We start from the raw sequence: 54,635 nt of genomic DNA, 5'->3' as shown, positions 1-54,635 counted from the left end.
CGTTCAATGATGGCTGGTTTAGAACCGGTGATATCGGGTATCTTGACGATGACGGATTTTTGTATGTGCTTGACAGACGATCAGACTTAATCATCTCAGGCGGAGAAAACATTTATCCCGCAGAGGTTGAAGCGGTTCTCCTCTCTCATCCTGCCGTTGATGAAGCAGGAGTAAGAGGAGCGGATGACGAAACATGGGGAAAAGTCCCGCACGCTTATCTTGTCGTCAATGAGCATGTGGAGGAGCAGGAGCTGATCCGGTTTTGCAAAGAGCGGCTTGCTTCATATAAGGTTCCGAAAGCCTTTCATGTTGTCCGGCAACTGCCGCGCAATGCATCGAACAAATTGATGAGACACAAACTGTAGAGGAGAGCGCCAATGATTCAAATCAAACAGCTCACATTGTACCATCTCAGCATGCGGCTGAAAAAGCCTTTTACATCAAGCTTGGAAACCTTTCAGGAACGAAAATTCATCATTATAGAAGCGAAGGATAAAGACGGTGTGACAGGCTGGGGGGAAGTCTCCGCCTTTTCTTCTCCATGGTACACGGAAGAAACAACCGAGACATGCTACCATATGCTCAAAGATTTTTTCATCCCGGCCGTGCTTCACGAATCATTCACACATCCTTCCGACATTCCTGAAAAGCTTCGCGGCTTTAAGGGCAACCGGATGGCAAAAGCAGGGCTGGAAGCTGCGTTTTGGGACATTCACGCACAAAAGAACGGCATCACATTAAGCGAAGCCTTGGGCGGCATCAAAACGGAGGTGCCCGCGGGGGTTGTCGTCGGACTTGCTCCATTGGAAGACATGCTTCGCGAAATTGATCAATATGTAAAAGAAGGTTATCAGAGAATAAAACTTAAAATTCAGCCAGGACAGGATATCGAGCTTTTAAAAGAAATCCGCAGGCATTTTCCGCGCGTGCCGCTGATGGCGGATGCGAACTCATCCTATGATATAAAAGATATCAGCAGAATCAAGTCGCTTGATGAATTCAAGCTCATGATGATCGAACAGCCGCTGGCTGATGATGATATCGTGGACCACCGCCATTTGCAAAAGCATATCAAAACCTCGATTTGCCTTGATGAAAGCATACGCTCTGCTGATGATGCGAGGAAAGCAATCGAGCTCGGCAGCTGCAAAATCATCAATATCAAGCCTTCAAGGGTCGGAGGATTGACCGAAGCGCTGAAGATTCATGACCTTTGCAAACAGCATAACATGCCTGTCTGGTGCGGCGGCATGTTCGAAACTGGGATTTCCAGAGCGCACAATATCGCGCTGAGCTCCCTTCCGCAATTTGTGATCCCGGGGGATATTTCGTCGTCTTCACGCTATTGGGAAGAGGATATCGTAAAGCCGGAAATCAGGATCGAAGACGGTTTTATACAGGTTCCCGACCGGCCCGGCATGGGGTTTGAGGTTGATGCAAACACCTTGAGAAAACATTCGTTTAAAATGGACGTTTTCAGGCCGTAAAACGTAAGCGTGCCGTTGATTTTTCCGTTTTTAAGATTTGTTTTCCCGTTCGCCAACAAGTATATTGAAGTTGTACATTATTCCCTTCTCGTTTGGACCGGCTCGCTTAGCAGCCGGTTTTTTTGAAATCCGGCCCGTTTTCTAACGGGTCATTTTTTGTGAAAACCTCCTGTACGCTCCTTATTTTCATCAATTTTCAATCTTATTTTAATTTTAAAATAAAAAATTGAGTTCATTTTATTGACAAACTTTCGAGACAAATGTACATTTTGATTTATTCATATTAAATATCTAGGATTAAAAGGATTATGTGTTGACCTTTGCAGCCTAAAAAATCATAAAAGGAGAAAACGTTATGAAACAAATAAAACTAGGCGTGTTTCTTGCAGGAACAGGACATCATGTAGCATCTTGGCGGCATCCGAGTGCTCCTGAAGACGCCAGTATGAACCTCGATTATTTTAAAGAGCTTGCCAAAACAGCTGAGCGGGGCAAACTCGATATGCTGTTTTTAGCTGACAGCCTTTCAATAGACAGCAAATCGCATCCGAACGTGTTAACAAGATTCGAACCGTTTACTCTGCTTTCCGCATTGGCGCAGGTGACGTCTAAAATCGGCCTGGCAGCTACCGCTTCGACTACGTATAGCGAGCCGTTTCATATTGCGAGACAGTTCGCTTCCCTTGACCATATTTCGGGCGGGCGCGCCGGTTGGAATGTGGTGACCTCTTCCATTGAATCGACGGCGTTGAATTTCAGCGGTGAGAAGCATCTCGAACATCATCTTCGCTATCAGAGGGCAGAGGAGTTTGTGGAGGTTGTGAAGGGTTTGTGGGATTCGTGGGAAGAAGATGCCTTTATCAGAAACAAGGAAACCGGCGAATTCTTCGATAAAGAAAAAATGCACGAGCTCAACCATAAAGGCACATATTTTTCAGTCCGCGGGCCTCTAAATGTCGCAAGAACCCCACAGGGCCAACCGGTTATTATTCAGGCCGGCTCATCGGGAGACGGACAAGCGCTGGCTGCCAAAACGGCTGAAGTGATATTCACGGCGCAAAACCATTTGGAGTCTGCTCAAGCGTTTTACCAATCGATCAAAGAGCAGGCGGCGGAGCTGGGGCGCGATCCCGAGAAAATTGCGATTATGCCTGGTATTTTCCCGGTGATTGCCGATACAGAAGAAGAGGCGCAGGCCAAATATCAAGAACTTCAGGATTTAATTATTCCATCTGTCGGATTGCAAATCCTTCAAAATTATTTAGGCGGCATAGACTTGTCAGCCTATCCGCTTGACGGGCCTCTGCCTCAATTGGACGCCGATGCTTCAAACGCGGTGAAAAGCCGCTTTAAGCTTGTTCAAGAAATGGCTGAGAGAGACAATATGACGATACGTCAGCTTTATCAATATGTCGCCGGTTCCAGAGGACATCATATATTTGTAGGGACTCCTGGACAACTCGCCGATAAAATGCAGGAATGGGTCGACAAGAAAGCTTGTGACGGATTTAATATCATGCCGCCTCTTCTTCCGGAAGGGCTTGAGCTGTTCGTTGACAAGGTCGTTCCGATTCTGCAGGAACGGGGGCTGTTTCGAAAAGAATATGAAGGTGCAACATTAAGGGATCATTTCGGTTTGGATAAACCGGCCAACCGCTATTCAAAATAAAGGAGGGAAACGTTCGATGACGCGACGATACCGAATGGCAGACGAAAGCGATGCAAAAGAGCTTCTGGCGCTTACCGAGCGGGCATATGAGCCGATACGAAGGCTGGGCATTCATTTTGCCGCAGCACATGCCGATCTGGATCTGGTCTTGAACAATATCCGGAAAAATGCGTGCTATGTCATGGAAGAGGACGGAAGGATCATCGCGACCATTTCATTAAGAATGCCCTGGGGACAGCAGCCGGGGCCGTATGGGGTCCCTCATATCTGGTGGTTTGCTGTTGACCCGGCCTCAGGGAAGAAAGGAGTAGGGTCAGAGCTCTTAGAATGGCTCGAACAGACGATCCTCCGCGATACGCTGAAGGTTCCGTTCGTATCGCTCGGCACGGCGGATAAGCATCCGTGGCTGATCGACATGTACGAGAGAAAAGGCTATGTCCGCGCAGGGGAACAGGACCTTGGCAAAGGACACATTACGGTTTATATGAAAAAACAATTACGGACTGATCTATAACATAAAAAAGGCGGGGAACTCTATGAAAAAGAAAAAGTGGACTATGCTTCTTGCTGCTGCGCTAATGGCGGCGGTATTGTCAGCATGCGGAAATGGAAACAGCAGTGAACAAGATGAAAACGTACTGCATGTCGGTGCGACAGGGCAGAGCTATCCGTTCGCTTATAAAGAAAACGGGAAGCTGACAGGTTTTGATGTTGACGTGATGACGGCAGTAGCGAAAAAGCTTGACATGAAACTCGATTGGAAGCTCCTTGAATTCAGCGGACTGATGGGAGAACTTCAAACCGGAAAGCTTGACACCATTTCGAATCAGGTGGCGGTTACCGACGAACGCAAGCAAACGTACAATTTCACAAAACCGTATGCTTATGCGGGAACACAGATCGTTGTTAAAAAAGATAACAATGACATCAAATCGGTGGCCGACTTAAAAGGCAAAACCGTAGCAGCCGTCCTCGGTTCAAACCATGCAAAAAATCTTGAAAGCAAAGACCCTGATCATAAGATCAACATTAAAACATACGAAACACAGGAAGGTACGCTGAAGGACGTAGCTTACGGCCGCGTAGACGCATATGTCAACAGCAGAAGCGTGCTTATCGCACAAATTAAGAAAACGGGCTTGCCGTTGAAGCTTGCCGGCGATCCGATTGTCTATGAGCAAGTCGCATTCCCGTTTCCAAAGGACGATGCACACGACAAGCTCCGCAAAAAAGTCGATAAAGCGCTGGACGAACTGCGTAAGGACGGAACACTGAAAAAGCTTTCAGAGAAGTATTTTAAAGAAGACATTACGGTAGAACAGAAGAAATAGAAACGGCGGTGAAACACGAGAATGAATACGATTGATTGGGGATTTATGATATCCGCATTCCCGACTTTGCTTCAAGCCCTCCCGATCACCCTGTTCATGGCTGTGGCAGCGATGATCTTTGCGATCATTGGGGGACTTGTACTCGCACTGATTACAAAAAACCATATTCCAGTGCTTCATCAGCTGTCAAAAGTGTATATTTCGTTCTTTCGCGGCGTGCCGACGCTTGTACAGCTTTTTTTGATTTATTACGGGCTGCCGCAGCTGTTTCCGGAGATGAGCAAAATGACGGCTTTGACAGCCGCCATCATCGGACTTAGCCTAAAAAACGCCGCCTATTTGGCGGAAATCTTCCGTGCGGCCTTGAATTCGGTTGATGAAGGGCAGCTGGAGGCGTGCCTGTCCGTCGGAATGACGAAGCTGCAGGCATATCGGCGGATCATTCTCCCGCAGGCGGTCAGAAACGCAATACCCGCAACAGGCAACACGTTTATCGGCCTCCTGAAAGAAACGTCTTTGGCCTTTACTTTGGGAGTCATGGAGATGTTTGCCCAAGGCAAGATGTATGCATCAGGCAATTTAAAATACTTTGAAACCTATCTGGCTGTTGCAATTGTCTACTGGATTCTTACTATTATATACAGCATTTTGCAGGATCTGTTTGAACGCGCCGTCAGCAAGCCATACCGGACATAGAGGTGAAATCAGTTGATAAAAGTGAAAAATATTCGCAAAGCATTTAAGGATCTCGTCGTACTGGACGGGATTGACCTTGAAGTGAAGCGCGGAGAAGTAGTGGCGATCATCGGCCCGTCCGGCTCCGGAAAATCGACGCTTCTGCGCTGTCTGAATCTTTTGGAGCGTCCTGATCAAGGCGTCATTGAAATCGGCGAAGCCAAATTGAATGCGGAAAAATTTACGCGCAAGGAAGCGCATTTGCTTCGTCAGCAAACCGCCATGGTGTTCCAAAATTACAACCTGTTCAAAAATAAAACAGCACTGCAAAACATTACAGAGGCCTTGATCACCGCACAAAACAAATCGCGGGAAGAAGCGGACCGCATCGGTATGGAGATGCTGAAGCAAGTCGGTTTGGAACATAAGGCCCACAGCTATCCGGTTACGATGTCCGGCGGGCAGCAGCAGAGGGTCGGCATCGCGCGGGCGCTTGCTGTCAACCCGCACGCGATTTTGCTTGATGAGCCGACTTCTGCTCTCGATCCGGAGCTTGTGGCAGGCGTGCTTCAAGTCATCAAATCGATCGCCGAAAAACAAACGACGATGATCATTGTCACTCATGAAATGGCGTTTGCCAAAGAAGTCGCAGATCAGGTGATTTTTATGGCGGACGGCCATATTATCGAGCAGGGGACACCGGAAGAGCTGTTTGATCATCCGAAAAACGAACGGACGAAAAAATTTATCAAACAGGTAGGAGAGCCTGCAGAACTTGTATAGAAGGGATGAAATGGAATGGCCGAAGAATATCATGAAGCGTTGCATACGCGTTTGATCAACATTCGCCGGGATCTTCACGAACATCCTGAACTGTCGTTTCAGGAAGTTGAAACGACGAAAAAAATCCGCCGCTGGCTTGCGGAAGAAAATATTACAGTTCTTGAGGTGCCGGGGCTTGAAACGGGTGTAGTTGCCGAAATCAAAGGGCGCGAGGAAGGACCAGTCATTGTGCTGAGGGCGGATATCGATGCGCTTCCGATTCAGGAACAGACTGGCCTTCCGTTTGCCTCTAAACACGAAGGAAAGATGCATGCGTGCGGACACGATTTTCATACTGCCTCGATCATTGGAACAGCCATTTTGCTGAACCGTAGAAAGGACGAATTCAAAGGGACGGTCCGCTTCATTTTTCAGCCCGCAGAAGAAATTGCCGCTGGAGCAAGAAAGGTCATTGAAGCAGGAGTGCTGGACGGGGTTTCCGCCATTTTTGGCATGCATAATAAGCCCGATTTGCCAGTCGGCACGATCGGATTGAAGGAAGGAGCCTTAATGGCGAGCGTCGACCGATTCGAGATCACGGTTAAAGGTAAAGGCGGGCACGCCGGCATTCCGGACAACAGCGTCGACCCCATAGCCGCGGCAGGCCAGATCGTCAGCGGCTTGCAGTCGGTTGTCAGCCGCAATATCAGCTCGCTGCAAAATGCCGTCGTCAGCATTACAAGAATACAGGGCGGCAGCTCGTGGAATGTAATTCCGGACCAAGTAGAAATGGAAGGTACTGTCCGCACCTTTCAAAAAGAAGCCAGATCGGCGGTGCCGGAACATATGAAACGGGTGGCCGAGGGAATTGCAGCCGGCTTTGGGGCTCGGGCTGAATTCCGCTGGTTCCCATATTTGCCTTCCGTTCAGAATGACGGCCGCTTTTTAACGGCGGCAGCAGAAGCGGCATCCCGTCTCGGCTATCAAACCGTCCAGGCCGAACAGTCCCCCGGCGGAGAAGACTTCGCTCTTTACCAGGAAAAAATTCCGGGCTTTTTTGTTTGGATGGGGACCAGCGGAACAGAAGAATGGCACCATCCGGCATTTACATTGGATGAAGCGGCTTTAAAGACGGCCGCCCGCTATTTTGCCGAGCTGGCAGTCATCGCGCTGGAGACGGTCAAATGAATGGACAAGAGCTGACAAAAAGTCTGGCTCATGCCGTTATATCTTCGCGTCCTGAGGATTCCGCTGATGCGATGCGTGAAGCAGAGAAGGGCCTGCTCGATTTCACAGCCGCAGCTTATGCAGGAAGAAACGACAGCGGCGTGAAAAAACTGCTGCACTTGCTCGAGGGGGAAGGCGGCAAACCGATCGTTCCCCTTATCGGCCAAGGAAAAAAAGCATCTCCATTACAAGCAGCGCTGCTTAATGGATTTATGGCACATGCGCTTGATTTTGATGACGTCCATTCCGATGTAAGGGGTCATCCGAGCGCGGTCATATTGCCTGCCCTTCTTTCTTCCGCGGCTTCCCGCGGGGAGGATGAACGTTTTTTCGGCGCTTATATTTTAGGGGTAGACGTCATGGCGAGGCTTGGCGAATCGATTGGCAGCCGGCACTATGAAAAAGGCTGGCACAACACAGGGACGCTTGGCGCTATAGCTGCAGCCTGTGCAGCGGGTTATGCAGAAAACCTATCCATTGAAGAGCTTGAAAGAGCGATCGGTTTTGCCGCCTCTCAATCGGCGGGAATGAGGGTACAGTTCGGTACGGAAATGAAGCCTCTGCACGCCGGTCTTGCTGCCCGGGCCGGGTTGTTTGCCGTTAAGCTGGCTCAATCGGGCTTTGGGGGCTCGGACGCGGCCCTTGATGGAGAACTCGGTTTTTTTAGCCTGTACGGCGACTTGGAAAAAGCGCAGCATGCCTTGTTAAACCATTGGGGAGCGCCGTGGAGAATCGTTGACCCCGGACTGTGGTTTAAAATTTACCCGTTCTGCTCTGCAGCACACCACGCAGCAGATGCCATCCGCCATCTTATAGCTGAGCATGGGATCTCTGCCGAAAAGACGGAAAGGGTTGAAGTTGTTTTTCCTCCCGGGGGAGACGCCGCTTTAACAGAAAGCCGTCCCGCAACAGGGGAAGAAGGCCGCTTCAGCGTTGAGTACGTCATCTCCCTTGCTTTAAACGGTCAGGAGCTTGTGGCAGACCGCTTCAGCCGCGAGCCGATCCCAAGCGGCATCCGGGCGTTTATGGAACGGATTCACCGCGTTTATGATGCCGGGATCCGCCCTGATCCGAAAGCTGTTCCGAAAGGCCGTTTTACGATTGTACGTGCATTTCTTGCGGACGGACGGATTTGCGAAGCCCGCATCGATTGTCCGAAGGGAGCGCCGGGAAATCGATTATCGGGACAAGAATTGATACAAAAGCTGAAACTTGCGCTTCATTCTGATGAACAAAAAGCGGGCCATTTGCTTTCTGCTATTAGGGAAAAGAACATTCACCGCTTTTTATTGCATATATAAAAACACGGCACAAATACTGTTTGTGCCGTGTTGTTTTTTAAATAAGCAAACTGTTTTAGTCCCGCAAAAGCAGGTCCTCGTGCACGGTTTGTCCGATCAGTTTGTCTGCCTGCTCAGGCAAACCGTCGAGACATCCGTATTCATAATCCCATAAGTTCATGAAGGAGCGGGCGGCCTTTTGAAAAGAGATTTCATCGGCTCCCTGGATTTCCTGATAAAAAGCCTTTAGCAGCGACTCTCTGTTCATGCCTGTTCCTCCTTCATCACATCTGTTCTAGTGTTCGGGTTTGAATGTTTTACAATCTGTTTCTTCGGTTGTAGAAGCTTTTTCACCTTCGGCATGGCTTACGACGTATATGGCATCAGCCGTACATTTGTTCCCTTTGTCCCAGTACGTGCAATTTGAAACTTCACACAGTATTTTTTGGTCCACTTTTTTTGGCCCCCTTAAAAATAGTGTACGATCTTAGCTTAACCGCCCTGCGCATCGTTCATACTTATTCAGGCTGTTTTATGTACCGCCTGTCCTTCATGAATAATTTCCAGAAGTAATAGAACCCGGGAAATAAAATAATAAAACCGACGATGTACGAGATAAACAACGCTCTGAACGTTTCCGGGGCGGTGAAACCGGATTGTATCGTCACTTCGGGGTGGATCATATACGGCAAATGGGACTTTCCGTAAACGTAGCTGGCCGTAAAATACTGCAGTGTAATCGCAATAACGGAAAGCCGCGGCTTTCCTAACCGGTCCTTATTGTAGGTATTCGGCAGAAACAGTGCGCCTAAGGCCGCCAAAAACAGCAGGAATGATAAAAACAGCCATGGCAGACCGTTCATCATTTTTGTGTAAAGCCAGTTTGCTTCGGTTCTCATTGTCATCATGATGCTTAAGGACATGATCAAAGCGAGCGGTCCGGTGATAAGAGCGTTTCGGCGATACACCTGGTACGCGTCTTTTTCATCGGCCACATTTGAAAAATCAGCGAGCAGCAAAGAAGACAAAAACAGGGTGCTGAAAATGGCAAATCCCATAAACGAGTAGGCGTGCGGACTCAAAAATAAATCGGCGAAATCCAAGCGGTAGCTGCCGTTTTGCCGGTACACAAAATGTCCGTGGGTAATGGGCAAAACGAGAATTAAAACGGCGGGAATAATAAATCCGCTGATTCCCGAAACGTAAGTCAACGCTCTTTCATAGCCTTTGGCAGCGTGGGCAAAAACCAAAAAGCCGCTTCGAATTGCTAACAGCAATAAAATGATGCTGCCCGGAAGCAAAAGCACCGTCCCGAGGACAAACGTTCCGCCCGGGAAAAAGCTGAAAAGGGCCACGACGATTCCGACAATAAAGACATTTGTTACCTCCCACGTCGGGGAAAGGTAGCGATTGGCGATATTCGTCGCTTTCAGCTGCTTTTTATTCATATAAATCATCGACCAAAAACCTGCTCCAAAATCCATGCTCGCCATGACGGCGTAGATAAATATAAATCCCCACACGATCGAAATGGCCAGCAGGGCATCTGTTGTTCCATCCATTTGCATGTATGACTCCCTTCTTTCGTATTGTTACGCTTCCGATGCTTTAAGGTCTTCTTCGACGGGATGGCGTTTAAAATAATATTGCAATACGAAGACCACTGCTGCTCCTAAAATGACGTAGACGATAAAAAACAGGAAAAACAGCAGTCCGATTGATCCTGAGGATGTCACCACTTCAGACGTTTTCTGCATGTGGTAGATCACCCAGGGCTGCCTTCCGGTGCATGCAAACACCCAGCCGAATTCAATTCCAAGCAGGCTGAGCGGCCCTGCCGTCGTGAAAAAGACGAGCATCCAGCGCGGAAAACGATCTTTTTTCAAAACGTTTCGCCAAATAAAGCCGGCCGCTGTGTAAACGATCAGCAGCATGCCGATCAGCACCATTCCGTTAAACAGCGTATGAATGTACAAAGGCGGCCACTCATCACGTGGATACTCATTTAAGCCTTTCACAACGGTGTCAAACCGGTTGTCTGCCAAAAAGCTCAACGCCCACGGTATTTCAATCGCTCCTTTAACTGATTGCGTCTCTTCATCGGGAAATCCTCCGATCGCCAGCGGAGCATAGGACTGCGTTTTAAATAAACCTTCTGCTCCGGCCAGCTTTTCCGGCTGATAGCGGTGAAGAAACTGTGCAGATTCGTGTCCGCTCAGCGCGGTAATTAATGAAAACAGTCCGCCGACGAGCAGTCCGAGCAAAAGCGCTTTTCTGTGAAGGGCATACACTTTTTCATTGTTCCGATTGCGAAGCATTTTATATGCGGCGATCGTTGCAATGATGAAGGCTCCTGTCATAAACGCCGAGACGACGACATGGCTGGCCGTAATGAAAAAGCTTTTATTGAAAAAGGCCGTCCATGGGTGAACATCCGTAATTTCCCCGTTGACGATTTTGAAGCCTTCAGGTGTTCCCTGAAATGCATGGACGTTTGTAATTAAAATGGCTGAAGACGCTGCACCGATAACGATGAAGACGATGGCGGTGATTCTCATGAGCGGAGTCAGCCGGTCAGCCGCATAGACATAAATGGACATAAATAAAGCTTCGATGAAAAATGCGTATATTTCAATTTGAAATGGAAGGGACATTACCTTTCCGATGACTTCCATGAAGCCCGGCCAAAGAAGGGCAAGCTGGGTTCCAGCGATCGTTCCGGTCGGAATGGCGACGCCCAGCAAAACGGCCTGTGCCTTCGTCCATCTTTTCGCCATTATGGCGTAATGGGGATCTTTTGTTTTTTGGTAAATCAGCTCAGCCAGCAAAATCATTAAAGGAACTCCGACGCCGAGTGTAGCGAAAATTATATGGAATCCCATCGTTGTTCCGAATAGGCTTCTAGCGAACATTAAATCATTCATCCGGAAAACCACCTTTCATTCACACCATTTTGCTTTTATTGTTTACCTCCTTTTTTAGATTATTCTTCCTGTTCGTCGGGAAATTTGTTAAGATGCTTAAAAATGTAAAAACAGGAGTGAAATTTTGACATGAGGATATTGGTGGTTTATAATAAAACGTAATTGTTACGTTTTAAAAAGGAGGAATTATAATGAAACCGAATATTCATCCTAAAACATATCAAGTGATCTTTCAGGATGTAAACAGCGGCTACCGTTTTTTGAGCCGTTCCACGAGAACGTCTGATGAAACGGCCGAATGGGAAGACGGAAAAACGTATCCGGTGATTAAAGTTGAAATCAGCTCAGACACCCATCCGTTTTATACGGGAAGACAAAAATTCAATGAAAGAGGCGGAAGGGTCGAACAGTTTAAGAAACGGTTTAATATGGATTAACGAAAAAACACGCGCATTCCTCGGTTGCGCGTGTTTTGCTTTTATTGATTTGACAATGCTTTTTTCAATACGGACACATTTTCCTCCATGATGCTCAGATAATCCTCGCCGTTTTGTCTGTCTTCTTTTGTAACGGATTCAAGGTTTTTCATCGTCAAGCTTTTGGCCCCGATTTCATTTTTAATAATCTCTGAGATTTTGCTGCTGACGTTGTTTTCAAAAATAACGTATTTAATGTCGTGTTCTTTTGCTGTTTTGACGATGTTTTCAAGTTCTTTTTGGGAAGGCTCCTCTGTCGGTGAAAGGCCAAGCACGCTGATCTGTTTGATGCCATAGCGCTTTTCCCAGTATCCGTATGCGGCATGCGAGACGAGGATCTCTTTTTTGTCAGCTTTGGCGACTGTCTGTTTAAGCTCTTGATCAAGCTGTTCCAACTCTTTTTTGAGAGATTCATAGTTTTTCGCGAACTCTTTTTTATGCTCCGGTTCCAATGCCGTCAGTTCGTTTTTAATGTTTTCCGCCAGCTTTTCGGCAAGCACCGGGTCAAGCCAGACGTGAGGGTCTTTACCTCCATGGTCATGATCGTGTTCATGTTCGTGATCATGATCGTGTTCTTCTTCACCGTGTTCGTGCTCTTCTGTTTGGGACAAGAGACCAATGCCTTCGCCGGCTTTGACGATTTTGACGTCGCTGCCTTTTAACGTGTTCACGGCTTTATCCGCGAACCCTTCAACACCGACCCCGGAATAAATGAAAGCATCGGAATCAGAAATCTCCGCCATCGTTTTTGAGCTTGGCTCATACGTATGCGCTTCAACGTTTGGAGGGTATACGCTTTTGACGTTCACATATTCCCCGCCGATTTTTTTGGTGAAATCCTCAAGCGGATAAATGGTTGTGTAGATATCCAATTTTCCGTCGTGTTCTTTATGATCGCCGGAAGCTCCGGTGCTTGAGCAGCCCGCCGTCAGTCCCGCTGCAAGAATGAATGCGGATGCCAATCCGAGTGTTTTTTTCATCGTATTTCTCCTCTCAACGTAAAAACTGAAATCATTACGATTTAACAATCCTGTATCATTGTATCGTAATTATTACGATTTGAAAAGAGGGAAAATAAAAGAAAAAATCGGATTAAAACCGGAAACGCTTTGATGGATGAAAGAAATTGAAATTGTATGGTATATTTAAATATAAAACATTGTTTAGAAAGGAACTGGATCATGAAACTTTTGGACAATATTCTACAGTTTAACAAACAGTTTGTTGAACGCGGGGATTATAAAAAGTATGAAACAAGCAAATATCCTGACAAAAAAATGGTCATCCTCTCTTGCATGGACACAAGGCTTGTTGAGCTTCTGCCGCACGCGATGAACATGCGCAACGGCGACGTCAAGATCGTCAAAAGCGCGGGCGCCCTTGTCGCCCATCCTTTTGGAAGCATTATGAGAAGCATCCTTGTCGCTGTTTATGAATTGAATGCCGACGAGGTCTGTGTTATCGGCCATCATGACTGCGGGATGAGCAAGTTGAAATCCGAAAGCTTTTTGGACAAGGTAGTCAAGCGCGGCATTCCGAAAGAACGGATTCAAACGCTTGAGTATTCAGGCGTCGATTTTGAACAGTGGCTGAAAAGCTTCGAATCTGTAGAAGCCAGCGTCAAAGACAGTGTCAACGTTATAAGAAACCATCCGCTTTTGCCGGAAGACGTTCCTGTGCACGGGCTTGTCATCGATCCGGAAACGGGCAGACTTGACCTTGTTGTCAACGGCTATAAGGAAGAGCGCTAATCTTTTTGCTTTTTTTCAGGTACTGGATCAACGCCGCCGGGATGGAACGGATGACATTTCAAAATGCGCTTGACGGTCAGCCAGCCTCCTTTGAGGGCGCCGTGTTTCTCAATCGCTTCCAGCCCGTAATTTGAGCAGGTCGGATAAAAGCGGCAGGATGGCGGCAAAATGGGCGATATCCATTTTTGATACGTGCGGATGATCAGCAGGAACAGAGTTTTCATGTTTTCAGCACCTTTTTTTCTTCATATTATAATATAAGAAAAAAGCGTACAAAACGAAAAAGCATTTACCTAAAAACATATCGGTAAAGTGTGATATAATAAAAAAAGACCGATAGAGGGGAGAGAAGAAACATGCCTTCAGTAGAAAGTTTTGAACTTGATCATAATGCAGTTAAAGCGCCTTATGTCAGACATTGCGGCGTTCACAAAGTCGGAACGGACGGCGTCGTCAACAAGTTTGACATCCGCTTTTGCCAGCCGAATAAACAGGCGATGAAGCCTGATACCATTCATACACTGGAGCACCTGCTTGCATTTACGATCCGCACTTACGCGGAAAAATACGACCATTTCGATATTATCGACGTGTCGCCGATGGGCTGTCAGACGGGCTACTACCTTGTCGTAAGCGGTGAGCCGACTGCTGAAGAAATCGTCGATTTGCTTGAAGACACGTTTAAGGAAGCAGTCGAAGTGACGGAAATTCCGGCTGCAAACGAAACGCAGTGCGGCCAGGCGAAGCTTCACGATCTGGAAGGTGCAAAACGCATGATGCGCTTTTGGCTTTCGCAAAATAAGGAATATTTATTAAAGGTATTTGGATAATGCCTTTCAAACACCGGTTCTTGTGCCGGTGTTTTTCATTTGTCCACAAAGAAAATAATGCCATAAATGCCGGAACTTTGCTACACTTGAATATGTGATATATCATATTTAAAAAAGGGTGATAGGGATGCGTTTAGGTAAATGGGTCATACTCTTTGTTTTAACGGCCGGCCTGTCAGCCTGCGGTCAGGCGGATAAACCGGCATCAACAGAACAGGAGCCAAAGCTGTTGACCGCAAAGCTTACGGCGCCTGAGCATGCGGACAAAAATGAAAAGGCTGTCATTAAAGCGTCCGTGCTTTACGGGGACGAGCCTGTGGCAGATGCTGATGAAGTCGAGTTTGAAGTTTGGAAGTCCGGAGGCAAAGAGAAAAGCGAGCTTGAGAAAGCGAAGAATGAAGGAAAAGGGGTCTACAGCATTTCAAAAGCATTTCCGGAAGACGGGCTTTATAAAGTTCAGGTCCATGTCACGGCTAAGAAGCAGCATACGATGCCGGTAACGGAAGTGAAAGTCGGTTCTGCAAAGGATCAGGCGGGGAACGATGAGGAAGAAGAAAGCGGCCATCATCATTGATCAGGCCGTTCTTCCTCTATCCGGCGGTTTGGCGGAGGGGGGTCGATTCGATGCTGAAAGTCGTACGCTTTTGATGTCGTGACCAGTGATAATGCCAGTACAATGCCTGTAATCAAAAAGCCTGCAACAATCCAGAAGATCATAAAAAACCTCCGTGTTCTTTTTACAATAGTTTACCATATAAGGAAACGGAAATCATGATCAAGAGTAAAAGAAATGTTTTCTGTACAAGCTAAACGGGTAAACCATAAGTGAATCAAAAGGAGGACGATAAGAGATGTCGGAAAAATTGAAAACAGCGGTTAACAAACAAGTTGCAAACTGGACTGTCCTATACGTCAAGCTACATAATTATCACTGGTATGTGAAAGGCAAAGATTTCTTTACGCTGCACGAAAAGTTTGAAGAGCTGTATACGGAAGCCGCCCAATATATAGACGATTTGGCTGAACGCCTGCTGGCCATGCAAGGCTCTCCGGTCGGAACGATGAAGGAGTGCCTTGAAATCTCATCGATCAAAGAAGCTGACGGCGGAGAGACTGCAGAACAGATGGTGCAAAATATTCATGATGACTTTTTGACGGTGGCCGAAGAGCTGAAAAGCGGAATGGAGCTTGCCGATGAAGTGAATGATGAAACGACGGGAGACATGCTTCTCGCCATTCATCAAACGATCGAAAAGCACAACTGGATGCTGAAGGCGTATTTGGGATAATGGATGGACCCGGGCTGATGCCCGGTCTTTTTTGTTCGTTTTAAAGCCTTTTTTATAAATTGTCAAACAATTCATCCAAGCCTTTCAAAGCCGCTTTTCATAGGATAAGCTATGAAAAGTCTTTTTTTGAAAGGATGTTGAAGCGCATGAACAGAGACTTAGGCATCTTTTCGCTATTTTCAATCTGGTTTTCACTTTTCGGATTTTTGTTTGGTGCAATCGAATATTTATTTTTAATATTAATTACGTTAATGGGGATTGAGTTTGTCAGTAACAGTTTAAACGAATGCGTGAACGATCAATTCACGGTCAAGAGCTTGTTTACAAGGCTTGCGAATAAATTTGTCACGCTTTTTCTTATATCTGTGGCGCACTTTTTTGACCAGCTGCTTCAGACGGATAGTTCAATCCGCGATTTTTCGATCGTCTTTTATATTTTGTATGAGACATTTCTGATCGTCGGCACGGCTCATGCGCTGGGAATACCGGTTCCTCAGTTTTTGCTGGAAATTCATGAATTCGTTAAAAATAAACTGCGCCGAAAACGGTAACTTTTTAGAAGCAACAGGCAATACTAACGGGAAAAAGGGATGATTGGCTTTGGAAAAAAGGACATACTATATTTCTGTTCAAGATGGAATGATTTCGCAGCATCCCGGCGCATCTCCCTGGGAATTTCAAATTTCGGCAACCGATGAAGATGTCATTCTGTTAAGGGAATATTTTGACCAGCTCTACTCCGAGGATTGGATCAACTTTTTCCGGGCGCACGTGCCGGCTGTCGAATACCATTATGACAGCTCAAATGATAAAATGGACGAACTTCGCCGGAATATTTATCAGATGCTTTATCGCCTCGGCAATGAAGAAGCGAAAACATTTATCAGCGAGAACGGCCTTTGTGACATGAAATCCGCTGATTAAAGAAAAACCTCTTCTTAAGATAAAGAAGGGGTTTTTCATCGTGCAGTTATCTTCTGTTATTTAAAATGCTGCCTACGATACCGCCGAGTCCGCCCTGATCTTGACCATGATGCTCCGGCTGGTTCGTCAAGCCCTGGCGTGTATTCTGCCATGCGCTGTTTTGCGTCTCCGCCTTGTAGCGATTATCGTCAAGCCCCACCTTGAGCCCCGATTGTCTTTCAAACGGCTGAACGATCACGATCTGTCCCGGCTGTTGAAATTCAAACATATACGATTCTCCTGAAGTCTGCCCGATGACCGTTTTCCAGTTCACATCCAACGTCACCTTTGGAGCCGGTCCCGTCCAAGCGACGATTGCATCCGGATCGACGCGGCACGGACTTTCAAGAACGAGCGGGTTGCCTGCCGTTTTAACGGCCACTTGTGCACCTGTTCCGTTATATGTAAGCTTTGAAGTGAACAGTCCTTTTTGGGATAAAACGCCGACGCCGACGGGCGTAACACCGTAATGGCAGTCTTCTGTAAACGCGAGCAGATCCTCGCTTTCCACAGAAACGCTCTGCCAAATTCCGTTCGGCTCCAGGTTAATCACCGTGACATGCTCGCCTTGATCGGCTAAATAGCAGACTCCGCGGCCGGTTACTTCCATCATTTCGAGATTTTCCCCGGTCAATTTTCTGCTTAAATGATTGAATACCTGCTTGACGATATTTCCCTGGTTTGTCCCGAGCAGCCGTTTGCTGTATTTCAATTGGCCCTGATCGGCGATCATCGCGCCTTTCTTCGCAAAAAAACGTCCGCTTCCTTCTGCTTTCAGTGTTAATTCTTGTTCTGTATCAAAATGAAAACTCAATATATGACAACTCCTTGCTTGTCTGAAGCTAGCAATTTATGAAACTATCGCATCACTATAAACACGCAGAGCTCATGCAGAAGGTTTCTATCCCATCCGATTTTTTTGCTTCCAAATACGGTGTTTTAGAGAGCGCCCTTTTGTGAAACAATAAAATGAAAATTTACAGCTTGCAAATGTACAAAAGCACTACAGAAAAAGCGGATATGTGATATGATGAGTTGAAGAAGCAAGGAAACGGATTAGAGGGATCATGATGTACGAATTTAAAGACTTTTACCGGAACACGGTTCAGCTCTCCTTTGAAAATCATCCCTTTTCACAAGCGCCAAAGCATGTGTGGGTGATCTGCCGCTATCAAAATCAGTGGCTTTTAACGGATCACCAGGACAGAGGATACGAGTTCCCCGGCGGCAAAGTAGAGCCTTTTGAAAATGCCGAGGAAGCAGCGCTGCGTGAAGTGAAAGAGGAGACGGGAGCCGATGTGAAAAAGCTGACATATATCGGGCAATATAAAGTCCTCGGCAGGGAAAAAGTGATAATCAAAAATATTTACTTTGCCGAGATTGATAAAATTGAAAAACAGGAAACGTACTATGAGACGAAAGGTCCTGTTTTAATGGACGATCTGCCGGAGGATATAGTAAAAAACAGAAAATACAGCTTTATTATGAAAGACTCCGTCCTGAAAATCAGCCTTGAGAAGCTGAAAAAAGACGGCATGATCAAATAAAAGCCCCGCTTACCCGGGGCTTTTTCGATATTTATGCTCTTCCCTTCATCAATTTCTTCTCTAACAGCTCGACGCACTGGTACATGATCGTTGCAAAGACGGCGATAATCAAAAGGCTCAGCATCACGAGCGTGAAATTAAAGACCTGGAACCCGTAAATGATCATATAGCCCAGACCTTGTGCCGATACTAAAAATTCCCCGACGATGACCCCGACCCAGCTCAGCCCGACATTTACTTTCAAAGCAGAAATGATTGTCGGAATCGATGCAGGAAGAAGCACCTCTTTGAAGATTTCGCTTTTTGTGGCCCCAAACGTTTTCATGACTTTTATATAATTTTCGTCGATTTCCTGAAAGGATGTATAGACGACGATTGTGGTAATGATCACGCTGATGATGGCGCCCATGGCGATGATGCTCGAAAGACTCGGGCCGATGGCGACGATGAGGATCGGGCCAAGCGCGACCTTGGGCATCGCATTAAGGACGACGAGATACGGGTCCAATATTTTGGAAAGGCGCGGGAACCACCATAAAAGAGCGGCCAGAAACGTCCCGAGCAAAGTCCCGAAGAGAAAGCCGAGAATCGTTTCAAATACTGTGACACCGATGTGCCCGGGCAATGAACCGTCTCCCATTTTCTCAAGGAAAAGCGCCCAGACGGCCGAAGGGGAGCTGAAGATGAGCGGATCGATCCATGCCAATCGGCTGGCCGTTTCCCAGAGCGCGAAAAAAATGATAAAGATCGCAGCTTGATAAAAACGGACCCGCCTTTTTTCCGCCTGCTGCTGTTTTAAAAACTCCTGATGAAGGACATCAACTTTCTGCCCGATGTTGTTCAAGGTGATTGAGCTCCTTCCATATGTTCTGAAAAAGGGATTGAAAATCCGGCTCCTGCCTTGCTTCAAAAGGTGTCATTCCTTTTAGGGAATCAGGGACGGCAAAGGTTTTATGAATCGTCCCGGGCTGTTTTGAAAACAGCAAAATCCGGTCGCTCATCGCAATCGCCTCGCCGATATCATGGGTGACGAGAACGGCTGTTTTTTGATAGGTCTTTAATGTGTTGAATACCAAATCTTCAAGGTTCAGTTTTGTCTGATAGTCAAGAGCTGAAAAGGGTTCATCCAAAAGAAGGATATCCGGGTTGACGGCAAGGGTGCGGGCGAGCGCGGCTCTCTGTCTCATGCCGCCTGAAAGCTCCTTCGGATATTTTTTTTCGACATGGTAAAGTCCGAGCTTTTCCAGCAGCTCCAAAGCGCTTTTTTCCGTCTCAGGGGTCAGCTTGTTGGAAATATGCAAGCCGATTAAGACGTTTTCCTCAATGGTTTTCCAGGGAAATAAATAATCCTGCTGCAGCATGTAGCCGATTTGCAGGTCTTTTTCGCCGGGTTTGCGGTTTTCAATCAATACGCGTCCTGCTGTGGGAGACACGATGCCTGCGATGATTGACAGCAGCGTCGTTTTGCCGCAGCCGCTCGGGCCGAGAAAGGAAACGAATTCGCCCTTTTCCGCTTCAAAGCTGATATTTTCGAGCGCTGCCGTTTTTTCTTTCAGGGAAAAATAAGTATGTGTGACGTCCTGAACTTGCAAAAAAGACAATGCGGCCACCTCCTAGTGATTTTTTGTGACCTTTTCGGCGATCTTTGTATTGACCAGTTCGTGATGGGAGGTGCGTTTTGGCAGTTCGCCGGCTTCATCCATAATGGTTTGAAGCTGATTCCATTCCTCTTCATCCAAAATCGGATCGTGTGCAAAGGACTTTTGCTGTTTATACCGTTCGATCGACGATTCAAGGATCGAAGGTTCCGTATCTTTAAAAAACTGGTCCTGGATGCTCTGCGCGGCTTCTTTTGAAGAGTGCGACCCGACCCATTGCTGCGCTTTGTAGATCGCCCGGGTGAATTTTTCCGCCGTTTTTTCGTTTTTCTTTAAATAGCTTTGTTTTGCCATAAATGTCGTATAGGGAATGCGGCCCGATTCTTTGCCGAAGGAGGCGACAATGCGGCCGATGCCTTCTTTTTCAAAAATGGAGGCCTGGGGTTCGAAAAGCTGAACGTAGTCACCTGTTCCGGAAGCGAAGCTGTTTGGAATATTCGCAAAATCAATCGTTTGGATTAAATCGATATCATGTTTCGGGTCAATGCCCTTCTGTTTTAAGACAAACTCTCCGGCCATTTGGGGCATTCCGCCTTTGCGCTGTCCGAGAAAGGTTTTTCCTTTCAGCTCTTTCCAGCTAAAGTTATCCGCTTTTTTGCGGGCGACGAGGAACGTTCCGTCCGTTTGGGTTAGCTGGGCAAAATTGACGGCGGGGTCGCTTGCGCCTTGGGCATTGACATAAATGGAAGTTTCAGAGCCGACAAGCGCGATATCGGCGCCGTTCGACAAGAGGGCCGTCATCGTTTTATCGCCGCCCCACGTCGTTTTCAGTTCGACATCCAAACCCTCTTCCTTAAAAAAACCTTCGGAGATGGCGATATATAAAGGCGTGTAGAAAACGGAACGGGTCACTTCCGCAAGCCGGACTTTTTCGGTTTTGACTCCGCTGCAGGAAGCGAGGATAAACAGCATCAGGGTGAAGGATAATATGTTAAAAAAGAAACGCTTCAAACCGATTTCCCTCCTTTAATTTCGGTTGCTTTCGGCATAAAATAGTTTATGTTAAATGCAAAACAGGTGTGAGGGACGACTGCGGATTATCAGAGGTGAGCCATACATGTGGATAGAAAAAAGGAGGTTCCCGTCTCCGAATAAACGGATTCGCCTGTTTTCCGTCACCTATTTGTCGCAGGGGCTCAAGGTCAAGGGGCTGCTGGCTGAACCGGCTGCTCCCGGCCGCTATGACGGATTTTTGTATTTGCGGGGCGGGATCAAAAATGTCGGGATGGTCAGGCCCGGACGAATCGTCCAATTTGCTTCGCAAGGGTTTGTCGTCTTTGCGCCGTACTACAGAGGAAACCAGGGCGGTGAGGGCAATGAAGATTTTGCCGGAGACGATAGAGAAGATGCATTTGCCGCTTTTCGCCTTCTTCAGAACCACGAGCTTGTGAACGATCGGCGGGTTCACATTTTCGGGTTTTCAAGAGGCGGGATCATGGGCATTTTAACGGCGATAGAAATGGGATCTGCCGCCGCTTCATTCGTTTCCTGGGGAGGGGTCAGCGATATGGCCTTGACTTACCGCGAGCGCAAAGACCTGCGGAGAATGATGAAACGGGTCATTGGAGGTACGCCGGAGAAAGTGCCGGAAGCGTACGGGCGGAGGACGCCGTTTGACAAAATCGGCAGCATCGAAGCGCCGGTGCTGCTCATCCACGGTGCAAAGGATGAGAATGTTTCGATTGAGCATGCGAGACACCTCGAACGGGAATTGATCAGTCAAAAAAAGCCGGTCGAAACATGGTATTTCAATCAGTTCACCCATTACTTTCCCCCCAAGGAGAACAGGCGGATTGTAAGGGACCTTGCGCAATGGATGAAAAGCAGGTAATGGACAAGTTATGGTAAACTAATGCTGACAGATAAAAAGGAGGGGGATTTTCTGATGGGAATGCCTGTTGAATTTAATACGATGATCGTCACGAAAGGAAAAGAAACGCGGGTAGAGGAAAATGTATTTACACTTGAAAAAGAAGGCTATCGTGTTTACCCTCTTCATGTGCCGATAGAAGTCAAAAAGACGAAGAACGGCGATGTGACGGGAACCGCCCATGCGGAGCGCCTGGAATGGTCGGAAGGGCGCACTCATTTAACATATAGACTCGTTTCTTTAAACTCGACGAATTAAACATAAAAGCCAAGGCGCTGTCCGCGACCTTGGCTTTATCGTTAAACTAGAGGGCCTCCCGTTTTTTCGAGGTCTCCCGTATTGGAAAACTTTTTGAAGTTCTTTTTGAACTCATTTGCCAACTGGCTCGCTTTTTCTTCGTACTCCTTTTCATCCGCCCACGTCTTCGCCGGATCGAGCACCTGGTCAGGAACGCCTGGAACGTGGATCGGCGTATGCAGGCCGAAAATCCGGTCCGTTCTCATCTCGGCGTTGTCCAAATCCCCTTCGATTGCCGCGCGCACCATTGCCCTCGTGTAAGCCAGGCTCATTCTTTCCCCGACTCCGTAGCCTCCGCCGGTCCATCCTGTGTTGACAAGGAACACGCTGACACCGTGTTCGTCAATTTTCTTGCCGAGCATTTCCGCGTAAACGTGAGCAGGAAGCGGAAGGAACGGCGAACCGAAGCACGTTGAGAAGGTCGCTTCAGGAGAGGTGATGCCGCGTTCTGTTCCGGCAAGCTTGCTCGTATATCCGCTCAAGAAATGGTACATCGCCTGCTCTTTCGTCAGCTTGCTGATCGGAGGCAGCACGCCGAACGCATCTGCCGTTAAAAATACAATCGTCTGCGGATGTCCTGCAATACTTGGCAGTACGATGTTATCGATCGCATCTATCGGATAGGCCGCTCTCGTGTTTTCCGTATAAAATGCATCATCATAGTCCGGCTCCCCGGTCGCATCGTCAACAACGACATTTTCCAGGACGGAGCCGAAGCGGATCGCCCGGTAAATCTGCGGCTCTTTTTCTTCGCTTAAATGTATGCATTTTGCATAGCAGCCGCCTTCAATATTGAAGATTCCCGTACTTGACCAGCCGTGTTCATCGTCTCCGATCAGCCTGCGGTTCGGATCTGCGGACAGCGTCGTTTTTCCCGTCCCGGATAAGCCGAAGAAGAGGGCTGTGCCGCCTTCTTCGCCAATGTTGGCAGAACAGTGCATCGGCAAAATGTTTCGTTCGGGAAGAAGGTAGTTCATAATGGAGAAAATCGATTTTTTCATTTCTCCGGCGTATTCTGTGCCCCCGATTAAGATGGTGCGCTTTTCAAACGATACGATGATGAACGTTTCCGATTTGGTGCCGTCGATCAGCGGATCGGCTTTGAAATTCGGCGCCGAAAGAATCGTAAAAGGCTCTTCAGCCGCTTGCCGGGAGCGGCCGTCAGGTCTGATGAACAGCTGTCTTGCGAACAGGTTATGCCACGCAAATTCGTTGACGACAGTAATCGGAAGCCGGTATTTTTCGTCTGCACCCGCAAACCCCTCAAATACAAACAGTTCCTCGCGCTCCTTTAAATAGCTGACGACTTTTGTGTAAAGGCGGTCAAAAGCTTCTTCCGAAATCGGCTGATTCACCGCGCCCCAGTCGATCTTCTCTTTTGTGCTTTTTTCTTCTACGATGAATTTGTCTTTCGGAGAGCGGCCGGTATATGTACCGGTCGTCGCGCGCACGGCTCCGGATGATGTCAAAATTCCCTCTTTCCGCTCAAGAACCTTTTCAACCAAATGGGGAACGGATAAATTAAATTGAACGTTTTTGCCTGACAATAACGTTTGCAAATCGTTCGTTGCATCTACAGAGTTCATAAAAAACCTTCCTTTGCGTGTTATTTAATGTGTATAACATTAATGTAGAATTAGTATAACACATTTGTTCTTATAGTCTATACTGTTTATCAAATTTCGTGCGGGTTTTTTCTTTATGTACGGTGTGCAAATTTATTTCTGCTTATATTGACATGACAAGTCATTTTAAGATAAGATATTTCATTGAGCGGATACTCTTATCCCGAGCTGGCGGAGGGACAGGCCCAATGAAGCCCAGCAACCGGTTTCTCTTCATCATCACAGTTTCGAGACAACTACGGTGCTAACCTGATGCAAGGTTTTGACATACCTTGAGCGATAAGAGTGAAAGGCACGCACTACCAGACCCTTTCCTCAGCGAACAGGAAAAGGTTTTTTTATTGCATAAAAAATCATGCCTTCAGGAGGAAGGTACTGGGCGTTTTTCACATAAAAGTGAAAGGTTTTGGCCGAGTATCCGGGCAATAGGAGACGCTGGAAAAGCCTCTTTCCATAGACGGCTTGGCGTCCCGATTAGCGAAGCCTTTCAGACGAGAGAGTATGAAGCCCGAGTATCGTCATATAATTAAGAGAGACGAGTTCCGTATCATACCTTAAGATCACGGCTGATCTTCATATACAGGAGGAAACATACATGAGCAAAAATCGTCGGTTATTTACATCAGAGTCAGTTACGGAGGGACATCCGGACAAAATTTGCGATCAGATTTCGGATAGTATATTAGACGAAATTTTAAAGAAAGATCCGAATGCCCGCGTTGCATGCGAAACATCTGTGACGACCGGCTTGGTGCTGGTAAGCGGTGAAATCACGACATCCACGTACGTGGATATCCCGAAAACGGTTCGTGAAACGATTAAAGAAATTGGATACACGCGCGCAAAATACGGCTTTGACGCAGAAACGTGCGCGGTGTTGACGTCGATAGATGAGCAGTCTCCGGATATTGCGATGGGGGTTGACCAGGCGCTTGAAGCACGTGAAGGAGCGATGAGCGACGCTGAAATCGAAGCGATCGGAGCCGGTGACCAAGGCCTGATGTTCGGTTTTGCGTGCAATGAAACAAAAGAGCTCATGCCTCTGCCGATTTCTCTTGCTCACAAACTGTCCCGCCGTTTGACCGAAGTTCGCAAAGAGGAAATTCTTCCATACTTGCGCCCGGACGGAAAGACGCAGGTGACCGTCGAATATGATGAGAATAACAAACCGGTCCGCATCGATACGATCGTTATTTCTACGCAGCACCATCCGGAAATTTCGCTGGAACAGATTCAGCGCAATCTGAAAGAACATGTGATTAACCCGGTTGTTCCGCAAGACCTGATCGATGAAAATACAAAATATTTTATTAACCCGACAGGCCGCTTTGTCATCGGAGGACCGCAAGGCGACGCAGGCTTGACAGGACGAAAAATCATTGTTGACACATACGGCGGATACGCGCGCCACGGCGGCGGAGCGTTCTCCGGAAAAGACGCGACCAAAGTCGACAGATCCGCGGCTTATGCAGCGAGATATGTGGCGAAAAACATCGTGGCAGCAGGGCTTGCTGATTCATGCGAAGTGCAGCTTGCTTATGCGATCGGCGTCGCACAGCCTGTATCCATTTCAGTCAATACGTTCGGCACCGGCAAAGCCAGCGAAGAGAAATTGATCGACGTGGTTCGCAAAAACTTTGATTTGAGACCTGCCGGCATTATCAAAATGCTTGACTTGCGCCGTCCGATCTATAAACAAACGGCAGCTTACGGACATTTTGGACGCCCTGATCTTGATCTGCCTTGGGAGCGCACAGATAAAGCAGATCAATTGCGCAAAGAGGCGTTAGGGGAATAATCGCATAGCCGCTTACACAAGCGGCTTTGTTTTTGATGGCAAAAATAAGCGGGTTTTGAAACTTGAAAAATATCCAGATTGACTATCGTTTTTTGTTAGAAAACAAGGATTCTAATGTGAACATTTTTCAGGTTTTTTGAAACGTTTTTCTTTAAACACATGTCTAATAAAGCAGCAGATACAGTCTGCTTCGAAATCTTAAACAATCGGAGGCAATACTATGTGTGGATTTGTAGGGGTATTCAATCATCGCCCATCATCCGAGACAGCAGCCCAGGAAGAATTAATTAAGCAAATGAACGAAATGATTGTACACCGCGGTCCGGACGATGATGGGTATTATCATGATGAACATGTAGGCTTCGGATTTAGAAGACTGAGCATCATCGATGTGGAAAACGGGGGACAGCCTCTGTCATATGAAGATGATTCATACTGGATTATTTTTAACGGAGAAATCTATAACTATATAGAGCTTAAGGAAGAACTGATCTCAAAAGGCTATGAATTTAAGACTGATTCCGATACGGAAGTTCTTCTTGCGACATACCGCCATTACAAACAAGAAGCGGCAGCAAAGCTGCGGGGAATGTTCGCATTTTTGATCTGGGATAAACAAGAGCAGCTTCTGTACGGCGCGCGCGATCCGTTTGGAATCAAACCGCTCTATTTTACGAAAACGGACGGACATGTCTACTTCGCATCAGAGAGAAAAAGCTTGATGCCTGTCAGCGCCGATGTGGAATTTAATGAAAAGGCGCTTCAGCAGTATGCTTCATTCCAATTTGTTCCTGAACCTGAAACGCTAGATCAAAAGGTGCAGAAAGTGGAGCCGGGCCAGCAGTTTACGATCCGGCCGAATGAAGACATTCAATTTAAAACGTACTGGAAAGTCCAATTTAAGCCTGTGCAGACGGACGAGGACAAGCTTGTCCAAGAGGTAAGGGACGCCATTTTTGATTCCGTGAAAGTACATATGAGAAGCGACGTGCCTGTCGGTTCATTCCTTTCAGGCGGTATCGATTCTTCCTTTATCGTGTCCGTTGCCAAGCAATTTCATCCAAATTTAAAAACGTTCTCGGTCGGTTTTGAACATGAAGGCTTCAGTGAAGTCGACGTGGCGAAAGAGACCGCCGAGAAGCTCGGTCTGGAAAACTTCAGCACGGTCATTTCGCCTGAAGAGTACATGAACGAGCTTCCGAAGATCGTCTGGCATCTGGATGACCCGCTTGCAGATCCTGCGGCGATTCCTTTGTATTTTGTCGCTAAGGAAGCGAAAAAACAAGTGACGGTCGTCTTGTCCGGAGAAGGGGCTGATGAGCTTTTCGGCGGATATAACATTTACCGCGAGCCTCTGTCATTAAAGCCGTTCGAACGGATTCCGTCTCCTTTGAAAAAGATGCTTCTCTATGTGGCGTCCGCGATGCCTGAGGGCATGAAAGGGAAAAGCTTCTTAATGAGGGGATGCACGCCTCTTGAAGAGAGATATATCGGCAATGCGAAGATTTTCGAAGAAGGCATGAAATCGAAGCTTCTTCGCCAATATGACGAACATATCACATACCGTGATGTGACAAAGCCGTTTTTTGAAGAAAGCAAGTCTTACAGCGACATCAATAAAATGCAGTATGTCGACATTCATACGTGGCTGCGCGGCGATATTTTGCTGAAAGCCGATAAAATGACGATGGCCAATTCCCTTGAACTCCGGGTTCCGTTCTTGGATAAAGTCGTCTTTGAAGCGGCTTCCAAAATTCCGGAAGAGCTCAAAACGAAAAACGGCACGACAAAGTATCTGCTTAGAAAAGCGGCTGAAGGCATCGTTCCTGAACACGTGCTAAACCGCAAAAAGCTGGGCTTCCCTGTGCCGATCCGCCACTGGCTGAAAAATGAAATGCATGACTGGGCCGTTGGCATTATTAAAGAGAGTCAAACAGATGCATATATTCATAAAGATTATGTGCTGCAGCTTCTTGAAGACCATTGCGCCAACAAAGCGGACAACAGCCGCAAAATCTGGACAGTCCTCATCTTCATGATCTGGCACAGCATTTTCGTTGAAAAGCGCTTTGTGCCTGAAGAGCTGAACCATCAGCCGAAGGAAGTCATTATCGTATAAGCATAAGAAAAAGGTTTTCGATTTATCGAAAACCTTTTTCTTTTTTTAAGCCGTCCTTTCTCCGGAACATTCGGCTAGTACGCCTTCGCATTCGGAGAGGAGCCTTTCAAAAATGGCGTCCCACGATTGTGTGAGCGCATCTTCTCCCATCCGTTTTTTCAATCCGTCGTTTGATAGGATTTTTAAAATGTATGCGGCAAAGGCTTCAGGGTTTTTCGGCTCTGCAAGAAACCCGTTCTTTCCGTGCTGAATGAAGTCTTTCAGGCCGCCGGAGTCTGCCCCGACCACCGGCGTTCCGCACGCGAGCGCTTCAAGAGCCGCATTTCCGAACGTTTCCGTCGGAGAAGGAAACACAAACAAGTCTGAGCTTGCATAAATGCTTGTGAGCTCTTCGCCTTTGACATAGCCGGCAAAGGTCATGTTGGCGGGAGCGCGTTTTTCAAGTTCTTTTTTTTAATGGGCCGTCTCCGGCGATCAGCCAATGAACATCCTTTTGCAATGTTGGGTGGTCTGCAGTCATAAGCAGCGTCTCAAGGTCTTTTTCAGGTGCGAGCCTGCCGACATAGCTGAGCAAATATTTTTCCTTTATTCCATACTGCTCCCGCACCTTTTCGGTGCAAAATGCCGGATTGAATAAAGAGCAGTCGACGCCGCGCTTCCAAATGGACAGATTTCTGAACTGCCTCATCTTTAGCTGCCGCAGTGTTTCGTGCGAAGGAACAAAGATTTTTTGAAAAGATTTATGAAACCAATGCATATACTTCCATAAAAGCTTGGAAAACATGTGAAGGTCATAATAGGCGAGGTACTGGTCAAAGTCAGTATGATACGAATCTACCAGGGGGATATTCGATTTTTCGCGTATTTCAGCCCCGCCAGGCCGATGTTGAACGGGGTCGCGATATGGATGAGGTCAGGCCTGAATTCACGAAGCTCTGCTTTCATTTGGATGAGATTGGGGAGTGCGAGCCGGCATTCGGGGGAAAGGAAGAACGGCAAGCTTGCAAAACGGCGGATGCTGCTTGAAAACTGTGTTTCGTGCGTGCTTTCCGGTGCAAACACTTTATACGGAATTCCTTTTTTCTCCAGATAATCTGTATACCTCTTTAACGTTCTGGCGCAGCCGTTGACATCGGGCGTAAAGGTGTCGGTAAAAATCGCAATTTTCATCGTTTCCCCTCCTGATGGTTGGTTTTTAACATTTGGCTGAATCTGGAAGAAACGGTTCTCACATGATCATACATGACATGATTCCGGCTGAGACGCCAAGCACCATGCCGGCCAGCACGTCTGACGGATAGTGAAGGCCCAGATAGATTCTTGAGAGGCCGACTGTGATTCCGGCTGGGATTAATAAAAGCGCCAGTATCGGAAAGAATACGATTACCGGTGTAATTACAGAAAATACGGCTGTCGTATGTCCGGATGGAAAGGAATGATCCTTCAACGGATTGTTCAGCACCTTTGCCTGTTTCAGCGTCATATACGGGCGCTTTCTCGGATAAAGCTTTTTGATGAGCACGACCTGCAGATGGCTGACGAGGAGCGCAAGTGCAGAGGCGGCTCCGGCAAGGCGAATATTTCCTTCGCCGAACACGATCAGTAGAAGCGAAGCGAAAATGGTACAAAAAGCTCCCCCTAAATGGGTAGAAGAGCGAAAATAACGATTTAATGCTTTTTGATGGAACAAGCTGTTCATACCGAGGAAAATTCTGCATTCAAAGTTGTACATGCCGATCATCAGTTTATTCAGCGTAATAACCCCCTTAGGCGAATGGTAGCTCGCTTTTATTGTAAAAAATGAATGTTTAGCAAATGATAAGTATTTGTAAAGATTTCGGAAACGAAAAAAAGCCGCTGGCGCTAAGGCTGCAGACGGCAGAAAAAGGTTTTTGCTTAATTTATGGCGAAAAAAATGGTAAAGTTGTAGCAAAGCTAGTCTTTTTGTTGAAGGGACTTGTAGTATTGTCCTTTTTCAATGTATTCTTTGCGTATTCTTTCCATATCCTGTTTGTCACTGTCGGTTAACGGACGAATGACTTTGGCGGGCCTGCCGAAAGCAAGGTGAAACGGCGGGATCTTTTTCCCGGGCGGGACAAGGCTTCCAGCGCCGATAAAAGCGCCTTCGCCGATCTCGGCTTCGTCGAGGATAATCGATCCCATTCCGATAAGGGCATGCTTTCGTATTACTGCGCTATGCAATGTGACCTGATGGCCGACCGTCACGCCATCCTCGATCAAGAGGGGGCGGTTCGGGCTTTGATGCAGACAAGAAAGGTCTTGAATATTGACGCCTTTTCCTATCCGGACCGGTGCAACATCCCCGCGGATGACGGAGGAAAACCAGATGCTTGAGTGCTCTCCGATCGTAACATCTCCGGTGATGCACGCGTTGTCGGCGATAAACGCCGTTTTATGAATGAGCGGTTCGGTATCTTTATAAGGGTAAATCATGAGTTCCATCCTTTCATTTACGTGTTTTAAAAATATAGCGCGAGGTGGTCAAGCATGTTTTGCGTGGAAGCGGAAAGACCTGTTGCTTCAATCGTCATTGTCCATGGGGCCTGTGAGCATCACGGGCGGTATAAATGGCTGTCCGAAATGTGGCGTTCATCCGGATACCATGTCGTCATGGACGATCTGCCCGGACAGGGCACATCGACAAGAGCAAGAGGGCATATACGCTCGTTTCAAGAATATATTGATGAAGTAGACAAATGGATTGACAAGGCAAAATCGTTCCGGCTGCCGGTATTTCTCCTCGGGCACAGCATGGGCGGACTCGTCGCAATTGAGTGGTTCAAGCAGCACGAAAATGCCATTAACGGTCTCATTTTATCATCCCCTTGTCTCGGGCTGCAATTAAAGCTAAAACCGAACAAATTGATGGACGTGCTCTCCAAAGGGCTGAATGTCGTAGCTCCGTCCCTTTCGTTCGAATCAGGCATTACGCCCGACAAAGCGACGAGAAATAAAGAACTCATCGAAATGGCCGACAATGATCCGTTGTATTTTACAAAAGTTTCCGTCAGATGGTATCAAGAGCTATTAAAAGCAATGAAAAGCGCGCTGGAGCCGGCTGACGCGTTTCTCAACACCCCTTTGCTAGTCATGCAGGCTGGCACAGATTTGATCGTCGATAAAAAAATGACAGTCAAATGGTTTGATCAGCTTGCATCGCGAAATAAGGCATACAGGGAATGGGAGGGCTTGTATCACGAGATCTTTAATGAGCCTGAACGAGAGGACGTTTTTAAAGCGGCAAAAGCGTTTGCAGATCAATATATCACGTAATGGAGGTGCATTCTTTGTCAGTACCGGAGCATCCGTTAGGGTTAATGGCAAAAGTATACAGAGAGGTTTTTCCGCTCGTCCATCAGGAATTAGACAAATGGCGGACGAAGGCAGAAAACATTGAAAACTCTGAGCTGAAAATGCAGGCGTTGGCAAGCATCAGGCAAAAAACCTTTCACTGTGAAGGAGGCGGCATATTGGCGCTTCTTTCAGGAGAGAAGATCAGGCAGTCGATCCGGTTTATTACCGCCTATCAGACGATAAGCGACTACCTTGATAACTTATGCGACCGCAGCACTTCGCTTGATCCGGACGATTTCGCCATGCTTCACCAATCGATGAAAGACGCGCTGACTGTCGGCGCGGAGCTGAAAAACTATTACCGGTTCAGGGAAGATCAAGAAGACTGCGGCTATTTGCACGAGCTGGTCAAAACATGCCAGGACGTTCTGGCCGATATCGAAAACTACGGCTTGATCAAAGAGCACCTGCTTGAGCTTTGCAGCTATTACTGCGACCTGCAAGTCCATAAACACGTCATTGAACACGAACGCGTGCCGCGGCTTGAGGCCTGGTTCGACAAATACAAATCCGCTTTGCCTGAAATGGAATGGTATGAATTTTCAGCGTGTGCAGGCTCGACGCTCGGCATTTTTTGTTTAGTATCGTATTCCGTCCGGCCGGACTTTACAGAAGCGATGGCCGGAAAAATACGCGACAGCTATTTTCCGTACATACAGGGATTGCACATTTTGCTTGATTATTTGATCGACCAAGAGGAAGATTTGATCGGCGGAGACTTGAACTTTTGCACCTATTATTCGTCACATTCTGAAATGATGGAAAGGCTTGAGCATTTTATCGAAATGGCGGATGAGCATTTGCGCGGCATCCCGCATGAAAATTTTCACCGCCTGATCAACAGGGGCCTGTTGGGCGTTTATTTGTCAGATGACAAAGTAGCGGGCCAGAAGGAAATCGGCCGGCTTGCGAAAAAATTGATCAAAGCGAGCGGCAAAACGTCTTTCTTTTTCTATATTAACGGCAGGGCATACCGCAAAATTCAAAAAATGCCTTGGATGAAAAGCTCGTAATAAAAAGCTCAAACCGGTCATCGGTTTGAGCTTTAATGTTTATAGGCTTTCTGTCCGATATTGTTTTTCAAGCACAAAGCGCTCATTATACCGGAAGCTTTTTTCCCATTTTGATACAACAATGCAGGCAACGGCATGACCTGGGACGTTAACGCCTGTTCTCGCCATGTCCATGACGCGGTCTACGCCTGCGATAATCGCCACTCCTTCAGCGGGAAGGCCGACTGCGTTAGCGGTTGCCAGAAGGACGACGAGCGATCCCGATGGCACGGCGGCGATCCCTTTGCTTGTCATCACAAGCACAAGCATCATGAGCAATTGCTGCGATATGCTCATGTCTATATTGAATGCCTGCGCCAAAAAGATACAGGCGACCGATAAATACAGACTGGAGCCGTCACAATTCAGCGACAAGCCTGAAGGAACCACGAAGGAAACGACCCGTTTCGGACAGCCGTATTTCTCCATGCGGTCCATCAGCTGCGGCAGCACCGTTTCCGTGCTTGTCGTGGAAAACGCGATCAAAAACAAATCCCAAATCATTTTCAGGACTTCGAAATATTTAATTTTAAAAATAAGACCGACGAGCGGAAACAGCACAAAAAGAACGATAAACAGTCCAAGAAAGACGGTGCCGACCAATTTTAACATAGGAAGCAGAAGCTCGATGCCGTATTGGCCGACAGATGCGGCCATAAGGGCAAGCACGCCGATAGGGGCTGTCACCATTACCATCTGTGTCAGCTTGAACATGATATTGGCAACAGACTCAAAAAATGTCATGACAGGTTCTGAGGCTTTGCCGATCCCGGCAGCTGCGACGCCGAACAGTATCGCAAAGAAGATCACGGCAAGCAGATCGTTTCTGGCCATGACGTCAACGATGTTGGTAGGAATAATATCGAGGATCATTTGTTTAAGATCGACTACTTTTTCCGTGTAGCCCGAGAGCTCGTCGATATCTTTTTTGGCCAAATGGGAGAGGTCAAGGCCGATGCCGGGCTTTAGGACATTGGCCAACAGCAGCCCGAGTCCGAGCACGATGGTCGTGATCACTTCAAACCAAATAATCGTCTTGATGCCGAGGCTGCCCATTTTTTTCATGCTTCCGCTTCCGGCCGCACCGATGACGATTGTAGAAAAGACGATCGGAACGACGATCATTTTGATCAGGCGGATAAATCCGTCTCCGACGGGGCGCAGCGCCATTCCGAAATCAGGGAAAAAGTGTCCGATCACTGCTCCAATGGCGAGTGCGATCAAAATTTGATAAGCGATAAATTTTTTCAAGCGAATCCCTCCGTATTTTTACGTGTGATTTCAACAATTTCGTGACAAAGAGCAAAACCACCTCCATTTTTTTAATATTTTTTTTGGAAAATTCCGAAATAAAAAGTGTTTCATATTTTATTTTGATATCGCTTACATTATGTTTGAATGAAAAAAATCCTCCAAACGGAGGATTTTCAGGCTATCACTTTTGAACCGCTTTTTTCTTTTCGATTGCAATGATAAACGGCGGATCATTTCGCTGGTTCAAATATTGGTAGCAGAGGACCCGGGCCGTATCCTGGTCGAGCGATGCGCAAAATTCGAGCAGGGCGTCCTTTTCCCGCTTTCCTTCGGGATGGCCGTGGTAGACGACCAGCACGATCAGGCCCTCATCTTTCAGGATGTTGAGCAGCTGTTTGATGCTGGCGATGGTCGACACGCTTTTTGTCGTCACCGATTTGTCTCCTCCCGGAAGATACCCGAGGTTAAACACGGCTGCCGCCACCTTGCCTGAGACGTCGTCAGGAAGCGAAGCGATAAGTTCATCATGGCTTTTTTGAATCAGTGTCACCCGGTCTTTATACTCGACTCCAAGCCTTTCGGCCGTGTTCAAAAGAGCCGCTTCTTGAATGTCAAAGGCATAGACATGGCCGCTCTCCCCGACCAGCTCGGCCAAAAAGAATGTGTCATGACCGTTTCCCATTGTCGCATCAATGACGATGTCGCCTTCCCCGGCGGCAGTTTTCAGCAATTCTTTTGCATATGGAAGGATTTTCTTCAGTTTCATGACATGGCTTCCTCTTTCGTTTTTTTGTACCATTTTCCTTGATAGCTGCCGCGTTTTTCAAGCTCGCCGTTAATGGCGTTTAACACTTCCCATTTGTTGACGCTCCACATCGGCCCGACCATTAATTCGATGGGGCCGTCGCCTGTAATTCTGTGGATGATCATTTCCGGCGGCAAAATTTCAAGCTGGTCGCAGACGAGCTTGACATACTCATCCTGGGAAAGAAACGCCAGCTTGCCTTTCTCATACTGCTTCACCATCGGTGTTCCCTTTAAGAGGTGAAGCAAGTGGATTTTGATTCCCTGTACGTCTAAATCGGCAACGGCTTTTGCCGTCTCTATCATCATATCGTAGTTCTCGAGCGGCAAGCCGTTAATGATATGGGAACAGACCCTGATGCCGTGTTTTCTCAGCTTGTTTACGCCTTCGACGTAACATTCGTAATCATGGGCCCGATTAATTAAAGCGGCTGTCCGTTCATGAACGGTCTGCAGGCCGAGCTCCACCCAAAGGTATGTCCGTTCGTTCAGCTCGGCAAGGTATTCGACGACATCATCGGGCAGACAGTCAGGACGCGTCGCAATCGAGAGTCCGACAACCCCGTCAAGGCCGAGGACGGTTTCATACTTTTCACGGAGAACGTCGACAGGTGCGTGCGTATTCGTAAAAGCCTGGAAATAGGCCATATATTTGCCGTCTTTCCATTTTTCATGCATTCTGTCCCGGATTTCATGAAATTGGGTGATGAGATCGTCTGCGCGATTTCCCGCAAAATCGCCGCTTCCGGCCGCACTGCAAAACGTGCATCCCCCGTGTGCGACCGTGCCGTCGCGATTCGGGCAGTCAAACCCGCCGTCAAGGGCAACCTTGAAGACCTTGTGTCCGAAATGATTTCTTAAGTGATAATTCCATGTATGATATCGTTTTTCGCTGTTCGTATACGGAAAAGGGTTGTTCTGATGCAAATCAGGCTCCTCCTTGTAGTAGATGGCATCCTAAAATTGTAGCAAATAATGCGGATGAGAACAAATCCATTTCTCCATTATTTTCTTTATTGATCATGGGCGGATAGGGCAAAACTAAACGCGATGGAATTTTTCCATTAAGGAGGGGTTTTCTTTGGCTACAAGACAATCCGTCGGAGAACACATCCAAAGAAGCGATGATGCTTACGATTATGCTTTGACTCAATTTGAAACTGCGAGCAAGCAGGAACATTACAATGAGACAGAGTACAGCAATGCGCAGCTGATGCTTGAAAATGCAGTCAACGATTTAAATAAACTCTCACTGTTTGCCAATCCACAGCAAAGGGAGGAAATTTACCGCAAAAGGCTTCAGCTGCAAGCCCTTCAAAATAATATGATCCTCGAGAGATCGTATGAAAGGCCCTTTTAAAGGGTCTTTTTTTTCTGGGAAAATTGTTGACAAATCATTTGTGTATAATTATTGTATTAAGTGTACTACATCGAGTAATACAATTCATACACAAGTTGAAAGGAGCTTTCTTTCATGAGTGATAAACATAAAAAAGCACAGAAGCCAATGGTTGTACTGGCGTTTATCATCGCCTGCTCTTTCTTGTTTGTTCTTGCAACGCTTGGTTTTATGCTTCAGGAAAATATGGGGAGCGCGTTTTTTCTGAAGATTTAAAGAGGCCCCATGAATTGAAGAGATTGAATGAGAAAGAAGGGAGATAGATGATCCAAATCGATCCGAGAAGCTCGACTCCGATTTATGAGCAGATTATTCAGCAGATGAAAGAGCTTTGTTTAAAAGGAATAATGAAACCCGGAGATAAGCTTCCTTCTGTCCGAGAGCTTGCGACGATCATCATTGCAAATCCGAATACGGTAAGCAAAGCCTATAAAGAACTTGAGCGCGAAGGGATTATCGAAACGTTGCGTGGAAGAGGGACATACATTTCAGAAAACGCGAAAGTCACGCTTGATGAAGGGAAGATCACGATGATGAAAGAGCAGTTAAAACAGCTGATCATCGATGCACACTACGCCGGAATCGACATTCAGAAGCTATATGAATGGATCGCGGAAATCAGCGAAGAGGTGAAAGGAGGCGCGGCAGATGATTGAGTTAAAGCATGTATCAAAAACGATCGATGGTAAAGAAGTGCTCAAAGACGTTTCTTTAAAACTCGAAGAAGGAGAAATATTCGGATTGCTCGGCAGAAACGGTTCGGGAAAAACGACGCTCCTTCGCCTTATCCAGCAGATTCTTCTTCCAGACGAGGGAGACATTTTATTCGACAGCATTAAAATCAAGGATCACCCGTTGGTAAAGCGAAACATCATGTACATGCCGGTGCAAAATCCTTTTTTTGAGAAATACAGCTACAAACAGCTCGTTGCGATTTTGCGCGGCATATATCCGGACTTTGATGTTACATATGCAAACGAATTAATGAACCGCTACGGGATTTCTGAAACTAAAAAATACCGGGAATTGTCGACAGGATTGAAAAAGCAAATGTCGCTCATTTTGTCATTTGCCATCCGCCCTGCCGTCATTTTGCTTGATGAGCCGACAGACGGCATCGATGCTGTCACAAGGCATGACGTCCTTCAGCTGATGGTCGATGAAGTGGCCGAACACAATACGACCATTCTGATCACATCCCACAGGCTCGAAGATATAGAGCGGATGTGCAACCGGATCGGCTTTCTCGAAGACAATACGCTGTCAAACGTCATGGACCTTGACGATCTGAAAGAAGACTTCATCAAGATTCAAATGGCGTTTGAAGAAGACGTCAATGTAAAGATCAGGGAGAGAGACATACCTGTTTTAGACCATACAGGCGTGTTTTATACAGTGCTCATTCCGAAAGGAGACGATGTAAGCAGGCAGTTTCTCAAAAGCCTGTCTCCTAAGGTGTGGAACGAGCTTCCTGTCAGCCTTGAGGAAGTATTCATCGCGAAGTTTGGAGGGAAGCGAAGATGGTAGACCGCGGATTGCTTTATAAAGAGTGGAAGCAGCATCAATGGCTCTTTTTAATCGTCTTTGCCGCCATTATGCTCAGCGAGCCGCTTACAATATTGAACGGTTATTTATCTTATCAGGGGTGTCTGGAGGATCAAAAAGCCTTTAAAGATTTACAGTGCGAGTTTGTCATAGAATATCCAACCGGAACATTTGTCCAGATGTTTTGGATAGGGGGAGTCATCCTTGCACTCAGCCAGTTGGGCTTTGAACGGAGCAAAGGAACGCTCGATTTCACATTAAGTCTTCCTTATAAGCGGGTCACGGTTTTTCAGACAAAGTTTGTGTTTGGCGCATCTGTTCTTTTGTCAGCGCAATTATTATCGTACTTACTCTCATACTTGATGGTCACCGTGCTGAAGCCGGAGGTGCATAATTTTCACGTCCTTTTTATAGGCGCCATGTTTTTCAGTTTTATGGTTTATTCTTTGGTGATGGCGGCCGGGACGATGACAGGCAACATATTGGGGCAGCTGGTCGTTGCTTTTTCGGCGTCTATTCTGCCGTATTTGCTCATCGGGCTTCCGATATCCAATATTCAGGTTATTCTCCGTTTTTTCGGAATAGTTGACAGCGGTGTTTTTATGGATTCGGACTTTTTAGGTTATATCACACCGATTATATACCTCGATCATTTCGGCATTTTGGATGAAAACAGGCTGGTTATGTTCATTCCGCTTATTATGGGCGTTCTGTTTTATGTGATTGGCTATTTCTGTTTTTTGAAACAGCCGGTTGAGAGAAACGGACACTTTTTCTTATGGAGGCAGATGGAGAGACCGATTCAGATTCTCGTCATCTTATTCGGCATCTTCGGTTTTGGCCTGGCCGCTTCAGAAAACATTATAAGCTACATCATAGGGATGATCATCGGCTCAGTTGTCGGATTTTTGCTCAGCTACTTCTTGATTTTCAAAAAAACGAGACTGTAAACCGCGGAGAGGAGATAGAGAAAATGATTACCATAGAACATATTCACCACTCATTCAAAATCGGAAAAAAAGGAAGGGAAAACGAAATCAAAGTATTGAAGGACGTCTCGCTTACCGTCCAAAAAGGGGAAATCGCCTGTATCGTCGGGCGAAGCGGTTCAGGGAAATCGACGCTGTTAAACCTGATTTCCGGCTATATTGCGCCGACAGAAGGAAAGATCATGATTGGCGGGAGGGATGTGACGGGATTCAGCGAAAAAGAGTGGGCGGAGTTCCGCCTTGAACATTTCGGCTTTATCTTTCAAAGCTTTCAGCTGATTCCGAGTTTGACGACGTTTGAAAACGTCGAGCTGCCCCTTACATTAAAAGGCGTTCGTCCGGCGGAGCGCAAGCAAAGGGTGAATGATATGCTGCGCCGCGTCGGCCTTGAAAACCATGCAGGCCATTATCCGAACGAGCTTTCCGGAGGACAGCAGCAGCGCGTCAGCATCGCGCGGGCTTTGATTTTAAACCCGTCGATCATTTTGGCGGACGAGCCGACGGGAAGCCTTGATTCCGAAACAGAGCAGGAAATCCTCGGATTCATCAAGCAGCTGAACAGAGAAAGAGGCATCACGTTCATTATGATTACCCACGATGACGAGGTGGCGTCTATCGCAGATACGAAATTTCGTTTATTTGACGGGGTTTTGGAGAAGGGGGAAGAGACTGTTGAAGTTTAAGGATCAGCTGAAATTCATCAGAAGAAACATGAAGAAAAACCGCCTCAGGGTGTTTATGACAATACTGGCGACAACGGTGGCCTGCGCGTTTTTAATCGTGCTCGCCTCCGTCGGCTTCGGGCTGCAAAAGTCGATGACCGAGCAATTGATGAGAGATCAGGTTGTCACGAAAATCGATGTCGCAGGAAAAGAAGGGCAAGGCGACAAACCGGTTCAGAAGAAAGATTTAAAAGACTTTGAAAAACGCGGCGATGTAGCAGCCGTTATAGAACGTACAAGAGTGATGTCGCCTGTAGAAGCCAAATTTGGCAACCGGACCAATGGACAAATCGGTTATTTTATACTTACTGACATGGCTGCGGAGCAAAAAGCGAACATCAAGCTGGATCGCGGACGCGTGGCGAAATCGCCGAATGAAATCGTCGTCGGCTATCATTTCGGCAAGCAGCTGTGGACGAAAAAAGAAGCGAAAGAATATCAAAAGCAGCAAGAAAGCAATCCAGATGATGTAAAAGAACCTAAAGGATATGAAAAAGATATTCTCGGCAAGACGATAGAATTAAAGATTGAGAAGATAGATGAAAAGACAGGAGAAAAAAGCAAGGAAAGAACGTATGACTTTAAGGTTGTCGGGGTAATGGAAAAACCTTCTTACGATTGGGTGAGCGATTCCAGCGTCTATATCAGCAATGACATGCAGAAAGGGATTACCGATTTTCTGAAAGCGGATAAAGACAGCGGTGATATAGAAAAAGAACTGACAGTCTATGCGGACAACTTTGAACACGTCGATCAGCTCACAAAAGATTTGGAAGATAAAGGATTCTTCGTCGATTCTGTCACGAAAAAGCTGGACAGCGTCAATCTGCTTTTTATGGCTTTTAAAATCGGACTGATTTTCGTCGGGGTGATTGCCGTATTGATTTCTGCGATCGGAATTTTCAACACGATGACAATGGCCGTCACGGAGCGGACCCAGGAGATCGGAATTATGAAAGCGATCGGTGCGAGTCCGAACGTCATCCGCAAAATGTTTTTAATGGAAAGCGCCTATATCGGTTTCATCGGATCTGTATTCGGCGTTATCATCTCATACGGTGTCAGCTTCCTGGTGAACAGGCTTCTCCCGGTGATTTTGTCATCGGTTTCCCAAGGCGAAGGGACTGCACAGGATTTCAGCATCACGTTCTCCTATATTCCGGTGAGCCTTGTCATCATCGCGACTGTCATCAGTATGGGGGTTGCGATTCTGTCAGGATTGAATCCGGCCGTCAAAGCGACGAGAACGAACGTGCTGACAGCGCTAAGAAGAGAATTATAGAAAGAAAGCCGGCAGCGTGCCGGCTTTTTTAGCGTTTTGGCGGTCTGTATCCCGCGTCTTGTGCTTCCTGTTCAGAACAAAACCATTGAACGACGTTTTTCGTGCGGTCATAGTATGTACTTCCAGGCGTATGATAAATTTTGTTGACGCTCCCCTTAATGTTGCACTCCTGACTGTGCTCTGCGGTCTTTTTGGAAGAGCCTGAGCTTTTGCTCTGCCCGGCTGAAGAAGCTTCTGTTCGATTGTCTGCCTGGGCCTGCTTCGTTTTTGCGCTGTTCTTTTGGACGCTTGCCAGTTTTTTCTCTGCTGATTTCTTATCTTCCGCGAGCTTGTCCTTTTCTTTGAGCAGGTTCTCATTTTCTTTTTTTAGCGTTTCGTTCTCCGTTTTTACGGAAGCCAATGTTTCATTCGTTTTTTGAATCTGCTCTTTTAAAGATTTGATTTCATTTGAAAGAGACGTTTTCTCAGACGTCAATTCTTTGATCTGAGCCGTCTGTTCTTTCGTTTCCTTTTCCCCGGCATATGTCTCCTGATCCGTATACGGTGTTGTCGCGGCGCAAAGGAGAAAGCCGCCTATCAGAAAGGGGTAAAAGATTTTTTTGGAGAATCGTTTGTCAGGCGAAAAGAACTTTTTTCTGATCAAATGAAAAACGGCATAGCCGAGCGAAAAAATGATGGAAAAAAATCCGATTGCATAGAAAAATTCCATTTTTGGGTCTCCTTTCTTCTTGTATTCATATTTTAACTCATTAAGAAAAAAATGTTTAGATTGAAAAAGTTCTTGCAAATCTCAATATTCATACGTAAAATGAAGGGAATCAAATATGTAACTTATGAAGAGAGATGGAGGGACTGGCCCTGTGAAATCTCAGCAACCTGCATAAGCAAGGTGCTAAATCCAGCAGAATGTCAGACGCATTCTGAAAGATAAGTGATCGACTCTTTCAGGCGGACTGGAAGAGTTTTTTTATGTTGAGGAGGAGATTGGAATGAAGAAATGGACAAAATTGTGGGGAACACTTGCATTGGCGGGAACACTTGCCCTTCTTGCCGCATGCGGAAACAGCGCGGCAAACGGAAGCAAGGTGATTAAAATCGGTGCAACCGCAGGCCCTTATTACGATATGGTCACAAAAGCGATTAAGCCTGAGCTTGAGAAAAAAGGCTATCAAGTGGATGTCGTTCAATTTACAGATTATGTGCAGCCGAATACGGCATTGACGGAAGGCGAGCTTGACGCCAATTTGTTTCAGCATGAAGTCTTTATGAAAGCTTACAATAAGGAAAACAACAAAGATCTCGCCGCTCTGATTTCGGTGCCGACCGCACCGATGGGTCTGTACTCATCCAAGTATAAATCGCTAAAAGAGGTCAAGGCGGGGGCACAAGTAGCTATACCGAATGATCCGGCTAACGCTGCCAGGGCGTTTTTAACGCTTAAGGATCAAGGATTGATCAAGCTGAAGGACGGCATCGATACATTGAAAGCTTCTGAACGCGATATCACGGACAATCCGAAAAAGCTGACGTTTAAGCAGCTCGAATCCGCCAACCTGCCAAGGGCGGTTGAAGATCTTGACATCGCCGCCGTACCGGGCAATTTCGCCCTGTCTGCCAACATGAAGTTGCAGGATGCCCTTGCGCTTGAAAACATGCCTGACTGCTACCGCAACCAAATCGTTGTCGACGGAAAAAACAAGGATAAACCATTCGCCAAAGATTTAAAAGAAGCGGTCAAATCGGAGGTTTTCGAAAAAACGATCGACAAAGAATTCGCCGGATTCGGAAAGCCGAAATGGATGACCGAATAGCGGCATGTGAACATACAGCTTCTAACGGCAACGTAGATGCCGCTGTGCCGGTTTCTAATCTCAAGACATACATGTCATCGGACAGCCTCAGGGAGCCGGCATCTTGCCGGCTTTTTTTCGTTCTTCGCTTTCTGTTCCATAAGACGACGTTTTCCAGGGGAGCGGGAGAACCGCCGAAAAACAGATTGCATATAAAACGAAGTGCGAAATCGCCGATAGAAAAAAGGAAAGCTGAAATTCCGATTATTATGATCGATTCAATATGGACCGGTTCTCCCGAATCTGCGAACTTTTTCCGCTTTTTTATGATAGGAGGCGTTTGACGTGATAAAATTTTCAGCCTTAACAGGCGCGCTTGGGGTGGCAGGAGTGATTACGCTCATCATTTCATGTGCAAACGGAACAGAAAGCGGCAGCCGGACGATTAAAATCGGTTCTGCTGAAGAACAGTATTTTGATATTCAGCCCGCAAAAACGGCTGGATTTGCGGCATTCTTTCAGCCGAATCGCGGGGAAAAGCCTTACGCCGGTCAGTTTCAAAACGGGGTGTTTGCGGAATTTCAAAATAAGAAACATGACAAAAAAACCGGCTGTTTTATGGGGGAGCCGGGTTCGCCAATGGACGTAAGAAACGGGGCTGAACGTCCGCCGGCATTCGAACAGCCAGGAACTGTAAAACATCCGCGGGACGGGAGCGGTGCCGAGCCGGACAGGATAAAAATCCACGATGGCCCGGACCCTGAATACAAACCCCGCCCCATCTAAGCAGCGGAGATTAAAGTATTTTTTCCGAATATTATAAAAAATATCCTTTCTAAAAAGGGGTTTTTTTATGAAGGAAAACCGAATTCCCTCCATTGAAAAAAATGGCCAAAACGAATAGAATCTAGAAGGAACGAAAATCAGAAAGAAGGAAAACACAATGCCGCGTACGTTATGGATGCTGATCATCGGGATGTTTATCAATGTAACGGGGTCTTCTTTTTTGTGGCCTTTGAACACTATCTATATTCACGACCATTTAGGGAAATCGTTAACCGCAGCCGGATTTGTATTGATGCTCAACTCCGGAGCCAATGTCATCGGAAATTTATGCGGCGGTTATTTGTTTGATAAAATCGGCGGTTTCAAATCCGTCATTATCGGAATCGTGATCACGTTTGTCAGCCTTTCCGCCCTCGTGTTTTTTCATGGCTGGACGGCTTATATCCTCTTGTTGACAGCTGTCGGATTCGGGTCGGGTGTTGTGTTTCCGGCATGCTACGCAATGGCCGGAGCGGTTTGGCCCGAAGGCGGCAGAAAGGCTTTTAATGCCGTGTATGTAGCGCAAAATGCCGGGGTCGCTGTCGGTTCCGCGCTTGGGGGAGTCGTTGCATCATTTTCATTCGCTTACGTCTTTTTTGCGAATGCGATGCTTTATGCCGTTTTTTCCGCGATTGCATGTTTTGGATTCAGACATATCCGCACAGAACGTGCAGTAAAGTCATCCGTTGTAGATCATGCTGCCGGCGCAAGCGGAAAATCAAGATTTTCAGCCCTCATGCTCGTATGTACGGGATATCTTCTCGGCTGGGTCGCTTATTCCCAATGGTCTTCAACGATCGCTTCACATACGCAGGATCTCGGCATATCGCTCGGGCAGTACAGTCTGCTATGGACGGTCAACGGTGCGCTCATCGTCCTGGGTCAGCCGCTTACCGGAATGTTTGTCCACAGATTCGCCAGTTCGCTAAAAAAACAAATCGTGAGCGGATTCATCATTTTTATGTTTGCTTACGGCATGCTGTTTGCCGCTGAATCTTTCCGGGTTTTCCTCGGCGCGATGATCGTGCTGACGCTCGGGGAAATGCTCGTCTGGCCGGCTGTTCCGACGATCGCAAACCGCCTCGCACCGCGGGGGAAAGAAGGGTTTTACCAAGGCTTCGTCAACAGCATGGCGACGGGAGGAAGAATGATCGGGCCGCTGTTCGGCGGAATGATCGTTGATTTTTTCAGCATGCAGGCATTATTGGCTGTTCTGCTCGTTTTGCTGATGATCAGCATAGGAACAGCATATTTATATGGCCGAAAGGAAAAGCAGCTCTCTGTTTGATATAGAAAAAATAGGTAATTGTAATTATGTGAAAATGAATCGAAGGAATCAAGATTATCACCTAGTTCTTCACATATAATGGAAGAAACAAGCTTTTTTTTCCTCAGAGACAGAACACATTTTCTGTAGTAGTATCGAATATCATCGCAAAGGGTTCTAGGGGGGCTGCTCGATGGCCTGAAGTCGCTTGACGAATCTAAGGGCTTTAGGAAGGTGATGAAGATGCTGCATCAAGTTTTGGTTGCTTGTTTGATTGGAGGGATTATGGGGGTTCTCGGGCACATTAAAAAAAGAGGACGGCTCGAGAAACCGAGAACGACGAAACGATTTATTTACCTCGGTTTTTTTGAAGATATTCTTGTCGGCATGGTTGCCTCTATTTTGCTTGTTTTATCTGCGGAACCTGACTCCGGAATTCAGCTCGTGGTTTTATCCATTGTTGCAGGCTACGGCGGTGAAGCTGTATTGAGAAGCTTTGACTTTGTCAGAGAACAGCAGGCAAATGTACAAAACTCCGGACGGCAAAACGATTCTCCACACGATTAAGATCCTCACTCTTACCCTTTTTTCAGCACATTCCCATTGTATACAAACCTGCTTGCACTTATGAACAGAATTCTATAAAATACAGATAAGATTACGGTTACGGCAAGAACAGTGAAGAGGAGCAGTAAGAAGCCCCATCTGCCACAGAGAGTTGACGGCTGGTGAAAGTCAATCAGGTTGGGCTTCTGAACTCGCCTCAGAGTTGCAGCAGTGATGAGCTGCTGCCGTGCATCTGCGTTAAAGATATCAAGTGAGTGTACGAATGTACACTAACAAGGGTGGTACCGCGGGAAATCGAATCTCTCGTCCCTTCTTAGGGATGGGAGAGTTTTTTTGATTTTGGAATAATCTGAATATCACGATGCCGGTCCCGTCCATACTTGTATGCAAGGATGCCGTACGTACATTCAAAGGAGGTTTTTACAATTGAGTTTTGATCATCAAAAAATCGAGAAAAAGTGGCAGGACTATTGGCTTGAAAACAAGACTTTTGCCACGCTTGAAGATACATCCAAACCGAAGTTTTATGCTCTGGATATGTTCCCGTACCCGTCCGGAGCAGGCCTGCATGTCGGCCATCCGGAAGGCTATACCGCGACGGACATTCTCTCGCGCATGAAGCGCATGCAGGGATATGACGTCCTGCATCCGATGGGCTGGGATGCATTCGGGCTTCCGGCTGAGCAGTACGCGCTCGATACGGGGAATGATCCTGCCGTCTTTACGAAGCAGAACATCGATAATTTCCGCCGCCAGATCAGGGCGCTCGGCTTTTCGTACGACTGGGACAGGGAAGTCAATACGACAGATCCTGACTACTATAAATGGACACAGTGGATTTTCTTAAAGCTTTATGAAAAAGGCCTCGCTTATGTAGATGAAGTGCCTGTGAACTGGTGCCCGGCGCTCGGAACCGTTCTCGCCAACGAAGAAGTCATCGACGGAAAGAGCGAACGCGGCGGTCATCCTGTCGAAAGGCGTCCGATGAAGCAATGGATGCTGAGAATTACGGCATACGCCGACCGTCTGCTCGAAGACCTTGAAGAGCTCGACTGGCCGGAGAGCATTAAAGAAATGCAGCGCAACTGGATCGGCCGTTCTGAAGGTGCACACGTTCATTTTGAAATCGACGGCCAGGACGCCATGTTTACGGTTTTCACGACCCGTCCCGACACTCTGTTCGGTGCGACGTACGCCGTACTAGCTCCTGAACACGATCTGGTCCAAAAGATCACGATGCCTGAACAAAAAGATGCGGTCGACGCTTATATTGCGGAAGTTCAGTCAAAGAGCGATCTTGAGCGCACCGATTTGGCAAAAACGAAGACAGGCGTTTTTACAGGCGCTTATGCGGTTAATCCGGCGAGCGGAGAAAAAATTCCGGTCTGGATCGCCGATTATGTCCTGGCTACATACGGAACAGGAGCGGTCATGGCGGTTCCGGCCCATGATGAACGCGACCATGAATTCGCAACGGTATTTGGTCTCCCGATCAAAGAAGTCGTCAAAGGCGGAAACGTTGAAAAAGAAGCGTATACAGGCGACGGCGAGCATATCAACTCCGATTTTCTGAACGGTCTCGACAAAGCGGCTGCGATCGAAAAAATGATCGAGTGGCTTGAAGAGAACGGCAAAGGCGAGAAAAAAGTGACATACCGGCTCCGCGATTGGCTGTTCAGCCGCCAGCGCTATTGGGGCGAGCCGATTCCGATCATCCATTGGGAAGACGGCACATCCACCCCGGTTCCTGAAGAAGAGCTGCCGCTTATCTTGCCGAAAACGTCTGAAATCAAGCCGAGCGGTACGGGAGAATCGCCGCTTGCCAACATTAAAGAATGGGTCGAAGTAACAGACCCTGCAACAGGCAAAAAAGGAAGACGTGAAACGAATACAATGCCGCAGTGGGCCGGCAGCTGCTGGTACTTCCTGCGCTATATTGATCCGAAAAATCCGAATGAACTCGCGTCTCCTGAAAAATTAAAGAAATGGCTTCCTGTCGATATGTATATCGGAGGCGCAGAACACGCCGTTCTTCACTTATTGTATGCGCGATTCTGGCATAAATTCCTTTATGATATCGGAGTCGTGCCGACAAAAGAGCCGTTTAAGCAGCTCTACAACCAGGGAATGATTCTCGGCGAAAACAATGAAAAAATGAGCAAATCAAAAGGCAATGTCGTCAATCCGGACGAAATCGTTAAGACGCACGGGGCAGACACGCTTCGTTTGTATGAAATGTTCATGGGGCCGCTCGACGCTTCGATTGCCTGGTCTACGAAAGGCCTTGACGGTGCGCGCCGCTTCCTTGACCGCGTATGGCGCCTGTTCATCGACGACAATGGCGAATTGAGCAGCAAGATTACGGAAGGAGCAGGCGAAACGCTTGAGCGTGTCTACCATGAAACGGTAATGAAAGTGACAGATCATTTCGAAGGGCTGCGCTTCAATACGGGAATTTCCCAGCTGATGGTCTTTATCAATGAAGCATATAAAGCGGACAAGCTTCCGAAAGAATACATGGAAGGCTTTGTGAAACTGCTTTCTCCTGTCGCGCCGCACCTTGCTGAAGAGCTTTGGAGCCGTCTCGGCCATGAAGGCACGATCGCATATGAAGCATGGCCTGTCTATGACGAAGAGAAGCTTGTCGATGATGAGGTTGAAATCGTCGTTCAGGTGAACGGGAAAGTAAAAGCCAAGTTAAATGTTCCGGCTGACGCAAACAAAGAACAGCTTGAGGAACTGGCCAAAAACAACGAAAAAGTAAAAGAACAGCTTGAAGGAAAAACGGTCAGAAAAGTGATCGCCGTTCCGGGCAAGCTTGTCAATATTGTCGCAAACTAAAGCAAAACCCCTTCCTCCGCGAAGGGGTTTTTTTCGATCCTAAGCCTTGGATCTTTTCAAGCTTATGTTTGATTTCAGCCGTTTCGTCCATGTATTACAATAGAGGCAAAGGAGCTGATGAGTATGAAGTTTGCCGATTTTTCCGCCGTGCAGGTACGAATCGCAAGACCGACAGACCGTTTTGAAGAGGTCATCGCCTTTTACGAGAAAGGTCTCGGTTTACAAAGGATCGGTGAGTTTTCCGGGCATGCCGGCTACGATGGCGCGATGTTCGGCCTGCCGAATTCCCTGTATCACCTTGAATTCACATCACACGAAAACGGGAGCCCGTGTCCCGCCCCGACGAAAGACAACCTTCTCGTTTTTTACATCCCTGATTTTCAGCAAATCAAAACGATTGCAAAGAGGTTGTCTGACATGGGGTATGAAGAGGTGCCTCCGGAAAACCCGTATTGGGAAGAAAAAGGCGTAACGATCGAAGATCCCGACGGCTGGCGGATCGTGCTGATGAACACGGAAGGAATTTAGCCGGCTATGCTTCGCGCCACTTTTCCGCCTGACTGCGGACGATTTCTGTAAAGGCGGTCATCGCCGGAGAGAACCATTTGTTTTTATGATAACTCATTTGGGTAGAAAAGAGGGCGTCTTTGACCATGATGCCCTCAAGCTTTTGTTCGCTGATTTCAGTACGGGTTGTGATCATCGGGAGGAGAGAGACGCCCAGCCCGCACATGACGCACTGTTTAATGGCCTCTACGCTCCAAAATTCCATCGTCTTATCGGTGACGACGCCTTGATTATGCAAATATTCTTCAAAAAAGTCTCTGTAGCTGCACCCGTGCTCCGTATATAAAAACGTTTCATTTGTGCTGAACGCCAAATGCTGATAATCGGTTTTCCCTGCCGGATGCCCCTTTGGAAAGATGAACACCATCGGCTCGTCCACGAGTTTTTCAATATGGAGATCCTCTTCGTTCCGCTCTTCATCCAGCAAAAAAGCGACATCGATTTTCCCCTGTCTCAACTCATCCCTCAGCTGCCAGCATGTTGAAGACTTCAGCGTCACTGTCACCTGCGGGTACTTGCTTTTATATTCGTGAAGGATCGTCGGCAGCCTGTAGACGGTTAACGATTCGGAAGCGCCGATGATAAGGTTTCCGGAGGGCTGCTTGTCGTCTGCAGAAATGTACCTCGCTTTTTCATACAGCTCGATCATCTCCGTTGCATAAGGAAGGAGATGTTTCCCCGCTTCCGTCAGCAGCATCTTTTTTCCTAAACGATAGAATAACGGCTTTCTCAATTCTTGTTCAATCGCCTGTATATGGGAAGTCACCGTCGATTGTGCATAGCCCAAATAATCTGCCGCACGGGTGTATCCCCCGATTTCGACGATGGTTTTGAATGTTTTCAAATGGCGGATTTCCATCTGTGTCAGGTCTCCTTTTTTTCTAATATCGAAAAATCCGAAGTTATGGATCATTACTATCTATTTTACTGATTTAACAAATGAGATTACAATCATTTTACATCGTTTAGAAGGGATTGTGTTTAGGTGAAAGAGAAAAAACTGGGGTCTTTATTGCTAAGCGGTTTGATGACGGGGCCGATTTTAGGCTCAGGTGTTATTCTGCTGCCGCCGATGGTTCATGAGATAGCGGGGGACTATGCGATATTTGCCTGGCTGTTTATGATGGGAGCCGGATTTTTGTTTGCGCGGATTTTTGCGATATTGAGCATTGAATTTCCAAACGATGCGGGTATAGCTTATGCGGCTGAAAAAGCGTTCGGCATTCGGGCGAAAAAACTGGCAGTCTTCTATTTTATCACTGCAGCAAGCTTTGGCCCCGCGGCCGTACTCATGACGGCCGGCCAGTATATTCACTCGATCGCGGCCGGTTCTGCGGTTTCAACTGAAGCTTACGGCCTTTTGCTGTTCATCATTTGCCTCGTTGTGCTGTGCTTTCGCATTTCGTTTGTGGGAAAGGTTTCGTTCGTCTTTTCAAGTGCGGCGGCGGTTCTCTTGCTTGGAGGGAGCTTCACGTCGATTCCTTTTTTCAGGGAAGGGCCGCTGATCGAAGGGGCTTTTCGGCTTGCCGATTTTGGCCATGGTTTGCTGCTGCTGTTTTGGGCTTTGGTCGGCTGGGAAATGATCGGAAACTACAGCATGGAGGTAAAAGACAGAAGGAAGGTGATTCCGCGTGCTGTCGTGATCAGCGGGCTGACGGTTACACTCGTGTATCTTGCAATAGCCGGAGCCGCCCAGTGGATCGATCCGGGCCGTTTTCAAAGCGGCCAGCTGAAACTGACGCTCATTTTAACGCCGCTGTTCGGCCCGTACGCATTAGCCGTCATCGCCGCGGTCACCTCTGTATTGTGCATGAGCACGTATTTGCTTGTCGTCGGGGGAGCCGCCAGATTAATATTCTCGCAGACAGCAGGCGTCCTTGCGTACAGAACGAAGGACGATAAGCCGATCGCAGCGCTTGGCTTGATTTTCGCTGTACACGCAAGTGTTTTCGTTTGTTTGTTTTTTCATGCCGTCAATGTCGACACGCTCGTCGCTATCGCAAACGCCTTTTTTATCTGCCATTCACTCTGCGGCCTTTTTGCAGCATACCGGCTGTTGAGCGGTTTTGTTTATAAAGCGATTTGCGTTTTTTTGATCGGCTGTTTTTCGCTTCTTCTGTTGTTTTCATCGCTTCCGATCTTGTGTTTTGTCATGTTCGCGACCGTTATTTTTGCCCTTCGCAGCGGTCCTTTAAAAGACACGAGGTTTAAATAATACCTAAAAAACAGGTGAAAGCCCCTTTCAAATCGTATTTATGTAACCATGAAGAGGTGAAGAAAGGAGACATGTGATGCGCGGACAATTGCTCAGGCTGCTCGGCGATTTGCCGGATCAAAAGGAGATTCAGGCGAAAACTCTTAAAAAAGAAGAAAAGGATTCGTTCATTCTTGAAACGCTATTGCTAGGGTTAAACGGCATCGAGACCGTTCCGGCCTATTTTGTGAAGCCGAAACAGGCGCAAGGCAAACTGCCGGTCGTGCTCTATTGCCATTCCCACGGCGGGCGATACGAAAGGGGAAGGAAGGAGCTGATCGAAGGCGCGGAGTATTTGGAAAGGCCTCCATACGCCGAGGAGCTGACATCTCTCGGGTTTGCGGCGCTCGCCATCGACCATTGGGCTTTCGGAGACAGGCGGGGGAAAACGGAGAGCGAGATTTTTAAAGAGATGCTCTGGACCGGGCGGGTGATGTGGGGGATGATGGTGTATGACAGCATCCGGGCCCTTGATTATCTTGAGACGCGGGATGACACCGATACTGGCCGAATGGCTGCGCTCGGGATGTCAATGGGAGGTTTGATGGCCTGGTGGACGGCTGCGCTGGACGCACGCATCAGCGCATGCGTCGATATATGCAGCCAGGTTGACAGCGAAACGCTAATCAAGACGCAGAATTTGGACAGGCACAATCTGTATTCATATGTACCAGGGCTCGTAAAGCATGTTTCAACCGCACAGATTCAGAGCCTGATTGCTCCGAGGCCCCACTTGAGCCTCGTCGGAACTGCGGATAAGCTCACTCCCGTCATGGGGATTGATATCATCGAGAAATCATTGACCTCCGTGTATAAAGAAAAAAACGCGGGTGAACGCTATGAAATGTTTCGCTCCCATTCGGGGCATTTGGAAACCGCCGCAATGAGGCAGAAAGCGATCGATTTTTTGAAAACATGGCTGTGAACAGGAGGATGATTATTGGTGAAGAAGGTAACGATTGTCGGGGGAAGCGGGACGGTCGGGCGCATATTGATCCGCGGGCTGTCTGATGAAGGATACGATCTGGCGGTAATGGATGTAAAAAAGCCTGAAGAAGAGCTGCCTGATCTGCACCCTGTCAAGTAGACAGTGGAAATAACTAAAACACACTAGACGGCTTTAGCCCTGTATTCCACTGGGCTGAGGCCGTTTAGTTTTTCTTGTAGACGATCGTGGTTGTAAAAGTGGATATATTCATCAATTGCGCTTTGAAGTGCCTCAAATGTCTCGTACGAATTCCGTCTGTATTTCTCGCATTTTAATTTCCCCCAAAACGACTCAATGGGGCCGTTGTCAATACAGCGGCCGACGCGGGACATACTCTGTGTCATATTTGCGTTTTCAATCATCCTTCTAAACTGGTGGGACGTGTATTGAAAACCTCTGTCGCTGTGAAGGAGAGGACGTGCGTTTGGGGCTGCCTCAAGCGCTTGGTTCAAGGTTTTAAACACAAGGGCGTTATTATTGGATTTCCCCAGCACATAAGACACGACCATTCCCTCATGAAGATCTAAAATGGCACTGAGGTACGCTTTCCGATGGCCGTATTTTAGCTCTGTCACATCAGTCACCCATTTTTGATTTGGTTTGTCCGCTTTAAACTCTCGATTCAGGATATTTTCGGACACATGTTGAGGCGTCGCTTTGCCGTAACGTTTTTTCTTCCGCCGAATGACACACTCCAGCTTGGCAATTTTCATCAGCCGATAGATGCGCTTATGATTGAGGCGCTCTTTAAAGCGGCGGTTCATGTTTAAGGTCATTCTGCGGTATCCGTAGATACCGCCAATTTGTTCGTGAAGTAGCGCCATTTTGGCGATAATCTTTTCATTCTGTTTTTCTCTCGCTGAAGGTACTCGGCTCCTCCATTTGTAATACCCCTGGCGCGAAACTTCGGCAATCTCACATAACATTTGGACAGAAAAGCCTTCTTTTCGATTCAGCTCTAAAATGGCGAGATATCGATCTTCGTACCGAACCTGACTTAGAACCGCCTCCTTTTGATCTCTTCCAACTTTTTTAAGAACGCATTCTCTGCGCGCAAACGCTCATTTTCCTGTTCCAGCCGTTTGTTTTCCCGTTGAATTTTTTCTTCAGGTGTCAGTTCTTCTTCGGTTTTGCGTTTTCCCCGTGTATCTTTTAAGGCTTCTTCTCCACCTTCTTGATACTTTTTCACCCATTGATACACCTGTTGGTAGGAGACTTGATGAATCTCCATTGATCTGGCGTAATCTTTTCCGTGGGCTAGGCAATCCTTCGCAATCTTAATCCGTTCTTCCAAAGAAACATTCTTCCGTTTGGTCATTAAACGATTCCTTCCTCTCCCACTGTCTTTTAACGTTTTATGACCATTATAAAGCTCGACCCACTTCATGAGCACGGATTTACTGGAAATCTTATATTTTCTCGAGATTTCTCTTTGAGAGTAGCGTCCGGATAAGAAGTCTTTCACGGCATTGTATTTTAATTCTGCGGGATAGAACTTATGGCGCTTTGAACGTTCCAAACTCTCCACACCCGCCATATCATGCGATGTTCTCCATTCACGAATTGTTTCGGCATGAATGTCATATTTTTCTGCGATCTCATTCACCGAATTATTCTCCTGATCACATTCTGATAGAATATTCAATTTTTCCTTTTTTGAAAACCATTTTCCAGCCATGAAAAAACTCCCCCAAGGCAAACAGATTTTTTTATTTCATCTGTCTACCTTTAGGGGAGCATATCAGCCTGCAAGGTTTATCCAGGCTGATGCACAAAACGGTGAAGGCCATCCCTGAAGACACCGATGCGCTGATCAACCTTCTCGCCGTCAAACCGACCGGCAATCTTCTTGACAAGCAAGAATTTGAAAAAATGACAGACATCTTTTTTAACGCGACGTATGCGATGCTTATGGCCGCAGTGCAACGCGGCGTGCCGAAAGTCATTTTTGCAAGCAGCAACCACGTCACAGACGTTTATGAGCAAAATGGCGTGTCTTTGCTTAAAAGACCGATTCAGACGGAAGATTATCCGCTGTCAAAAAGCCTGTACGGCTTGCTGAAATTGGCCTCAGAAAACCTGGGATACCTGTTTTCGCATCATTCAGGCGCCCCGGTTTCCGTCATCAATTTGCGGATCGGCACGGCGGTCGAAAACGAAAAAGAAGCGCTGCTGACAAAGCCGAGGACGAAAAAAACGCTGCTGTCCAAGAAGGACCTCGTCGGCATATTTAAATGTGCGATTGAAGCCGATAAAACGTATGGTACATATTATGCCGTCAGCGACAATCCGGACCGGCCGTGGTCGATCACATCCGCCGTCCGCGAATTAGGGTATGAGCCGAAAGTCAATTCGGCTGACCTTTTGAAAAAAGACTGACGTATCATCTTCTAAGGCGATGATCTTTTTCTTTGTTTTCGCATTCCTGCTCACAAAATGATTATAGACGCTTCTCCCCTCCTTTTGCTACATTTTAGACACGATATCGTAATTTTTTGACAGCGCTTACAAAAAAGGAGGGGTGAAATGGCGATCAGACATTCCGCGGGAAGCCGCGTGTTTGATGTGTTGAATTACGCTTTTTTAACCGGATTCGGCCTCGTTTGCGTGCTGCCGTTTATCCATGTGATAGCCGCCTCTTTTGCAACGGTGGAAGAGGTCATTTCGAAAAAGTTCATATTGTTTCCGACCACGTTTTCATTGGATGCGTACAGGTACATTTTTTCGACTGACATCGTGTACAGAAGCTTGATCATTTCCATTCTCGTAACAGCCGCGGGAACAGCCGTCAGCATGTTCCTTTCCTCGCTGATGGCATACAGCTTGTCGAGAAAGGAACTGATGGGCAGGCGCATGCTGATGTTTTTGGTCGTCTTTACGATGCTCTTCAGCGGCGGGATGATCCCGACGTTTCTCGTCGTGAAATCGCTCGGATTGCTTGATTCCTATTGGTCTCTGATACTTCCGGGCGCCATTAATGCTTTTAACCTGATTATTCTAAAAAACTTTTTTCAAAACATTCCGTCCAGTTTGGAAGAATCTGCGAAAATCGACGGGTGCAATGACCTGGGGATCTTTTTCCGTATCATTCTGCCCTTATCTTTGCCGGCGATTGCCACGATTTCGCTGTTTTATGCCGTCACCTATTGGAATACGTACATGCAGGCGATTCTGTATTTGAGCGATGCGACGAAATGGCCGATACAGGTTCTGCTCAGGCAGATCGTCATCGTCTCAAGCGGCATGCAGGGGGATATGACGGAAATGGGAGCAGCAGCGGCGCCGCCTGAGCAAACGATTAAAATGGCGGTGATTGTCGTCGCGACAATTCCGGTGCTGCTCGTCTATCCGTTCATTCAAAAACATTTTGCAAAAGGTGCGTTATTAGGGTCTATTAAAGGTTAAAACGAGGGGGACAATGTATGGGGAAAAAATGGCTGATCCCGATTGCCGCGTTCGCGCTTTTAGCGGGAGGATTGTTTGGCTGTTCGAACAAAGGAGCGGAGCAGGCCTCTTCGAAGGAAGGAAAGGTCGAT

64 protein-coding genes, 1 pseudogene, 2 riboswitches and 1 other annotated feature (2 of these 68 cut by a window edge) are annotated in these 54,635 nt (G+C 47.1%); of the genes and pseudogenes, 42 read left to right on the top strand and 23 right to left on the bottom strand.

What is annotated here, in order from left to right; translation table 11 throughout:
* From NSQ39_RS15000 to NSQ39_RS14960, 9 genes are all read left to right on the top strand, one after another.
* Positions 1–365, top strand: the 3' end of a protein-coding gene (locus NSQ39_RS15000) for an o-succinylbenzoate--CoA ligase (RefSeq protein ID WP_175076609.1). 1,072 nt of this gene lie to the left of the window's left edge; 365 of the gene's 1,437 nt are visible here — the last part of the coding sequence; its start codon lies off the left edge, out of view; the stop codon is at positions 363–365.
* Positions 366–377: 12 nt separating this feature from the next.
* Entirely contained in the window at positions 378–1,487 is a 1,110-nt protein-coding gene (menC, locus tag NSQ39_RS14995) for an o-succinylbenzoate synthase (protein ID WP_046130683.1), read from the top strand.
* A 355-nt stretch (positions 1,488–1,842) separates the two neighbouring features.
* On the top strand, positions 1,843–3,156 hold the full coding sequence (locus NSQ39_RS14990; RefSeq protein WP_046130682.1) for an LLM class flavin-dependent oxidoreductase: 1,314 nt from the start codon (positions 1,843–1,845) through the stop codon (positions 3,154–3,156).
* Between the two features lie 16 nt (positions 3,157–3,172).
* Positions 3,173–3,670: a GNAT family N-acetyltransferase gene (locus tag NSQ39_RS14985; RefSeq protein ID WP_341015743.1), complete on the top strand. Its 498-nt coding sequence runs from the start codon at positions 3,173–3,175 to the stop codon at positions 3,668–3,670.
* A gap of 22 nt (positions 3,671–3,692) precedes the next feature.
* Entirely contained in the window at positions 3,693–4,487 is a 795-nt protein-coding gene (locus NSQ39_RS14980) for an amino acid ABC transporter substrate-binding protein (RefSeq protein ID WP_341015740.1), read from the top strand.
* A 21-nt stretch (positions 4,488–4,508) separates the two neighbouring features.
* Positions 4,509–5,183 (top strand): amino acid ABC transporter permease, encoded by a 675-nt coding sequence (locus tag NSQ39_RS14975; RefSeq protein WP_046130679.1) that lies wholly within the window; start codon positions 4,509–4,511, stop codon positions 5,181–5,183.
* A gap of 12 nt (positions 5,184–5,195) precedes the next feature.
* The gene (locus NSQ39_RS14970) at positions 5,196–5,945 is read left to right on the top strand and encodes an amino acid ABC transporter ATP-binding protein (RefSeq protein WP_046130678.1); all 750 of its coding nucleotides are present in this window, start codon (positions 5,196–5,198) and stop codon (positions 5,943–5,945) included.
* Positions 5,946–5,960: 15 nt separating this feature from the next.
* Entirely contained in the window at positions 5,961–7,112 is a 1,152-nt protein-coding gene (locus tag NSQ39_RS14965) for a M20 peptidase aminoacylase family protein (RefSeq protein ID WP_175076610.1), read from the top strand.
* On the top strand, positions 7,109–8,452 hold the full coding sequence (locus NSQ39_RS14960) for an MmgE/PrpD family protein (protein WP_046130676.1): 1,344 nt from the start codon (positions 7,109–7,111) through the stop codon (positions 8,450–8,452). Before NSQ39_RS14965 ends, NSQ39_RS14960 begins: the two co-directional genes overlap by 4 nt.
* Before the next feature lie 55 nt (positions 8,453–8,507).
* On the opposite strand, the gene NSQ39_RS14955 is transcribed toward NSQ39_RS14960, so the two are convergent.
* The 4 genes from NSQ39_RS14955 to NSQ39_RS14940 form a co-directional block, all read right to left on the bottom strand.
* Complete coding sequence (locus NSQ39_RS14955) at positions 8,508–8,699, bottom strand: hypothetical protein (protein WP_046131363.1); 192 nt, start codon at positions 8,697–8,699, stop codon at positions 8,508–8,510.
* A gap of 27 nt (positions 8,700–8,726) precedes the next feature.
* On the bottom strand, positions 8,727–8,885 hold the full coding sequence (locus tag NSQ39_RS14950) for a DUF1540 domain-containing protein (protein ID WP_065894679.1): 159 nt from the start codon (positions 8,883–8,885) through the stop codon (positions 8,727–8,729).
* A gap of 64 nt (positions 8,886–8,949) precedes the next feature.
* Entirely contained in the window at positions 8,950–9,993 is a 1,044-nt protein-coding gene (locus tag NSQ39_RS14945) for a cytochrome d ubiquinol oxidase subunit II (RefSeq protein WP_173427501.1), read from the bottom strand.
* 30 nt (positions 9,994–10,023) lie between these two features.
* Entirely contained in the window at positions 10,024–11,355 is a 1,332-nt protein-coding gene (locus NSQ39_RS14940; protein ID WP_175076611.1) for a cytochrome ubiquinol oxidase subunit I, read from the bottom strand.
* Between the two features lie 191 nt (positions 11,356–11,546).
* On the opposite strand from NSQ39_RS14940, the gene NSQ39_RS14935 reads away from it, so the two are divergent.
* A complete protein-coding gene (locus NSQ39_RS14935) occupies positions 11,547–11,792 on the top strand; it encodes a type B 50S ribosomal protein L31 (RefSeq protein WP_175076612.1) in 246 nt (81 codons plus the stop codon).
* Between the two features lie 41 nt (positions 11,793–11,833).
* Here the strand turns inward: NSQ39_RS14935 and NSQ39_RS14930 are convergent, their stop codons facing one another.
* Positions 11,834–12,811, bottom strand: coding sequence for a metal ABC transporter solute-binding protein, Zn/Mn family (locus NSQ39_RS14930; protein ID WP_175076613.1), 978 nt, complete (start codon positions 12,809–12,811; stop codon positions 11,834–11,836).
* 201 nt (positions 12,812–13,012) lie between these two features.
* Between NSQ39_RS14930 and NSQ39_RS14925 the strand changes: the two genes are divergently transcribed.
* The gene (locus tag NSQ39_RS14925; RefSeq protein ID WP_175076614.1) at positions 13,013–13,582 is read left to right on the top strand and encodes a beta-class carbonic anhydrase; all 570 of its coding nucleotides are present in this window, start codon (positions 13,013–13,015) and stop codon (positions 13,580–13,582) included.
* On the opposite strand, the gene yidD is transcribed toward NSQ39_RS14925, so the two are convergent.
* A complete protein-coding gene (gene yidD / locus NSQ39_RS14920) occupies positions 13,579–13,806 on the bottom strand; it encodes a membrane protein insertion efficiency factor YidD (RefSeq protein ID WP_046131357.1) in 228 nt (75 codons plus the stop codon). The two genes, NSQ39_RS14925 and yidD, sit on opposite strands and share 4 nt — an antisense overlap.
* 132 nt (positions 13,807–13,938) lie before the next feature.
* Between yidD and NSQ39_RS14915 the strand changes: the two genes are divergently transcribed.
* Both NSQ39_RS14915 and NSQ39_RS14910 read left to right on the top strand, forming a co-directional pair.
* Positions 13,939–14,412 carry an S-ribosylhomocysteine lyase gene (locus NSQ39_RS14915; RefSeq protein ID WP_046131356.1) on the top strand — a complete coding sequence of 158 codons (474 nt, stop codon included), beginning with the start codon at positions 13,939–13,941 and terminating at the stop codon, positions 14,410–14,412.
* A 127-nt stretch (positions 14,413–14,539) separates the two neighbouring features.
* Positions 14,540–14,986 carry a FixH family protein gene (locus NSQ39_RS14910; protein ID WP_046131355.1) on the top strand — a complete coding sequence of 149 codons (447 nt, stop codon included), beginning with the start codon at positions 14,540–14,542 and terminating at the stop codon, positions 14,984–14,986.
* Here NSQ39_RS14910 and ytzI read toward each other — a convergent pair.
* Positions 14,980–15,129 carry a YtzI protein gene (gene ytzI / locus NSQ39_RS14905; RefSeq protein WP_099047069.1) on the bottom strand — a complete coding sequence of 50 codons (150 nt, stop codon included), beginning with the start codon at positions 15,127–15,129 and terminating at the stop codon, positions 14,980–14,982. The two genes, NSQ39_RS14910 and ytzI, sit on opposite strands and share 7 nt — an antisense overlap.
* 134 nt (positions 15,130–15,263) lie before the next feature.
* Between ytzI and NSQ39_RS14900 the strand changes: the two genes are divergently transcribed.
* The 3 genes from NSQ39_RS14900 to NSQ39_RS14890 all read left to right on the top strand — a co-directional run bounded on the left by NSQ39_RS14900 (position 15,264) and on the right by NSQ39_RS14890 (position 16,625).
* On the top strand, positions 15,264–15,701 hold the full coding sequence (locus NSQ39_RS14900; protein WP_046131354.1) for a Dps family protein: 438 nt from the start codon (positions 15,264–15,266) through the stop codon (positions 15,699–15,701).
* A 146-nt stretch (positions 15,702–15,847) separates the two neighbouring features.
* Complete coding sequence (locus NSQ39_RS14895; protein WP_046131353.1) at positions 15,848–16,252, top strand: phage holin family protein; 405 nt, start codon at positions 15,848–15,850, stop codon at positions 16,250–16,252.
* 49 nt (positions 16,253–16,301) lie between these two features.
* Entirely contained in the window at positions 16,302–16,625 is a 324-nt protein-coding gene (locus NSQ39_RS14890) for a hypothetical protein (protein WP_046131352.1), read from the top strand.
* Between the two features lie 46 nt (positions 16,626–16,671).
* On the opposite strand, the gene NSQ39_RS14885 is transcribed toward NSQ39_RS14890, so the two are convergent.
* The gene (locus NSQ39_RS14885) at positions 16,672–17,478 is read right to left on the bottom strand and encodes an AIM24 family protein (protein ID WP_046131351.1); all 807 of its coding nucleotides are present in this window, start codon (positions 17,476–17,478) and stop codon (positions 16,672–16,674) included.
* 256 nt (positions 17,479–17,734) lie between these two features.
* On the opposite strand from NSQ39_RS14885, the gene ytkD reads away from it, so the two are divergent.
* Positions 17,735–18,211 (top strand): RNA deprotection pyrophosphohydrolase, encoded by a 477-nt coding sequence (ytkD, locus tag NSQ39_RS14880; RefSeq protein WP_046131350.1) that lies wholly within the window; start codon positions 17,735–17,737, stop codon positions 18,209–18,211.
* Between the two features lie 31 nt (positions 18,212–18,242).
* Here the strand turns inward: ytkD and NSQ39_RS14875 are convergent, their stop codons facing one another.
* From NSQ39_RS14875 to NSQ39_RS14865, 3 genes are read right to left on the bottom strand one after another with little or no spacing between them, the layout of a single operon-like run.
* The gene (locus tag NSQ39_RS14875; RefSeq protein ID WP_046131349.1) at positions 18,243–19,055 is read right to left on the bottom strand and encodes an ABC transporter permease; all 813 of its coding nucleotides are present in this window, start codon (positions 19,053–19,055) and stop codon (positions 18,243–18,245) included.
* The gene (locus NSQ39_RS14870; RefSeq protein WP_175076616.1) at positions 19,030–19,812 is read right to left on the bottom strand and encodes an ABC transporter ATP-binding protein; all 783 of its coding nucleotides are present in this window, start codon (positions 19,810–19,812) and stop codon (positions 19,030–19,032) included. The genes NSQ39_RS14875 and NSQ39_RS14870 overlap by 26 nt, the downstream gene beginning before the upstream one ends.
* Positions 19,813–19,824: 12 nt before the next feature.
* Entirely contained in the window at positions 19,825–20,781 is a 957-nt protein-coding gene (locus NSQ39_RS14865) for an ABC transporter substrate-binding protein (RefSeq protein WP_236809779.1), read from the bottom strand.
* Between the two features lie 145 nt (positions 20,782–20,926).
* Between NSQ39_RS14865 and NSQ39_RS14860 the strand changes: the two genes are divergently transcribed.
* A complete protein-coding gene (locus NSQ39_RS14860; RefSeq protein ID WP_046131346.1) occupies positions 20,927–21,700 on the top strand; it encodes an alpha/beta hydrolase family protein in 774 nt (257 codons plus the stop codon).
* Between the two features lie 54 nt (positions 21,701–21,754).
* A complete protein-coding gene (locus NSQ39_RS14855) occupies positions 21,755–21,997 on the top strand; it encodes a DUF2584 domain-containing protein (RefSeq protein WP_046131345.1) in 243 nt (80 codons plus the stop codon).
* Between the two features lie 41 nt (positions 21,998–22,038).
* Here NSQ39_RS14855 and pckA read toward each other — a convergent pair whose 3' ends face one another.
* Positions 22,039–23,622: a phosphoenolpyruvate carboxykinase (ATP) gene (gene pckA / locus NSQ39_RS14850; RefSeq protein ID WP_341015718.1), complete on the bottom strand. Its 1,584-nt coding sequence runs from the start codon at positions 23,620–23,622 to the stop codon at positions 22,039–22,041.
* 194 nt (positions 23,623–23,816) lie between these two features.
* A riboswitch (SAM riboswitch) is annotated at positions 23,817–23,947 on the top strand.
* Between the two features lie 309 nt (positions 23,948–24,256).
* Here pckA and metK point away from each other — a divergent pair.
* Positions 24,257–25,459 (top strand): methionine adenosyltransferase, encoded by a 1,203-nt coding sequence (gene metK, locus NSQ39_RS14845; protein ID WP_046131343.1) that lies wholly within the window; start codon positions 24,257–24,259, stop codon positions 25,457–25,459.
* A 220-nt stretch (positions 25,460–25,679) separates the two neighbouring features.
* The gene (gene asnB / locus NSQ39_RS14840) at positions 25,680–27,578 is read left to right on the top strand and encodes an asparagine synthase (glutamine-hydrolyzing) (protein ID WP_046131342.1); all 1,899 of its coding nucleotides are present in this window, start codon (positions 25,680–25,682) and stop codon (positions 27,576–27,578) included.
* Positions 27,579–27,623: 45 nt separating this feature from the next.
* On the opposite strand, the gene NSQ39_RS23125 is transcribed toward asnB, so the two are convergent.
* The 5 genes and pseudogenes from NSQ39_RS23125 to NSQ39_RS14825 form a co-directional block, all read right to left on the bottom strand.
* The gene (locus tag NSQ39_RS23125) at positions 27,624–27,998 is read right to left on the bottom strand and encodes a glycosyltransferase (RefSeq protein WP_445662407.1); all 375 of its coding nucleotides are present in this window, start codon (positions 27,996–27,998) and stop codon (positions 27,624–27,626) included.
* A 19-nt stretch (positions 27,999–28,017) separates the two neighbouring features.
* A complete protein-coding gene (locus tag NSQ39_RS23120) occupies positions 28,018–28,266 on the bottom strand; it encodes a hypothetical protein (protein ID WP_373688047.1) in 249 nt (82 codons plus the stop codon).
* Positions 28,267–28,275: 9 nt separating this feature from the next.
* Positions 28,276–28,748: pseudogene (locus NSQ39_RS23115) on the bottom strand (glycosyltransferase); the annotation flags it as partial.
* A gap of 58 nt (positions 28,749–28,806) precedes the next feature.
* Positions 28,807–29,319: a phosphatase PAP2 family protein gene (locus NSQ39_RS14830; RefSeq protein ID WP_046129342.1), complete on the bottom strand. Its 513-nt coding sequence runs from the start codon at positions 29,317–29,319 to the stop codon at positions 28,807–28,809.
* A 194-nt stretch (positions 29,320–29,513) separates the two neighbouring features.
* Positions 29,514–30,032, bottom strand: a complete 519-nt coding sequence (locus NSQ39_RS14825; protein ID WP_046129340.1) for a gamma carbonic anhydrase — start codon at positions 30,030–30,032, stop codon at positions 29,514–29,516.
* Between the two features lie 54 nt (positions 30,033–30,086).
* Here NSQ39_RS14825 and NSQ39_RS14820 point away from each other — a divergent pair, with 54 nt between their 5' ends.
* Both NSQ39_RS14820 and NSQ39_RS14815 read left to right on the top strand, forming a co-directional pair.
* A complete protein-coding gene (locus tag NSQ39_RS14820; protein ID WP_046129339.1) occupies positions 30,087–30,872 on the top strand; it encodes an alpha/beta hydrolase in 786 nt (261 codons plus the stop codon).
* A 14-nt stretch (positions 30,873–30,886) separates the two neighbouring features.
* The gene (locus NSQ39_RS14815) at positions 30,887–31,966 is read left to right on the top strand and encodes a tetraprenyl-beta-curcumene synthase family protein (RefSeq protein WP_046129338.1); all 1,080 of its coding nucleotides are present in this window, start codon (positions 30,887–30,889) and stop codon (positions 31,964–31,966) included.
* A gap of 39 nt (positions 31,967–32,005) precedes the next feature.
* On the opposite strand, the gene gltP is transcribed toward NSQ39_RS14815, so the two are convergent.
* From gltP to NSQ39_RS14800, 3 genes are all read right to left on the bottom strand, one after another.
* Positions 32,006–33,256, bottom strand: coding sequence for a glutamate-aspartate/proton symporter GltP (gene gltP, locus NSQ39_RS14810; protein ID WP_175076620.1), 1,251 nt, complete (start codon positions 33,254–33,256; stop codon positions 32,006–32,008).
* Between the two features lie 184 nt (positions 33,257–33,440).
* Positions 33,441–34,025, bottom strand: a complete 585-nt coding sequence (locus tag NSQ39_RS14805; RefSeq protein WP_046129336.1) for a tRNA (mnm(5)s(2)U34)-methyltransferase — start codon at positions 34,023–34,025, stop codon at positions 33,441–33,443.
* A complete protein-coding gene (locus NSQ39_RS14800) occupies positions 34,022–34,990 on the bottom strand; it encodes a TIGR01212 family radical SAM protein (RefSeq protein ID WP_175076621.1) in 969 nt (322 codons plus the stop codon). Before NSQ39_RS14800 ends, NSQ39_RS14805 begins: the two co-directional genes overlap by 4 nt.
* A 154-nt stretch (positions 34,991–35,144) precedes the next feature.
* Here NSQ39_RS14800 and NSQ39_RS14795 point away from each other — a divergent pair, with 154 nt between their 5' ends.
* From NSQ39_RS14795 to NSQ39_RS14765, 7 genes are all read left to right on the top strand, one after another.
* Positions 35,145–35,423 (top strand): YtzC family protein, encoded by a 279-nt coding sequence (locus NSQ39_RS14795; protein WP_046129334.1) that lies wholly within the window; start codon positions 35,145–35,147, stop codon positions 35,421–35,423.
* A 114-nt stretch (positions 35,424–35,537) separates the two neighbouring features.
* On the top strand, positions 35,538–35,678 hold the full coding sequence (locus NSQ39_RS14790) for a hypothetical protein (protein WP_164918173.1): 141 nt from the start codon (positions 35,538–35,540) through the stop codon (positions 35,676–35,678).
* Between the two features lie 47 nt (positions 35,679–35,725).
* A complete protein-coding gene (locus NSQ39_RS14785) occupies positions 35,726–36,118 on the top strand; it encodes a GntR family transcriptional regulator (protein ID WP_046129333.1) in 393 nt (130 codons plus the stop codon).
* Positions 36,111–36,989 carry an ATP-binding cassette domain-containing protein gene (locus tag NSQ39_RS14780; RefSeq protein WP_046129332.1) on the top strand — a complete coding sequence of 293 codons (879 nt, stop codon included), beginning with the start codon at positions 36,111–36,113 and terminating at the stop codon, positions 36,987–36,989. The genes NSQ39_RS14785 and NSQ39_RS14780 overlap by 8 nt, the downstream gene beginning before the upstream one ends.
* Positions 36,983–37,957: a permease gene (locus NSQ39_RS14775; RefSeq protein WP_046129331.1), complete on the top strand. Its 975-nt coding sequence runs from the start codon at positions 36,983–36,985 to the stop codon at positions 37,955–37,957. Before NSQ39_RS14780 ends, NSQ39_RS14775 begins: the two co-directional genes overlap by 7 nt.
* 23 nt (positions 37,958–37,980) lie before the next feature.
* Entirely contained in the window at positions 37,981–38,679 is a 699-nt protein-coding gene (locus NSQ39_RS14770) for an ABC transporter ATP-binding protein (protein WP_175076623.1), read from the top strand.
* The gene (locus tag NSQ39_RS14765) at positions 38,669–40,000 is read left to right on the top strand and encodes an ABC transporter permease (RefSeq protein WP_175076624.1); all 1,332 of its coding nucleotides are present in this window, start codon (positions 38,669–38,671) and stop codon (positions 39,998–40,000) included. Before NSQ39_RS14770 ends, NSQ39_RS14765 begins: the two co-directional genes overlap by 11 nt.
* Before the next feature lie 28 nt (positions 40,001–40,028).
* Here NSQ39_RS14765 and NSQ39_RS14760 read toward each other — a convergent pair whose 3' ends face one another.
* The gene (locus NSQ39_RS14760; RefSeq protein ID WP_175076625.1) at positions 40,029–40,709 is read right to left on the bottom strand and encodes a sunset domain-containing protein; all 681 of its coding nucleotides are present in this window, start codon (positions 40,707–40,709) and stop codon (positions 40,029–40,031) included.
* A gap of 119 nt (positions 40,710–40,828) precedes the next feature.
* A riboswitch (SAM riboswitch) is annotated at positions 40,829–40,934 on the top strand.
* A 55-nt stretch (positions 40,935–40,989) separates the two neighbouring features.
* Between NSQ39_RS14760 and NSQ39_RS14755 the strand changes: the two genes are divergently transcribed.
* From NSQ39_RS14755 to NSQ39_RS14730, 6 genes are all read left to right on the top strand, one after another.
* Entirely contained in the window at positions 40,990–41,811 is an 822-nt protein-coding gene (locus NSQ39_RS14755; RefSeq protein WP_175076626.1) for a MetQ/NlpA family ABC transporter substrate-binding protein, read from the top strand.
* Positions 41,812–42,135: 324 nt separating this feature from the next.
* Positions 42,136–42,576, top strand: a complete 441-nt coding sequence (locus tag NSQ39_RS14750) for a hypothetical protein (RefSeq protein ID WP_341015701.1) — start codon at positions 42,136–42,138, stop codon at positions 42,574–42,576.
* A 157-nt stretch (positions 42,577–42,733) separates the two neighbouring features.
* Positions 42,734–43,903, top strand: coding sequence for an MDR family MFS transporter (locus NSQ39_RS14745; RefSeq protein WP_175076628.1), 1,170 nt, complete (start codon positions 42,734–42,736; stop codon positions 43,901–43,903).
* A 216-nt stretch (positions 43,904–44,119) separates the two neighbouring features.
* Positions 44,120–44,449, top strand: a complete 330-nt coding sequence (locus NSQ39_RS14740) for a DUF4257 domain-containing protein (RefSeq protein ID WP_128748408.1) — start codon at positions 44,120–44,122, stop codon at positions 44,447–44,449.
* A 102-nt stretch (positions 44,450–44,551) separates the two neighbouring features.
* Positions 44,552–44,763 (top strand) — a binding site (T-box leader).
* A 112-nt stretch (positions 44,764–44,875) separates the two neighbouring features.
* Positions 44,876–47,290, top strand: a complete 2,415-nt coding sequence (leuS, locus tag NSQ39_RS14735) for a leucine--tRNA ligase (protein ID WP_175076629.1) — start codon at positions 44,876–44,878, stop codon at positions 47,288–47,290.
* A gap of 123 nt (positions 47,291–47,413) precedes the next feature.
* A complete protein-coding gene (locus tag NSQ39_RS14730; RefSeq protein WP_046129321.1) occupies positions 47,414–47,818 on the top strand; it encodes a VOC family protein in 405 nt (134 codons plus the stop codon).
* A 4-nt stretch (positions 47,819–47,822) separates the two neighbouring features.
* Here the strand turns inward: NSQ39_RS14730 and NSQ39_RS14725 are convergent, their stop codons facing one another.
* The gene (locus tag NSQ39_RS14725) at positions 47,823–48,716 is read right to left on the bottom strand and encodes a LysR family transcriptional regulator (protein ID WP_175076630.1); all 894 of its coding nucleotides are present in this window, start codon (positions 48,714–48,716) and stop codon (positions 47,823–47,825) included.
* Between the two features lie 126 nt (positions 48,717–48,842).
* Between NSQ39_RS14725 and NSQ39_RS14720 the strand changes: the two genes are divergently transcribed.
* The 3 genes from NSQ39_RS14720 to NSQ39_RS14710 all read left to right on the top strand — a co-directional run bounded on the left by NSQ39_RS14720 (position 48,843) and on the right by NSQ39_RS14710 (position 51,198).
* Positions 48,843–50,072, top strand: a complete 1,230-nt coding sequence (locus NSQ39_RS14720; RefSeq protein ID WP_336885359.1) for an APC family permease — start codon at positions 48,843–48,845, stop codon at positions 50,070–50,072.
* A 76-nt stretch (positions 50,073–50,148) separates the two neighbouring features.
* Positions 50,149–51,036, top strand: a complete 888-nt coding sequence (locus NSQ39_RS14715; RefSeq protein ID WP_046129319.1) for a dienelactone hydrolase family protein — start codon at positions 50,149–50,151, stop codon at positions 51,034–51,036.
* Positions 51,037–51,054: 18 nt separating this feature from the next.
* Positions 51,055–51,198, top strand: coding sequence for a hypothetical protein (locus NSQ39_RS14710; protein ID WP_341015694.1), 144 nt, complete (start codon positions 51,055–51,057; stop codon positions 51,196–51,198).
* A 23-nt stretch (positions 51,199–51,221) separates the two neighbouring features.
* Here NSQ39_RS14710 and NSQ39_RS14705 read toward each other — a convergent pair.
* A protein-coding gene (locus tag NSQ39_RS14705) for an IS3 family transposase (protein WP_341015692.1) occupies positions 51,222–52,777 on the bottom strand; the annotation gives its coding sequence in 2 pieces (ribosomal slippage) (positions 51,222–52,120 and positions 52,120–52,777; 1,557 coding nt in all).
* A gap of 89 nt (positions 52,778–52,866) precedes the next feature.
* Here NSQ39_RS14705 and NSQ39_RS14700 point away from each other — a divergent pair.
* The 3 genes from NSQ39_RS14700 to NSQ39_RS14690 all read left to right on the top strand — a co-directional run.
* Positions 52,867–53,478 carry an NAD-dependent epimerase/dehydratase family protein gene (locus tag NSQ39_RS14700; protein ID WP_254416563.1) on the top strand — a complete coding sequence of 204 codons (612 nt, stop codon included), beginning with the start codon at positions 52,867–52,869 and terminating at the stop codon, positions 53,476–53,478.
* Positions 53,479–53,625: 147 nt separating this feature from the next.
* On the top strand, positions 53,626–54,504 hold the full coding sequence (locus tag NSQ39_RS14695; protein WP_175076632.1) for a carbohydrate ABC transporter permease: 879 nt from the start codon (positions 53,626–53,628) through the stop codon (positions 54,502–54,504).
* A 17-nt stretch (positions 54,505–54,521) separates the two neighbouring features.
* Positions 54,522–54,635, top strand: partial view of an extracellular solute-binding protein gene (locus tag NSQ39_RS14690; RefSeq protein WP_175076633.1) — the beginning only. 1,392 nt of this gene lie beyond the right edge of the window; only the first 114 of its 1,506 coding nucleotides appear in the window; the start codon lies at positions 54,522–54,524; the stop codon falls past the right edge of the window.

This window comes from Bacillus sp. FSL W8-0848, assembly GCF_038007805.1.
Lineage (GTDB): Bacteria > Bacillota > Bacilli > Bacillales > Bacillaceae > Bacillus > Bacillus glycinifermentans.
This window is presented reverse-complemented; position numbering and strand designations above follow the sequence as displayed.

Excerpts from the sequence above, each read along its gene's own strand:
- NSQ39_RS14860 (WP_046131346.1), top strand. The coding sequence starts at position 20,927 with ATGTGGATAGAAAAAAGGAGGTTCCCGTCTCCGAATAAACGGATTCGC.
- yidD (WP_046131357.1), bottom strand. The coding sequence starts at position 13,806 with ATGAAAACTCTGTTCCTGCTGATCATCCGCACGTATCAAAAATGGATA.
- metK (WP_046131343.1), top strand. The coding sequence starts at position 24,257 with ATGAGCAAAAATCGTCGGTTATTTACATCAGAGTCAGTTACGGAGGGA.
- NSQ39_RS14725 (WP_175076630.1), bottom strand. The coding sequence starts at position 48,716 with ATGGAAATCCGCCATTTGAAAACATTCAAAACCATCGTCGAAATCGGG.
- NSQ39_RS14910 (WP_046131355.1), top strand. The coding sequence starts at position 14,540 with ATGCGTTTAGGTAAATGGGTCATACTCTTTGTTTTAACGGCCGGCCTG.
- NSQ39_RS14740 (WP_128748408.1), top strand. The coding sequence starts at position 44,120 with ATGAAGATGCTGCATCAAGTTTTGGTTGCTTGTTTGATTGGAGGGATT.
- NSQ39_RS14935 (WP_175076612.1), top strand. The coding sequence starts at position 11,547 with ATGAAACCGAATATTCATCCTAAAACATATCAAGTGATCTTTCAGGAT.
- NSQ39_RS14780 (WP_046129332.1), top strand. The coding sequence starts at position 36,111 with ATGATTGAGTTAAAGCATGTATCAAAAACGATCGATGGTAAAGAAGTG.
- NSQ39_RS14775 (WP_046129331.1), top strand. The coding sequence starts at position 36,983 with ATGGTAGACCGCGGATTGCTTTATAAAGAGTGGAAGCAGCATCAATGG.
- NSQ39_RS14695 (WP_175076632.1), top strand. The coding sequence starts at position 53,626 with ATGGCGATCAGACATTCCGCGGGAAGCCGCGTGTTTGATGTGTTGAAT.
- NSQ39_RS14700 (WP_254416563.1), top strand. The coding sequence starts at position 52,867 with ATGCACAAAACGGTGAAGGCCATCCCTGAAGACACCGATGCGCTGATC.
- NSQ39_RS14915 (WP_046131356.1), top strand. The coding sequence starts at position 13,939 with ATGCCTTCAGTAGAAAGTTTTGAACTTGATCATAATGCAGTTAAAGCG.
- NSQ39_RS14745 (WP_175076628.1), top strand. The coding sequence starts at position 42,734 with ATGCCGCGTACGTTATGGATGCTGATCATCGGGATGTTTATCAATGTA.
- NSQ39_RS14785 (WP_046129333.1), top strand. The coding sequence starts at position 35,726 with ATGATCCAAATCGATCCGAGAAGCTCGACTCCGATTTATGAGCAGATT.
- NSQ39_RS14805 (WP_046129336.1), bottom strand. The coding sequence starts at position 34,025 with ATGAAACTGAAGAAAATCCTTCCATATGCAAAAGAATTGCTGAAAACT.
- NSQ39_RS14955 (WP_046131363.1), bottom strand. The coding sequence starts at position 8,699 with ATGAACAGAGAGTCGCTGCTAAAGGCTTTTTATCAGGAAATCCAGGGA.
- NSQ39_RS14940 (WP_175076611.1), bottom strand. The coding sequence starts at position 11,355 with ATGAATGATTTAATGTTCGCTAGAAGCCTATTCGGAACAACGATGGGA.
- NSQ39_RS14900 (WP_046131354.1), top strand. The coding sequence starts at position 15,264 with ATGTCGGAAAAATTGAAAACAGCGGTTAACAAACAAGTTGCAAACTGG.
- NSQ39_RS14965 (WP_175076610.1), top strand. The coding sequence starts at position 5,961 with ATGGCCGAAGAATATCATGAAGCGTTGCATACGCGTTTGATCAACATT.
- NSQ39_RS14985 (WP_341015743.1), top strand. The coding sequence starts at position 3,173 with ATGACGCGACGATACCGAATGGCAGACGAAAGCGATGCAAAAGAGCTT.
- NSQ39_RS14755 (WP_175076626.1), top strand. The coding sequence starts at position 40,990 with ATGAAGAAATGGACAAAATTGTGGGGAACACTTGCATTGGCGGGAACA.
- NSQ39_RS14825 (WP_046129340.1), bottom strand. The coding sequence starts at position 30,032 with ATGATTTACCCTTATAAAGATACCGAACCGCTCATTCATAAAACGGCG.
- ytzI (WP_099047069.1), bottom strand. The coding sequence starts at position 15,129 with ATGATCTTCTGGATTGTTGCAGGCTTTTTGATTACAGGCATTGTACTG.
- pckA (WP_341015718.1), bottom strand. The coding sequence starts at position 23,622 with ATGAACTCTGTAGATGCAACGAACGATTTGCAAACGTTATTGTCAGGC.
- NSQ39_RS14930 (WP_175076613.1), bottom strand. The coding sequence starts at position 12,811 with ATGAAAAAAACACTCGGATTGGCATCCGCATTCATTCTTGCAGCGGGA.
- NSQ39_RS14820 (WP_046129339.1), top strand. The coding sequence starts at position 30,087 with ATGTTTTGCGTGGAAGCGGAAAGACCTGTTGCTTCAATCGTCATTGTC.
- NSQ39_RS23120 (WP_373688047.1), bottom strand. The coding sequence starts at position 28,266 with ATGAGGCAGTTCAGAAATCTGTCCATTTGGAAGCGCGGCGTCGACTGC.
- NSQ39_RS14770 (WP_175076623.1), top strand. The coding sequence starts at position 37,981 with ATGATTACCATAGAACATATTCACCACTCATTCAAAATCGGAAAAAAA.
- NSQ39_RS14760 (WP_175076625.1), bottom strand. The coding sequence starts at position 40,709 with ATGGAATTTTTCTATGCAATCGGATTTTTTTCCATCATTTTTTCGCTC.
- ytkD (WP_046131350.1), top strand. The coding sequence starts at position 17,735 with ATGTACGAATTTAAAGACTTTTACCGGAACACGGTTCAGCTCTCCTTT.
- NSQ39_RS14865 (WP_236809779.1), bottom strand. The coding sequence starts at position 20,781 with ATGCTGTTTATCCTCGCTTCCTGCAGCGGAGTCAAAACCGAAAAAGTC.
- asnB (WP_046131342.1), top strand. The coding sequence starts at position 25,680 with ATGTGTGGATTTGTAGGGGTATTCAATCATCGCCCATCATCCGAGACA.
- NSQ39_RS14730 (WP_046129321.1), top strand. The coding sequence starts at position 47,414 with ATGAAGTTTGCCGATTTTTCCGCCGTGCAGGTACGAATCGCAAGACCG.
- NSQ39_RS14830 (WP_046129342.1), bottom strand. The coding sequence starts at position 29,319 with ATGATCGGCATGTACAACTTTGAATGCAGAATTTTCCTCGGTATGAAC.
- NSQ39_RS14715 (WP_046129319.1), top strand. The coding sequence starts at position 50,149 with ATGCGCGGACAATTGCTCAGGCTGCTCGGCGATTTGCCGGATCAAAAG.
- NSQ39_RS23125 (WP_445662407.1), bottom strand. The coding sequence starts at position 27,998 with ATGACCTTTGCCGGCTATGTCAAAGGCGAAGAGCTCACAAGCATTTAT.
- NSQ39_RS14960 (WP_046130676.1), top strand. The coding sequence starts at position 7,109 with ATGAATGGACAAGAGCTGACAAAAAGTCTGGCTCATGCCGTTATATCT.
- NSQ39_RS14895 (WP_046131353.1), top strand. The coding sequence starts at position 15,848 with ATGAACAGAGACTTAGGCATCTTTTCGCTATTTTCAATCTGGTTTTCA.
- NSQ39_RS14975 (WP_046130679.1), top strand. The coding sequence starts at position 4,509 with ATGAATACGATTGATTGGGGATTTATGATATCCGCATTCCCGACTTTG.
- NSQ39_RS14990 (WP_046130682.1), top strand. The coding sequence starts at position 1,843 with ATGAAACAAATAAAACTAGGCGTGTTTCTTGCAGGAACAGGACATCAT.
- menC (WP_046130683.1), top strand. The coding sequence starts at position 378 with ATGATTCAAATCAAACAGCTCACATTGTACCATCTCAGCATGCGGCTG.
- NSQ39_RS14855 (WP_046131345.1), top strand. The coding sequence starts at position 21,755 with ATGGGAATGCCTGTTGAATTTAATACGATGATCGTCACGAAAGGAAAA.
- NSQ39_RS14980 (WP_341015740.1), top strand. The coding sequence starts at position 3,693 with ATGAAAAAGAAAAAGTGGACTATGCTTCTTGCTGCTGCGCTAATGGCG.
- NSQ39_RS14790 (WP_164918173.1), top strand. The coding sequence starts at position 35,538 with ATGAGTGATAAACATAAAAAAGCACAGAAGCCAATGGTTGTACTGGCG.
- NSQ39_RS14925 (WP_175076614.1), top strand. The coding sequence starts at position 13,013 with ATGAAACTTTTGGACAATATTCTACAGTTTAACAAACAGTTTGTTGAA.
- NSQ39_RS14945 (WP_173427501.1), bottom strand. The coding sequence starts at position 9,993 with ATGGATGGAACAACAGATGCCCTGCTGGCCATTTCGATCGTGTGGGGA.